Raw genomic sequence first — 55,494 nt, 5'->3', positions numbered from 1 at the left:
TCGGGGAGTACCTGGACGCGCCGATCGTGCAGGGCTCGACCACCAACAAGGAGCGGGAGCGGCTCTTCGACGCGTTCCGCTCCGGTGAGCTGCGGACCCTCGTCATTTCCAAGGTCGGCAACTTCTCCATCGACCTGCCGGAGGCGGCGGTGGCGATCCAGGTGTCGGGGACCTTCGGGTCGCGGCAGGAGGAGGCGCAGCGGCTGGGGCGGGTGCTTCGCCCGACGACCGACGGGCGGCAGGCGCACTTCTACACCGTCGTCTCGCGGGACACGATCGACACCGAGTACGCGGCGCACCGGCAGCGGTTTTTGGCGGAGCAGGGGTAGGCGTACACCATCGGACGCGGACGACGTGCTCGGACCGAAGCTGCCAAGCGTCGACTGACCCCTAGTCGATCGACTCCGCTTACGGGAGTGGCGGGATCCCCCGGTCACCCCGTCTGAGGCGGCCTATCCGACCACGTTTGCCGCCAGCACCTCCGGCCGGACGGGCCCCCGTCCGGGGGTAACTGGTCGGCATTGCCGGCCAGCGTCCGCGGGGGTCATTCCGTGCGGTCCAGTCCAAGGTGTCACGCCGACTATGGTCGTTGGTGTCGGTCGCGCATCACGCCATTCGTTGACTCTCCGCTGACCTGTGGGCTCACGAGAACCGGCAAAGCCACGTGTCGTCTAGCGGCGTGATGTCAAAAGGCTGTCCCGAACTTGATGCGTTCCATGAGGTCGATGACGTAGTGAACAAGTTCGTCGACGGCGTTGGTGTAGGCAAAGATCCCGGGATGTACGCCAAGCTGGGGATCGAAGCCGGCCGCGGCGATGACTATGGGGAGGTGGATGCCTCGGCGTTCGAGGGCCTCAATGAGAGTGATACCCGCAGTCTCTGCCGGCTGCTCTGTGTCGCGGCGCATGTCGCTGAGAACCAGGTCGTAGGACCTTGCCTGGAGGTTAGCCAGCGCCTCGGTTGTGGAGCGTGGTGTATCTACGATCATGCCAAGTTGCCGGAAGAGGCGGATCAGGGGCATGTTCCAACCCGGGTTGTCGTCCACCCAGAGGATGCGACCACCTTTTAGGATCTCGGCCGCGTGTTGCAGCCGGGAAACGGCGGCGCGTCGCTCGCTAGCGGAGGGTGGTGTGCCCACCTCCGACTTGGCCGCCGCCTCATCGAGCAACTGCTCGGCGAAGCCCAGCTCAAGCATTGGCGTCTTCACGCTGTTGAGGCGACCAAGCTGTGGGATGAGGGCGCTGCGCAGAGTGAAGTAAACCAACGCGGCGAAGGCAACCCAAAGCATCGCAGGGACGACTTTGATCACTTCCACGGTAACGGCCTGGGACACCGGTTCTCCGTCCGCCTCTGCAAGTAAACCGATCGAAGGGTACCGCTTGTTACCGGGGCGATGCTCGTCGCTGCTCGCGTTTCGGTTGCTGCCCGATACAGGTAGTGATCAACCACCAGCCATACCCGCCATTCCTCGCTCAGGTCGGAGAAGACGACGTGAACCACGTCGGCCGTGTCGTCTCCTGGCGGCATGCAGACGACGACAGCGACGCCTCCGACGGCATGACGATGGTGCCGGTGGTGGCATTCACTGAGGATGACGGATCCCCGTGGGGCGTGTTCGAACGACGGCGAGGGTCAGCTTGTACCTGGGGTGACACACGATTGGCTGTGGAGCGTGCAGCGAAGGATGACCTGGCGCGGAGGCGCCTCGCTTACAAGCTCTGTGCGTGGCGTCCGCAGTCGTCCGGCGGTGGCTGCACGCTCGGACCTTGACCGGCAGTCAGCCACACTTAAAGTTCAACGGGATGCGCCCCCTCCCAGAGCGCCGCCGCCTCCTGGACGAAGTGATCACACCAGGGGCCATCGTCAGCTCTAATCGTAAATTTCGGCTCTCCGGGAGCTTGGTACGTGTAGTACTCCCCGAACACCATGCTGTTAGGCGACCGTGTCTCCTCAGTTGAGTCAACCGCGATGAGGCCCAACGCAAGCGGATGCCGGGTCAGCCGGACTGCGATATCCCCGCCGGTCGTCTGCCGTAGCTCCCGCAGCAAGCCCAGCGCGTGCCGGACCCGCTCTCGCGTACTATCCGGCCATCGATGGGCGTAGTAACGCTCCGAAGCTACTGCGACTGCGGGCGACTCCGGATCAACTAGGAGGAAACGGATCACGCAACCGGCTCTGAGCCACCGCTCGAACCGTCCGTACTCACTGGTGAGCAGAGTGTTGCGGGTTACGCCGGTGATGAGCAGGTGATGTGCACGAGACATCACCTCTACCAGCTCTGGGCCGAACTCGTCCGCGAACGCTGGCCGAGCTGCCCGCCCCACGGCGCGCTCGACCGCGGGAGGCCAGGGTTGGCCGCCTTCCCACATCCTGTTGGCTTCGGCGACAAAGTGCTGAAACCAGGGTGCGTCAGTTGTGTCCAGCCGCAGGATCGGCGCGGCTTCTGCTGAGGGCCTGTACTCGTAGTGCTGCACGACAATCAAGCCGCGCTCGTATTCAACGTCCACTGCATTGACGCCGATGTTCGGTACAGCCGTGGTCACCCGCACCTCGAGCCTGCCGCCCGCCTCCTGCAGGCCGGCGAGTTCTTCGAGGGAAGCCCGGATACGACTTCGCAGACGTTCGATGCGAGCGAAGTCGGCCGTTGAACTGGCGGCCACGCGCACCGCGCTGTCATCGTCTGGGTCAACCATCAGTACCCGTACGTCTGCACCCGCAGCAAGGGAGTGGCGCAAGTAGGTGCGGCTCGTTTCGATGGTCCGGCCCAGCGACCTGCCGATGAGTAGCAATGACCTAGCCTCCTGGCGTCGCACCACCAGATCCTCTGGGAAATTGGATCGCAGCACCTCGGTACGCGTCATCCGTCGTGTCTCAGCGATCTCCGCAACCTGCCGCCTGGAACGGATCTGCGCCAGTGCAAGGAAGGTCAGCAGCCCGAGCGTCGCTGAGGACAGGGCAGATGCGTTCGCCATTCCGGCCGAGCCGAGCACGGTGAAGACGAGCGCACCAGCGGCCAAGACGTAGAGATCGAGGTCGCGATGGGACACCGCGCGTCGCACCACGTTCGCGAGAGTCCGGAGTGGACTGGCCATGGGGAGAGAGTACGTACTTTGAGCGCGGGCGGGATCGGCCGACGTGGTCCGCATGCTCTCGGTCGACCTACCTGCGACAGTCGACCGTTTGGCTAGGCGAAAGTCGTGGTCGGCCGTTGTGCTAGGGGATGTGCATCCGGGCGGGGGAAACCGGCGGCAGTCGGGCGGATTGTGGCCCGTCACCGCCGCCAGCCTCGCCCTGGTCGCGACACTCGTCCTGAACGATCGATTGCCGGCGAGACGGTTGCCGACGCCGGTAAGCAGGTCGCGAGCCTCGATCGGCCGATCGAGGGCTGTGACGGTGGCGTGGGTTGCTGATCTCCCTTGCCGTACGGCGAGCAAGTCGAGATGAAGCTTGACCCCCGCCGGGGGGATGCGGCCCTAAGCTGTCGGCCGGTGCCACCTGGTGGCGGCCTGCATCGACGAGCAAGTGTCGGGCGTCGTTCATTCACGTTCGTGGTCGACCCGCACCGACGCTCCCGCTGCCTTCTTGCTGCCTCGATGACGGTCAGCGTTGCTGTCGGCCGCGCCAAGCGAGCCGGTCCGATGCCACACTTCGTCGCTGGCTCGACTACCTGTCGTCGGATATGTGACAGAGAACGGCTTCTGGAGGCCGTAGCGTCCGCTCATAGTTGACCGCTGGGCGGCTAGGGCTGGAAGCTCGTCGAGGAACCCGCGGGCTCGGGGAGCCGGCCTGCCGGGCCCAAGCTTCACCGCCCAGATCCTGCCGATCCAACCCGTGCAATGTGCGGACGCAAGCTGGACCCTGTGGCTCCCAAATTCGCTGCCCGTCCGCGCTCAGTGCCTGCCTGCGGCAAGTGTGGGGCCTTGGTGGCTGTCGCTCGGAAACAGGTTGAGAAGGCCACGGGTGTTGCGGCGCGACGCAATAAGGTCGGCAGGGCGAAGTCCCGTAAGGAAGAACTCTCGCTCGAACAGCAGATTGCGCTGCAGCGGCGAGCCTCTCGTGCAGCTGGACGGGCAGATGAGGCCGACCGGCTCGACCGCCAACGTGGCCAGGAGCCCTCGATACGGACCGTTAGCGGCGGACTTCCTACGCTCGGCCGTCACCACCGCTGAGGCGCGCGGCGTCCGCTCCCCTACGCCGCGCGGGCTCTTGGCCGCGCGCGGCCCGACCGGCCGCCGGCCCAACCCTCACCGGCCAACGCCTCTGTCGTTCTGCGGCGGCCCTCCGGGCTCTCCGCTGTCCGCGCCAGCCGCCGGGCATCAGGCGTGACGGCCGCAGAGCGGCAGCGGTAGCGGCCGGCGCGCGCCCGGGCGGCGGCGCGTGCGGCCCGTCTCGGGCCGCCTTGAGACATGTACAGAAATTCTGAACCACGTCGCCGAGGCGCTTCGTCGTTAGGCAAATGACGGGCTGTTCAGCCCCGAACGGATTCAGCAACAAAGACGCCCCGACCCGGGCGGCCAACCAACACGCCCTGCTCCCGCAGGACCGCCACCGCCCGGTGGATCGTCGAAACCGACACGTCGTAGTGGTCGGACAGCTGTTGAGTGGACGGGATCTTCGACCCGGGCTGGAACTCGCCCACCTCGATCCGTCTCAGCAGATCGTTGATCAACTCGTTCATGGTCGGCGGAATCGGCACGTGGAGGCCCCTTGCAGTCGGTTGGCCCTCCCAGTATCGAGCAACAAGTGAAAGAGCGGCAATAACTGACGTAGGAGCAGTAGGCAGGAGCGTCAGCCAGATTCGACAGGTAAGAGAGCGTTGACAGAGGTGACAGGTATCGGTAGCGTCGCCCTCGGTGATGCGGTGCTGCTGCGGTCGGTTGGCGCCTCTCGTACCGGTCTCGCATCGCCGCCGAGACCCCACCCTCCGCGCTCCCCCGGCGCGGCCCTGCTGCCGTACTGCCGATCGAGGCTGCGGTCGCAGGGCGGGGCGGTCTCCGCCGACCGCAACCGGCGGAGGCCGCCCCCTCCACTTCGACGTGACCCGACGAAGGGCGGTCCCCCGTGCGCGACCTGATCCGTCGGCTGGTGAGCCGACGCGAGGAAAGACCACCGATGGCAGGAGACAACCAGAGACAACCCCTCCGGCCCTGGCAGATCCGCGAGCGCTGCTTCAACGTCCGCCGGCGTGGCCTCGACCCCGTCGAGATCCGCACCTTCCTCCACCGCGTCGCCGACGAACTCACCGTCGCGCAGACCGCCCTGGTCGCGGTGCAGGAGGAGAACGTACGGATCAAGAACGCGCTGCGCGCCTGGCAGAGCGCCCAGTCGGCGAACCACCGCTACCGATGACCGAGCGCTGGGTGATCCATCTGCCGGTCACCGCACCCGACCTGCTCCGGGCCCGAATCCTCGCCCGGACCGCCGCCCGGGTGCTGGCCCGGCTCAGCGCGCGGGTGGAGCCGGGCGGGGTGACCGTGTCGGCGGAGGACCAGCAGGGCGTACGACATTGGGTCTTCTGCGACCGGCCGCTACCCGGCGGCGCACGGTGCGCCCTGCCGGTCGACCACCTCGCGCCCTGCGCCCGGCGCGCGCGGCCGTGACGACAACGCTCAACGGGAGAAGCGGTCCACCAGCACTCTCAGCCGCCGGTCGTGGTCGGCGCGGCGGAGTCGACCGCTGCGCATCAGCATGATCAGCCCGTGCAGGCCGCTCCAGAACGTCTCGGTGAACGTCTCCAGGTCGTCGTCCCCGGCGACCGGGCGTACTGTCTCGGCCAGTTCGGCGAAGCCTCGGGCCAGGTCGGTCGGGACCTCCTGGGTGGCGAACGGCAGGTCCACGGCGAGGGTGAACATCGCGTCGTAGATGGCGGGACGCTGCTCGGCGAACGCGACGTATGCCGCCGCGACGTCGGCGACCGCCTGCCGGGGACTGGCGGCCGAGGCCCGAGCCGCGGCCAGGGCGTTGGCCAGTTCGGCGAAGCCCTCGACGGCGACCGCCGCCATGATGGCGTCCTTGCCCCTGAAGTGGCTGTAGAGGACGGGCTGGCTGTACTCGATCTCGGCGGCGAGCCGCCGGGTGGTCACCGCCTCCCAGCCTTCGGCTAGGGCTAGGTCGCGTGCCGCCGTGACGATGGCCCGTTCCCGTTCCGCCCGCTCACGCTCTCGGCGCCCCTGAGTCGACATGACAGCAATCCTAGCAGCGCTAGCGTTCCGTTCAATGCTCTGCTAGCGTCGCTCTTGCATCTAGCAGCGCTAGGAATTGGAGCGGACTCATGCTGGCACCCCTCGCCTACGGCCTCGCCGTCGTACTCAGCCTCTTCATCGCCTTCATCGGTGCGCGGTTCCTGCTGGTACCGCGGGCCGCCGCCGCCGGGTACGGCGTGCCGGCCCGGCCGGACGGCGATCCCGCCTACCTGACGATCAAGGGCCTCCGCGATCTCAGCTACGGCCTGCTCGGCCTCGCCCTCATCGCCTTCGCCAGCGCCGACGCGGTCGCATGGTTCATGCTGATCGTCGCGCTCGTCCCGCTGGGCGACACCCTCATCGTGCTGCGCAACGGCGGAACGAAGGCCGTAGCCTTCGGCATCCACTTCGCCACAGCAGTGGTAGTCCTCCTGAACGCCGCCCTGCTCTTCGCCCTGTAACGCCCCCACCCGCACGTGGTGCTCAAGAGGTTTGCGTCATCGACGGGCCGATCGGTGACACAAACCTCTTGATCACCACGGTCGGTGGTCAGGACGTGGGGGGTGGGCAGCGGTCGGGGAGTTCGACCACTCCTGGACGGTGGTCGAAGGTGTCCATCATGAACCACTCGTCCAGCTCCGGGTCGAAGAGATTCTGCAGGCCGAACTGCAACACCTGCCACCACCGGCTCGGGTCGTGCTGGTCGACGTAGATGTCGCCGAGCGCGATCGGGAACCGGAAGAACTCCCCCGGCACCGTGGACCCGCCGACGACACCCACCCGCCAGTGGTCGACGTGCCGGTCCTTCTGGCCCTGCAGGATCTCCGGGCCGACAAAACGCGACGTCTTCAACTTGTCGTTGAAGATCTGCCGGTTGAAGAACCCCGGGATCTTGCTGCACGCGCGCGGCGGGAACAGTGGGATGTTCGGCCACTTGTAGGTGAGCGTGTAGAGGGTGTTCTCGAAGATCAGGTTCGTGAACCAGATCGGGTACTCCGGGCCGCCGGCGATCATCTGGCTGTTGCCGTCGCGGCCCTGCCAGGTGAACGGGACGTCGATGCCGAGGTCCCGCACGATGTACCGGCCGGTGCCCTGAAAGTCTGCGGGAAGCAGCGGCGGGCGCGGCTCCCGCGGCACGGGGGCCACCTCGCCGTCCGCCCGGGCCGCGCGGGGCAGCGGCGCCGCCGCCGGACCGGGCGCGATCACCCCGAGCGCGAACAGCCCACCGGCCACGGCCGACACCACCATCCGATGTGTACGCCTCGAAGCCATCGACCCCTCCGCCGGGTGTAAGAGTGCCACCTGCCTTCGGCGCAGCGTATGAGCAGGCCAAGCGAGGCGAAGGCGGATCGCATTGACTCCCTCGGAAGGGTGAGACGCCTGAGCGACTCGGGTTTCTGGAAGTCGCGGTGTCCGAGGTGCGTTGATGCCCCGGTTTCACGGAGACCGAGTTGATCAAGCTGACCGCTAAGCTGCTGATCCGGCAACAGTGGCGATGCCAGGACGGGGGCGGCGATGAACGCCGAAGATCGCATCGAACGGGCCCGGAAACTCTACGAACAGGCCGTGTACAGCGGCGATGCCCACGTACTGGCCGACGCCGAACGGGACCTGGACGCGGTGGAGGCCGACACCGCGCTGGCCCGTGGGCGGATCCTGCACGCGCGGTTTCTCGACGAACGCGCCAAGAGCGGCACCTCACCCGTCGAGGACCCGGCTGAACTGCCGTTGTTTGAGCGTGCGGCCGAGCTGTACCAGGCGCTGGCCGACACACGCGGCCAGGCCGAGGCGCTGTTCTGGATCGGCTGCCTGCATCAGATCATCCGGCGCGACAACGAGACCGCGGTTCCGCACCTGGAAAGGTCCCGCGAGCTGGCGGCGCAGGTCGGCGACAGACGGACCCAGGCCGAGGCATTGCGACACCTGGGCATCGCGGCGCACATGACCGGTCGGCTGGATGAAGCGCGCGAGCGGCTGGAGGAGTCGTCACGGCTGCGCCGAGAGGTGGGAGCGCTATCGGGCGTGGCCGCCAACATGGTCGGGCTGGCCTACGTCGCCGCCGCCCAGGACCGCCACGCGGACGCACTCGCGACACTCGACGAGGCGAACGCCATCGCACGGGCGCACGGCGCCCACGCCATCGTGCGGCAGATCGAACAGGCAAGAACGCAGATCTAGGCAGTTCAGAGGATCCGAGTCACCTGTTCGGCGGCGACGACCGCATCCCGTCGCGCCGGGTCGAGGTTGGCGCTGATGACCACCGACGCGCCCGCCGACAGCGGCGCGAGCAGCCACTTCAGCGGCTGCTCGTGCTCGGCGGCGTCGACCAGCAGCCGATCGCCGGCGCGCAGGCCCAGCATCTCGGCGATGCCCTGGGCGAGCGCGCCCCACTGGCCGTAGGTCGTGCCGTCCGCGCTGGCCGGATCCGACGGATGGATGGCGGTGTGGTCGGGCGTGACGTCCGAGTGGCGAAGCACCTCGGCGGACCAATCCAACCAGCCCAGCGGCACGTCAGCCAGCCGGCCCGGCCCGGTGCCGACGAGGTAGCGGTGCGGGGCGTCCGGCACGTCCTCCAACCAGTCGTCCTGGCGTTGCGGGGTCACGAAGACCGCGTCGAACGGTCGCTCGCCGCCGGGCTCCAGCACCGGCAGGCCCGCCGTGGCGCGCGGTCGGAACGACACCGCCAGGCCGCAGGCCCAGGCGCCCAACAACACCGCGGCGGTACGCCAGTGCGGCGGCAGCAGCACCGCTACGCGGCTGCCGGGGCCGAGTCCACAGCCGTCCCGCAGCAGGCTCGCGCTGCGCGCGGACCAGGCGCCGACCTGCTGCGCGGTCAGGTCGACGCGCTCCCCGGTCGCCTCGTCGCGGTAGCTGAGCAGCGGAATCTCGGTGGCGGTGGAGGGGTCCGACAGGTCGGCCGTGGCGTGTGGCTGCATCTGCGCGCTCCCCGGGTGACGACGTCGCCACCACCCTACGCAACGACTTTGGTCGTACCCCTCGTCGGCCGATGGCCGTAGCGGCTGGCCGGGTGGCCCACGGACGCTACGGACGACCCCCGCAGCGCCACCGAGGAGTGCCCATGCCGACCGAGCCCGACCCCGCCGACCGTCCCCCGTTGCGCCGCCGGCTCGTGCCGGTGGTCGCGTTGCTACTGCTCGCGCCCTGGGCGGCCGAGTGCTCATGGGGTGGCTTCGCCCTCGACGGCTTCCTCCCGGTGGTGATCTTCCTGGCCCCGATGTACGGCGGGGCGGCGATCCTGATCCGGGAGACCGCCCGGCACCTCGGCGCGGGATGGCCGACCATCGTGCTGCTCGCCGCCGCCTTCGGTGTGCTCCAGGCCGGCCTGGTGGACCAGTCCCTGTTCAACCCCGGCTACCTCGATGACACCCAGTACGCCGACACCCGGGCCGCCGCCGAGGCGTCGCTGGTGCCGGGGCTCGGCTTCAGCCTCCGGCAGGCGTTCGACTACGTGGGCAACCACATCCTGCTGACCATCTGCGCGCCGATCGTGTTCGTCGAGTCGTTCCTCGGTGCGAAACGGCGGCTTCGGCCGTGGCTCGGACGACAGGGGTTGGCGGTGGTCGCGGTGCTCTACCTGCTCGGCAGCCTGCTGATCTTCACCACTCCCGAGGGCCGGAAGAACTTCCTGGCCAGCCCGCTGCAACTGGCCTTCGCCACCGCGGTGGTCCTCACCCTGATCGCGACGGCCCTGCTGCCCCGCTGGCGTCGCCCCCACCCGCGCCGCGTCCGCCGGGTGCCGCACCCGATCTGGGTGGGTCTGCTGGTCGTCCTCGCCCGCCTCTTCACCGACCCGACGCCCGGTTGGCCGGGGGTGGCCGTCGCGCTGGCGCTCGCCGCCACCGTCGGGGCCGTGCTCGCGTACCTGTCGGGGGGCGCTCGCTGGGGGCAGCGGCACGTGCTCGCCGCGGGCTCGGCGAGCGTGGTCAGCGCCGCCGCGTTCGCGTACCTGGTGCCGCCGTACTCCCCGGCGAGCCCGGCGGCGGCCCTGGCCGGCGACGTCGCGGTCACCGTCATCACCGTGGCCCTGGTCGTTGGCGCCTGGTGGCGTCTGCGCCGCGCTTCGCCCGCTGTCCACGTCGCCGCGAGCTGATGCTCCCTGGCGGTGCCGGTCAGGTGCCGGCGAGGTAGCGGGTCGGGCGCGGCCGTTTGCCAGTGCGGGGCGGCAGCACCGCCACGCGGCTGTCAGCAGCGGACGATGCTCAGGACCGGTCGCCGGCAGCAGGGCCGGCCTGGATGAGTCGATCCAGGACATCGCGAGCGGCTGCGAGCCGATCCATGGACGTCGTGATGCGGGTGCGCTCCACTGCCAGAGCGTCGAGGAGCTCCGGGCAGGTGGGGGCCAGCACGGTTACGTCGTCGGGGATGCAGGGAAGGATCTCGGCGATCGCCGCGGTGTTCAAGCCGGCGGACAGCAACAGTTGGATGTGCCGCACCGTGCCGACCGCCTGCGAGTCGTAGTGACGGTAGCCGCTGGCGAGACGGGCGGGACGCAACAGGCCCTGCTCCTCGTAGTAGCGCAGGGCACGTGGGGTGGTGCCCGCCTCCCGCGCCAGTTCGCTGATCCGCACACCGACAGCAGATCAGGGCTTGACCTTCACGTCAACGTGAAGGTTTAGCGTCGTCGCTGTGACTCACCGCAACCAGGACAATCAATCCGCCACCGTCGCCGTCCTGGGGCTCGGCCCGATGGGTCGGGCGCTGGCCGCCGCGTCGCTCGCCGCCGGCCACCCCACCGTGCTCTGGAACCGCTCACCCGGCAAGGCGACCGCGCTGGTGGCCCAAGGGGCGGTGCTCGCTCCGACGGTGGCCGATGCGGCACGCCGGGCATCGGTCGTCATCGCCTGCGTCATCAACTACCGGGCGGTCCGCGCCGTCATGTCGGGGCTCGAACGCCCGCCGAGAGGAACATTCGTCAACCTCAGCAGCGGGCACGCCGCCGAGGCACGGGACATGGCGGGCTGGGCAGCGCAGCGGGGCGTCAACTACCTCGACGGTGCCATCCTGACGCCCGCGCCGACCATCGGGACACCTGCCGCGACGATTCTCTACAGCGGTCCGCGGGCCCTCTTCGACGACAGCCTTCCCTGGCTGGAGAGCTTCGGTGGCGCCAGCGCCTACCTCGGCGCGGATGCCGGCACGGCAGCAGCGTACGAGATGGCGTTGCTCGACCTGTTCACCATGTCCGTCGGCGGACTCGCGCACGCCTTCGCCCTGGCCATCACCGAGGGCATTGCCCCGACCGCGTTCGCTCGCTTCGCCAGAGGAATCGGTGGCCTGTTGCCCGACATGGCCGACCGATTCGCCGATCACATCACGTCCGGAACCTTCGCCGCCGACATATCCACCATCGCGTCGGCGGGCTCCGCGGTCGCCCACGTCCGCGATGCCGCGGCCGCGCGTGGTGTCGACCCCGCGCCGCTAGAGGCTGTGCAATCGATCATCGACCGGGCCATTGCGGCGGGCCACGGAGGCGACAGCTACGCCAGGCTGGTCCAGTCGCTCGTACCAGCCGATCCGGCGCAGGCGGCACGATGATCACGATCGACGATGGCCGGGTGCCGCGACCTGGCGATTACACTCGCCCCACACCACTTTGGAGGGGGCGGCGCAGTGGGTGAACTGCTGTCGGCGGTGGTTCAGATCGTCAACTCGTACGTCAGCAGACTGCTGGATCGGCGGACGGTTTCCCAGGATGCGAAGGTCGGCGCCCACCTGCTGGACGTGGTCCTCACGTTGCAGGAGTTGTGCCTCAACGGCGACCGCCTCCTGAGCCTGGCCGACGCCCTGATCTCCGACGCCGACCCCCGGGCGGACGACCAGGCGGAGTTCGCCGCGCTGCTGCACCGGCAGTCAGTGCTGATCAACCAGCTCCGGCGCGGCATCGACGACTCCCGCGCGCTGCTCGCCACCGTCGACGTGGACTTCGCGTTCGCGATGGCGCCCTTCCTCGATGGCAAGTCGGGGCTGCTGACCCGCTGGCAGCAACAGGCAGCCCTCAGCCGGTACTCCACCACGACGCTGTTCTTCCTGCCCGCAGAGGCGGTCACCCGGGTGGTGGCCGCCAGTCCGGCGGCCTCGACCACCACGGCGCTCGACCGGAACCGGACGGACTTCGTGCTGGTGATGGCCGACGAGGTACGCAGCGCTCGCCGGCGGGAGGTGGCGGACATCCGAGCCGTCGCGGACGACGAGCGCGCGACGCTGCTGCGGGACGTGGGCCGGGCCCGTGCCGACCTGGCCACCGCCCGGGCGCTGTGCGCGCGGCTGCTCGCGGCTACCCAGGAGGCCATCGGTCCAGCGGCCACCGCCCGGATACGACGGACGCTGACGCCCCGACAGCAGCACCGCTGAGCGGAATCAGTCGCCCGGATCCCGGTCCCAGTCGAAGCCGGCGCGGGCGAACGCGACGCTGCCGTCCCCGGTGGCGTACACCTTGATCGCCTTCAGGCCCAGCGACCGGGTGAGCCTTTCCAGGTTGGACATGATGCGCTGGAAGAGCCCGGTGTCGGTGGCCTCCTCGGTGATGCGGATCTCGTCCAGCATCGCCAACCGCCGGGGGAAGGAGAGCCGCAGTTCGAGCAGGACCCGCAGAACGTCGGACGGCGCGATGCGCAGCGAGACCGCGGCACCGCCGTCGGCGTAGAGCGAGACCTCGACACGCGCCTCGGGCAGCTCCGCCGTCAACACCTCGTAGAACTGCCGCGGCGTGAGCTTCATCCACTGCCGCCAGGCGGCGAGCGCGGTCTCGTCCGCCCGGCCGACCGTCAGCGCCGGTTCCGCCGCCCGCAGGTCGGCCACGGTCAACGCCTCGATCTCGACCGGTCGCTCCCCGGCTCGGACCTCCTCATAAGGCGTCAACGGCACTCCCGCCTCGACCAGGAGCCGGTCGAAGTCCGGGTCGGGCCAGTACGGGGCCGGCGCGAACTCGCCGACGCGGCACCACAGTTCGTGCCACAGCCGTACCGCGCCAAGCGGTCGAAGGCCGAGCCGCATGGCTGCGACGAGGACGCACCGGTGCAGGTGCAGCGTTGCGGCGAGCGCCGCCAGGTTCGCCCCCGGCTCGTCGCAGGCCCGCAGGGCGCCGACGGAGTTCCGGTCCAGTTCGGTGTACGCCACCAGTTCCGGCAGGTCCGTCAGACGCACCGGGATCGGGGAGTCGAGCAGGAAGTCGAGGTCGGCCGGCTCCCAGGCGACGTCGTCGTTCAGCAGGATCGTCCGCAGATCCCGGCCGTGCTGGCGGACCACCACCTGGAGGATCGGCTCACCATCCGGCAGCGTCCGGTGGTTGAGCCACACCACCGCCTCGGGGTAGAGCCGCAGGCTCACGTCGATCGCCGGCACGGTGACGAGCAGGGCGGAGCCGTCGTGCTCAACCCGCAGCGCGCGGAGCTCACTCAGCGCGCCGACGAGTTCACTTATCTGCATCGACGAACTCTAGCGACGAAACGCCGTCGCGGCGTCCGGTGGCGGCTCGGCGGGCCCGCCATCTCGATGTGCTGTTGAGCGGTATACCTCAGAGGTATGAATATGACTCTGGGGTATACCGCTCACTGGCGCATCCGCCCCGACGAAGGTGACCGACCGTCACCGTCGACCCCCGACTGCGCCCACAGCACCAGCCAGGGTCAGCCCTTGACCGGCAGTTCCGGGCCGCCGTCGAGCAGTGCGGCCAGCAGGTCGCCGTACTCCTCGACCCGCTCCAGGACCTCGGCGGCGGTGAACTGGCGGACGGCGGGTCTCCGGCCGCGCGCGCCGGCCTCGACCTCGTCCCAGGTCAACGGCGTCGAGGCCGAGGGGGTCCGCTGGGCGCGCAGCGAGTACGGCGCCACTGTGGTCTTCGCCGCGTTGTTCTGACTCCAGTCGATGAAGACCTTGCCGGGGCGCAGGTTCTTCGCCATCTTCGACACGATCAGCTTGGGGTGCGCCTTCTCCAGCTCCTGCGCGATCCGGCGCGCGTAGGCGGAGACGTCGTCGGCGGACTGGGTGCCGGCGATCGGGCAGCAGAGCTGCATGCCCTTCTTGCCGGACGTCTTCGGGTACGAGTCGATGCCGTCGTCGGCGAGCCGGTCGCGCATCAGCACCGCCACCGGGCAGCACTCGGCGAGCCCGGCCGGCGGCCCCGGGTCCAGGTCGACGACCATCATGTCCGGGTCCTGGCCCACCTTCCACTGCGGTGTGTGCAGCTCCAACGCGGCGAGGTTGGCCAGCCAGACCAGGGTGGGCAGGTCGTCGGCGACCACGTAGTCGATGGTCTCCCGACCCTTCGTCGACCCGGGCGCGGGCAGCGTCTCCACCCGTACCCAGTCCGGGGTCGCGGCCGGCTTGTTCTTCTCGAAGAAGGACTTGTCGTCCACCCCGTTGGGAAAGCGGATCCGGGTCACCGGCCGGTCACACAGGTGCGGCAGCAGCACCGGGGAGATCCGGGTGTAGTAGTCGATCACCTCGCCCTTGGTGAAGCCGACCGCCGGATAGAGGACCTTGTCCAGGTTGGACAGCTCCAGCGGGCGACCCTCGACGTTCACCCGCACCTTCTCAGCCGGCATCGTCGACCTCCTCCGGCGGCTTGTCCGGGCGCAACCGCAGCACCCGGGGGAAGCGCAGCCGGCCGTCCGGGGTGCGTTGGCCGTACTTCACCTCCACCACCACCCGGGGTTCTACCCAGATGGCGCCCCGGGCATCCTCGCGCGGCACTCCCGGCGCGAACGGTGACACGCCGGAGCGCAGCGGCTCCAGCTCGGCGAGGAGCTGCCGTTCGATGGCCGCCCCGATCCCGCCACCCACCCGACCTCGGTAGATCAACCGGCCGTCCGGGCCGGGCACCCCGACCAGCAGCCCGCCGATGCGGCGCGCACCCGGCCGCCAGCCGCCCACGACGAAGTCCCCGGTCACCTCCAGCTTGACCTTCACCCAGTCCGGGGAGCGCACCCCGGGCCGGTAGACGGCGCCGACCCGTTTGGCCATCACGCCCTCCAGGCCGTGCTCCCCGGCCGCCTCGTAGGTCGCCGGGCCGTCGGCGAACACCGGCGGCACCGCCCACCGGGCGCCGCCGAGCGCGAGCGCGTCCAGGGCCTCCCGCCGGCGCTCGTACGGCCAGCCGGTCAGGTCGTCACCGTTGCGGCGCAACAGGTCGAAAATCATGTACGTGACCGGCATGACCGCCGCCAGCCGGGCCGCCTTGTTGCGATCCCGCACGTGCATCCGCTCGGCCAGCGCCGTGAACGAGGGCTGCCCGCCCTGGCCCAGCAGCACCACCTCGCCGTCGAGCAGCACGTCGTCGACCTGCTCGCAAAGGGTGGCCAGCTCGGGGTACGCGGCGGTGATCTCCACGCCGGAGCGGGCGTACAGGTGCTGGACGCCGCCGGAGATGTCGGCGAGCGCGCGGACCCCGTCCCACTTGAACTCGTACGCCCAGCCGTCACCCGCCGGGAGCGGCCCGGTCATCGCGAGCATCGGCTTGAGCGGCGCGCCGGGCACGACCCGACTGTAGTAGCAGGCCGAACACCTCGCGTGGAGTTCCAACGGATGCGAGCATGGTCGATACCGGGGAAGGGAGCGCAGGATGCGTGCCATCTGGAAGGGAGCCGTGTCGTTCGGGCTCGTCTCGATCGGGGTGAAGCTCTACTCGGCGACCGAGGAGAAGGACATCCGGTTCCACCAGGTGCACCGCGAGGACGGCGGCCGGATCCGCTACAAGCGCACCTGCTCGGTCTGCGGCGAGGAGGTCACCTACGACGACATCGCCAAGGGCTACGACATCGGCGGCGGCGAGATGGTGATCCTCACCGACGAGGACTTCGCCGACCTGCCGCTGACCAGCTCGCGGGCGATCGACGTGCTGGAGTTCGTGCCCGCCGAGCAGGTCGACCCGATCCTCTACAACAAGGCGTACTTCCTGGAGCCGGAGGGCACGGCGACCAAGCCGTACGTGCTGCTGCGCGACGCCCTGATCGACTCGGAGCGGGTGGCCATCGTCAAGGTGGCGCTGCGCCAACGTGAACAGCTCGCCACGCTGCGGGTCCGCGAGGGCGTGCTGCTGCTCAACACGATGCTCTGGCCGGACGAGATCCGTACGCCGGACTTCGGTTTCCTCGACGAGGACCTGAAGGTACGCCCACCGGAGCTGGCCATGGCCAGCTCGCTGATCGACTCGATGACCGGCGAGTTCGAGCCGGACGTCTTCACCGACGACTACCGGGCCGCGTTGCAGGAGGTCATCGACGCCAAGGTGGAGGGTCGGGAGGTCGTCCAGCCGGAGGAGGTCGAGGAGGCCCCGGCCGCGGCGGTGGACCTGATGGCCGCGCTGAAGGCATCGGTGGACCGGGCCCGGGCGGCACGCGGCGAACAGCCCGCCCGCGGTGGCGGCGGCGAGCCGACGCCCATCTCGTCGGCCCGCTCGGCCCAGAAGGCGGCCGAGAAGAAGGCCGCCAAGGCGCCCGCGAAGAAGACCACGGCGAAGAAGACGGCGGACAAGAAGACCGCCGCGAAGAAGGCCGAGCCAGCGAAGAAGACGGCCGCGAAGAAGGCCGAGCCGGCAAAGAAGACGGCCGCGCGCAAGACCGCACCCCGCAAGAGCGCCTGACCGTACGGCGGCGACGAAGGGTGTCCGCCGGACCGGGTACGCTCCGCCGGCCGTTGGCCACCGGAGGAGCCCCGTATGCCGTACACCCCTGACCTGGACCGGTTGTTGACGCCGGGTGCCCGCTTCACCGACGAGTACGGCGCGTACCTGATCGAGGCCCATCCCGTGGATGACGTCGTGCTGCCCACCGGCCGGGTGGTCGGGTGCGACCCGCTGGTCTGCCCGGAAGCCGAGCCGTACACGGTGACTGTCGCGCCGGGGCGGTATCCCGCCCGCGCCTGGGTGGCCGTGGTGCTCCGGGAGGGCGCCGAGGTGGACCGGCGGGTGGCCGCGCTGCAACTGGTGGTCTCCGACGAGCCGGCGATTCGCTGGGAGCCGGCCGTCGCGGGCGACCAGGACGTCGCCGCGCTCGGCCCGGACGACTACTTCGGGTACGGGGTGGACGCGGGCGCCGGCACGCTCGCCGACCCGACGGCGCTCGCCGTCCTCGACGGCTGGGACCACGACCAGGTGGAGGAGGTGTTCATCCCCGAGGAGCTGCCCGTCTCGCCGGTCCGGGGTCTGATCACCGCAGTCCTCGACGAGGCCACCGGCGCCAATGTCGTCACCGTGGCCACGGGTTGGGGGGACGGCTGCTACGGCACCTGGATCGGGCGCGCGGCCGACGGGTCCGTGACGTCGTTCGTGACCGACTTCATGGTGATCCCGAAATAACGTCCCGCGAGGGCGTCGCTGGGCGATCCGAGGCATCCGGGGCGGGCACGGCGGGCCGCCGGGCGGGTACCGTGTGCGTCGGCTTTCCCCCCGGCACCGCGTGCCGGCCACACCTTCGCAGCAGGGAGTCGACGACGTGAGCGAGCGCACGCAGGAGAACCGGTCGGAGGGCCAGAGCCCGGCGACGAAGGCGGGTCGGCGGCTGGCCGCCCAGCTGGCGGCGCAGAAGGCCGCCGAGGCGAAGCGCCGCCGCCAGGCGTGGGCGGGTGGCCTCGCCGGCGTCGCCGTGATGGCGCTGCTGATCGGCGGTTTCGTGTGGATCGACCGGAACCGGAGCGACGACAAGCCCGCCAACCAGGCAGGCGCGACCCCGTCCGCCTCCGCCCCGGCCGCGGACGCCCCCACCGCGCCCCCGGCTCCGCAGCTGCCCGCGGGCGCCGACCCGGCGCTGGGCACCAAGCCGACGGTGGCGGCGGGCAAGGGTGAGCTGAAGAAGCTCACCGTCACCCCGGTGATCAAGGGCACCGGCCCGGCGGTGAAGAAGGGCCAGACCATCACCACCAACTACGTGGGCGTCTTCTTCAAGGACGGCAAGGAGTTCGACTCGTCCTGGAACGCCGGCCAGCCGGCCAGCTTCCCCATCGGCGTGGGTCAGGTCATCCCCGGCTGGGACCAGGGTCTGGTGGGCGTGACCGTGGGCAGCCGGGTGCAGCTCGACATCCCGGGCGAGCTGGCGTACGGCAACGACGAGGCCAACGCCAACGGGCGTCCGACCGGTCCGCTGCGCTTCGTGGTGGACGTGCTCGCCGCCCAGTGACCCGTCCGGATCGCCCCGGTTGTCGCCGCGGCGCGATGGACTTGTTCACATGGGGCTTCCTGCCCGTCACCCTCCGGCAGTAGGTTCGGCGTCACCCCGGGCGGCCCGCCGTCCGGGGTGACCATGCGGACCCGGGACGCGGAGGTGCACGTGACGGCGCTGGACGAGCCCGGGCGGACCGCCCGGCTGATGTGGACGCACTTCGAGCCGGTGCACGCGGTCACCTACTTCCACCCTCGGGCCCGGGCCGCGCACGAGGCGGTCGGGCTGCGCGGCTACTGGCGGGGTTACTTCGCCTGCCGGACCGCGCCGCTGGGCGCCGCCGAGGCCGCCCCGGTCATCGCCGCGTTCTTCAACTTCGCACCACCCATGGTGAGCCGGGCCCTGCCGGCGGTCTGGCGGCTGGCCACCCCGCAGGAGGCCCTGCGCGCCCGGCTGACCGGCGCCGTGCAGGCCCTCGCGGAGCTGACCTACGAGCTGCCCGAGGCGCACCTGGCCGAGGCCGCCGACCTGCTGGAGCGGGCCGCCTCGGCGGCGCAGACCGCCGGTCGGGTGCTCGGCGCGGCCAACGCGGCGCTGCCGATCGGGGAATATCCCCTCGCCCGCCTCTGGCAGGCCGCCACCACGCTGCGGGAGCTGCGGGGCGACGGGCACAACGCCGCCCTGGTGGCCGCCGGCCTGGACCCGGTGGAGACGCTGGCGTGGCGGGTCGCGGTGGACATGTCAGCGGAGAACCTGCTCGGCCGGGGCTGGTCCGAGGAGCAGTGGCGGGCCGCCCGCGAACGGTTGGCCCAGCGCGGCTGGCTGACCGGGGACGGCACGGCCACCGACGTCGGTCACGCCGGGTTCCAGGCGATCGAGGACGCCACCGACCGCGCCGCCGCACATCCGTGGCGGGCTCTCGGCCCGGACGACACCGACCGGCTGCGTGAGCTGCTGGAGCCGATGGCCCGGTCGTGTCACACGGTGATCCCGCCGAACAGCCCGATCGGCCTACCCGCGCTGCCCGGCTGACCGGCGGTCCGCCTCTCGGGCAGGATGGGCCCGTGGTGGATGCGGTGGTTTTCGACCTGGACGGCGTGATCGTGGATTCCGAACCGGTCTGGGAGGAGGTCCGGCGGGCGTACGTGGCGGCACACGGTGGGTCCTGGCAGCCGGACACCCAGCGCCGGCTGATGGGCATGAGCACCGGTGAGTGGGCCCGCTACCTCAGCGGTGAGCTGGGCGTGCGCCGCAGCGCCGAGCAGGTCGCCGACGAGGTGGTGCGGGAGATGGCCCGGCGCTACACCGAGCACGTACCGCTGATCGACAGTGCCGACGAGGTCGTACGCCGGCTGGCCGCGCGGTGGCCGCTGGGGTTGGCCAGCTCGTCGCCGACCCGGCTGATCGCGGCGGCGCTGGACGCCACCGGCCTGACCGGCGCGTTCGGCGCGACCCTCTCCACCGAGGAGACCGAGCGGGGCAAGCCGGCGCCGGACGTGTACCTGACCGTCGCGCGGCGCCTCGGCGTCGACCCGACCCGTTGCGCGGCCGTGGAGGACTCGTCCAACGGCGTGCGGTCGGCCGCGGCGGCGGGGATGAAGGTGGTCGCGGTGCCCCACGGGTCGTACCCCCTCGACCCGGACGCCGCCGGGCTCGCGGTCGTGACGTTGGGGTCGATCGGTGAGTTGACGCCGGAGCTGGTGGAGGGGCTGGGTTGACGCGGGCCGAGCGGGGTAGGAGTCACGAATGAAAGCCATCGTGTACGAGCGCACCGGCGACCCTTCCGTGCTGGAGCTGGTCGACCGGCCGGTGCCGGAGCCGGGGGCCGGCGAGGTGCTGGTCCGGCTGGCGGTGTCCGGGGTGAACCCGACGGACTGGAAGTCGCGGCGTGCCTTCCCGCCGGACGGGTGGCAGATCCCCGGGCAGGACGGCGCGGGCGTGGTGGAGGCGGTCGGCGAGGGGGTCGACCGTGAGCTGATCGGCGAGCGGGTCTGGATCTGGGAGGCGGCCTGGCAGCGGCCGTGGGGCACCGCCGCGGAGTACACGCTGGTGCCGGTGCGGCAGGCGGTTCCCCTGGGCGACGCCTCGTTCGAGTTGGGAGCCTGCCTGGGCATCCCGTTCCTCACCGCGCACCGCTGTCTGACGGCCGGCGAGTTCATGCCCGACGCGCTGCGCGCCGGTGCGCTGGCCGATCACACCGTGCTGGTGCAGGGCGGGGCGGGCGCGGTCGGCAACGCGGCGATCCAGCTCGCCCGCTGGGCCGACGCGACGGTGATCGCCACGGTGAGCAGCGCGGAGAAGGCACAGCTCGCGGCGGCGGCCGGCGCCTCCTATGTGATCAACTATCGGGAGCAGGACGTGGTCGAGGAGGTCCGCAGGATCACCCCCGACGGGGTGCACACGATCGTGGAGGTCTCCCCCGGCCGGAACGCCGCGGTCGACGCCCAGGTGCTGCGGCACGGCGGCGCGGTCTGCATGTACGCCGACGACGGCGGGGGCGAGGTGACCATCCCGATCCGGCCGATGATGGCGCCGAACGCCCGCTGGCAGTTCGTGCTGGTCTACACGGAGCCGAAGGCGGCCAAGGCGCAGGGTGTGATCGACGTGGCGGCGGCGGCCAGCCAGGGCGGCCTCCGGGTCGGCGCGGACGCCGGTCTGCCGCTGCACCACTATCCGCTTGCCGACACGGCGGCCGCGCACCAGGCGGTCGAGGACTCGGCGGTGGGCAAGGTGCTGATCACCACCAGTGACGCCTGAACGGGTCGCTGGACACCCGATTTCCCCGTCATCAGGACAGACGCGAACAAGTTTCGCAACAATGACGGTGCGGGATCACCCCGTGTGGAGCGGGCGGCCCCGGCGCGGTGCGAACGCCGGGGCCGCCCCTGGGGAGGAATGTCAGGAGTACTCCTCTGCCCAACAGGCGACAGTGCCCGGTAAAACGTTACGGTGCTGTCAGCTCCCGGACAGTCAGCTCACCGTCGGCGTACCGCGAACGGACGACCTTCTTGTCGAACTTGCCGACGCTGGTCTTCGGCACCGTGTCGATGAACGCCCACCGCTCGGGCAACTGCCACCGGGCGACCGAGCCGGCCAGGAAGTCCCGCAACTCCTCGGCGGTCACCGACGCACCCTCGCGGACCACCACGGTCGCCAGGGGCCGCTCGTCCCACCGCTCGTCCGGCACGCCCACCACGCACGCCTCCAGCACGGCCGGGTGCGCCATCAGCGCGTTCTCCAGCTCCACCGACGAGATCCACTCGCCGCCGGACTTGATCACGTCCTTCGCCCGGTCGGTCAGCGTGATGTACCCGTCCGAGGAGAGCATGCCCACGTCGCCGGTACGCAGCCAGCCGTCGCGGAACTTCTCCTCATCCGGGGCGTCGTCACCGACGTACCGCGCGGTCACCCACGGCCCGCGGACCTCCAACTCGCCCACGGCCGTGCCGTCGGCGGGCAGCGGCTCGCCCAGCGGCCCGACGATGCGCGCCTGCACCCCGGCCGGCACGCGACCCTGCGTGTAGCGGTAGCGCCAGGCCTGCTCGCCGGTCGCCCCCGCCGGCGGGCGGGAGACCGACCCCAGCGGCGACATCTCGGTCATCCCCCAGGCGTGGATGACGTCGATCCCGTGCCGCTCGTCAAACGCGTGCATCAACGCCGGCGGGCAGGCCGAGCCACCGACGATCACCTCGGTGAGCGAGGACGTGTCCACCTCGTGGCTGTCCAGGTAGGCCAGCAGGTCGGTCCAGATGGTCGGCACCGCGCCGGCCAGGGTGGGCCGCTCGGCGGCGATCATCTCGGCGATCGGCGCGGCCTGGAGAAACCGGTCCGGCATGATCAACGACGCGCCGGAGAGGAACGCCGCGTAGGGCAGGCCCCAGGACATGGCGTGGAACATCGGCACGATGGCCAGTTCCCGGTCGGTCGGCCCGAGACCGAAGCCCTCCGGCATGCAGACCTGCAACGAGTGCAGGTAGATGGACCGGTGCGAGTAGGCCACGCCCTTCGGGTTGCCGGTGGTGCCCGAGGTGTAGCAGAGCGCGGCGGCGTCGCGCTCGTCGACCTCGGGCCAGTCGTACACCTCGGGCCGATCGGCCAGCAGCGCGTCCCAGTGGTGCACGGTGATCCGGTCTCCGGCGGCCGCCACCAGCGGGGCCGGGTCGCCACCGCCGACCACCACCACGTGCCGCACCGTGTTCAGCTCGCCGATCACCCTGGCCAGCAGCGGAATGAGCGTGCTGTCGACCAGCACCACCCGGTCCTGCGCGTGGTTGGCGATGTAGGTGAGCTGGTCGGGAAAGAGCCGGAGGTTGAGGGTGTGCAGCACCGCGCCCATGCTCGGCACCGCGAAGTAGGCCACCAGGTGCTCGTTGTTGTTCCACATGAAGGTGGCGACCCGCTCGTCGCCGGTGACGCCGCACTCGTCGCGCAGCGCGTGGGCCAACCGGGCGGCGGTGCGGCCCACCTCGGCGTACGTCATCCGGCGGGGTTCGGCGCCCGTCCAGGTGACCACCTCGGCCGTGCCGTGCACCCCTGCGCCGTGGTCGAGGATCCGGGAGACCTGCAGGGGGGCGTCCATCATCGTGCTACGCATGGGTAACAAGCTAGTGTCGGCGGTCACACGTTGGGAACCCCCGTAAATTGTCGCAGGTGAGCATCTCCTGGGCCGACTCATACGTAGGGCAGTTGCGCGCGCTCGCCGGCGACCGGACGCTGATGTTCGTCGGCGCCCGTGCCGTGGTCAGCGACAACGCGGGGCGCATCCTGCTCATCCGACGCTCGGACAACGGTCAGTGGGCCATGCCCGCCGGGGCGATGGAGCTGGGCGAGTCGATCGCCGACTGCGCGGTCCGCGAGGTCCGCGAGGAGACCGGACTGCGGGCGCTGCGGGTCTGCGCGTTCGCCCTCTACACCGGCCCGGACCGGACCAGCACCAACATGTACGGGCACACGTACCAGGTCTTCACCACTGCCTTCAAGGTCGAGGAGTGGGACGGGCAGCTGACCCGGGTCACCGACGAGACCACCGACGCCGGCTTCTTCCCCCGCGACAGGTTCCCCACACCGCTCTCCGGATCGGTGTTGGAAACCCTGGCCGACCTGGACGTCTTCGAGCAGACCAACCGGCTGATCCTCAAGTAGGGCGGTGCTGTGCGCTCGTGCAGCTCCTTGACGGCACGGTGGGCCGTCGCTTCGGTGATGTTCCAGAAATAGCTCTCTGTTCTGGCTGGAGTCGGAGCGCGACGGGGCACCGCTCATTCGGGAGTGTGCCCGTCGTCGCGGAGCCGTCCCGGCGATCGGCCGAGGACGGTCAGATCATCGTCTGGGACTTGGCCTCCATGTCGGCGGCCGCCTCGTCCTTGGATTCGCGGGTCAGCGGCTTGCCGCCCGGCGCCGGAGCCTCACCGCCGAGCGGGTCGGCCCCGCCCTTGGCGCCCTGCGGACCGGCACCCCGCAGCTCGTTGTTCGGCAGCGCCAGGGTGACCAGCACCGCCACGATGGCGACGAGCCCGGTGGTCAGGAAGACCAGGTGCAGCGACTCCACGAACGACGCCTGGATGGCGGCCCGGACGGCGCCGGGCAGGGCCATGATGGTCGCCGGGTCGTTGATCGAGATGTTCGTGCCGCCACTCGCCGCGACCGCGGCCCGCTGCTCCGGTGGAAGCTGGGCGATCGCACCGGGCAACCGGTCGGCGAGCTGCGAGTTGAGCCGCGACGAGAGCACCGTGCCGAGGATCGCCACCCCGAACGAACCACCCAGCGACCGGAAGAACGTCGCCGACGAGGTACCGGCGCCCAGGTCGCGGACGGAGACCGCGTTCTGCACCGCAAGGACGAGCGACTGCATGCACAGACCGAGGCCGACGCCGATCACCACCATGAAGCCGAACGCCACCCAGAGCGACGTACCCACCTGCAACCGGGTGAACAGCAGCATGCCGACCAGCAGGGTGACCGCCCCGGCCACCGGGAACCACTTGTACCGGCCGATCCGGCTCATCGCCCGGCCGGTGAGGATCGAGGTCACGATGATGCCGGCCATCATCGGCAGCATCAGCAGACCGCTGCGGGTCGGCGAGGCGCCCTTGACGATCTGGAGGTACAGCGGAATGAAGATGATCGACCCGAACATCACCAGACCGAGCACGAAGCCGGCGGAGTTGGCCAGCGCGAACGTGGCGCTGCGGAACAGCCGCAGCGGCAGGATCGGCTCGGCGACCCGCGCCTCCTGGAGCACGAAGAGCACGGCCAGCACCGCACCGGCGACGAAGAGGCCGATGATCAGCCCGGAACCCCACGGGTACTCGTTTCCGCCCCAGCTCAGCGCGAGCAGGAGGCAGCTCACCGCGGCCACCAGCAGGCCGGCGCCGAGCCAGTCGATCGCGTGGTCCCGGCGCTCGAAGGGGATCAGCCGCATCACGTGGTAGCAGACCACGATGGCCAGGATCGCCAGCGGCACGTTGATGTAGAAGATCCACCGCCAGTCGGTCTCGGCAAAGTACCCACCGACCAGCGGGCCGGCCACCGACGCGATGCCGAACACCGCCCCGAACAGACCCTGGTAGCGGCCTCTCTCCCGAGGTGAGACCACGTCCGAGATGATCGTGAACGCCAGCGTCAGCAGACCACCGGCACCGAGCCCCTGGAGGCCCCGCGTGACGATCAGCTGGGTCATGTTCTGCGACAAGCCGGCCAGCAGCGACCCGAGCAGGAACGTGCCGATCGAGAAGAGGAAGACCGGGCGACGCCCGTACAGGTCGGCCATCTTGCCGTACAGCGGGGTCGACGCGGTCGAGGCGAGCAGGTACGCCGTGACCACCCACGAGTAGTGGTTGATTCCACCCAGCTCACCGACGATGGTCGGCAGGGCCGTGCCGACGATGGTCTGGTCGAGGGCGGCCAGCAGCATGCCCGTCATCAGGCCCAGCATCAGCAGCCGGATCTGCTGGCGATTCAGTACCGGCGCGGCAGAGGCTTCGGTGGTCATCAAGCCCTCTTTCCCGACCACCGGAGAACATGCCCCACACCCCAAAAAACCCCGACCCCTCCCAGGGTTGATCAAGAGGTTCGCGTCACGACACGCCGGGTGGGATGACGCAAACCTCTTGATCAACGCGGCCGGGCTGGGCCGGGGCGGGGCGGGCCCGGTCGGGTTAGGGGGTTGCGAAGGTTTGGGTGATCTTTGCGCAGAAGGCGGGAAGGTCGTCGGGGTTGCGGCTGCTCGTCAGGTTGCCGTCCGTCACGCACTCCTCGTCCACCCAGGTGGCGCCGGCGTTGGTCAGATCCGTGCGCAGGCTGGGCCAGGAGGTGATCCGCCGGCCACGGACCACGTCCGCCTCGATCAGCGTCCACGGGCCGTGACAGATCACCCCGACCGGCTTGCCGGCGTCGAAGAACACCTTCACGAACCGCACCGCGTCCGGGTCGGACCGCAGGAAGTCCGGGTTCGCCACCCCGCCCGGCAGCACCAGCGCGTCGTACCCGGCGGCGTCCGCCTTGTCCACGGTGACGTCCACGTCGTACGTCTTGGACTGGTCCAGGTGGTTGAAGGACTGGATGGAACCGGCCTTGAGCGAGACCAGCTCGGCAGTCGCGCCGGCGTTCTCGACCGCCTCGCGCGGCTGGACGTACTCGACCTCCTCGACGCCGTCGGCGGCCAGGAACGCGATCCTCTTGCCCTGCAGTGTCGCTGCCATCTCGGTACATCTCCTCTCCGGGGTACCGCAATTCCCTTCCCGGCCTCCAACGCCCGAAACACCCCACGTCGGTACGACGGGCACCCCGTCGACGAGGGTGGGACGAAAGGACGCGGACCCGCGGCGCAGCCGGTCCCGGCGGGGGGTTTGTCCGGAGGGCCGCTGGGGACCCGGGGAGGCATGGCAGGAGCAGCAGCGGAACAGCGCCGGCTCGCCACCGTCGTGGAGAGCTGGCTCGGGCGCCCGGTCCTGATCGTCGGCGACGCCATGCTGGACGAGTGGCGGTTCGCCGACTCCGACCGGCTCTGCCGGGAGGCGCCCGCCCCGGTCCTCACCCTGCGCCGACGGATCTCCGCCGCCGGTGGGGCCGCGAACACCGCGGTCAACGTCGCCACCCTCGGCGGTCGGGCCGTGCTGGTGGCGCCGGTCGGCGCCGACGTCGCCGGCGACGAACTGCACGACTGTCTGGACCGGGCCGGCGTCTGGGACCGTACGGTCAACCAGCCCGGTCGGCCCACCCCCGTGAAGCGGCGGATGCTCGCCGGCAACCAGATCCTGCTCCGCGAGGACTCCGGCGACGCGGACGACGCTCTCGACCCGGACGGGGTGGACCGGCTGCTCACGGCGCTGGACTGCGCCACCGAGGAGCTGCGCGCCGCTGCCGGCGGAGAGGCGCCGACCCTGGTGGTCTGCGACTACGGTCTGGGTGCGCTGTCCGCGCCGGTCCGCGCGTGGCTGGTCGAACAGCGCGAGCGGTACGCCACGGTCGCGCTGGACGCCCACGACCTCGCCGACTGGCGAGGGCTCGCGCCGACGGTGGTCACCCCCAGCTTCGCCGAGGCGACCCGGCTGCTGGCCCGTGCCGGTGGCCCGAACCGTTCGACCGCCGGCACCGACCTGCACCTGGAACACCCTGACAACGATCCGGCCGACGGGCCGTCCGAGCTGAGCGTCGGCGCCGCTCCGGGCGAGGCCCGCGCGGACGACCGGCCCGGCCCGGTCGGCGAGCCCACCCCGAGCGAGGGTCGGGTGGCCCTCACCGGCGACGGCCTCAGCGTCACCGGCACCGGCGTCACAGTGAACACCGAGGCCGGAGCGGGCGTCGACCGGGCCGTACTGGCCGAGTCGCGCCTCGCCGAGCTGCGCGCGCACACCGGCGCGGACGTGGTCGCGGTGACCCTGGACACCGACGGCGCGGTGGTCGGCGGCGCGGACGGGGAACGGCGGCGCAGCCACAGCACCCCGGTCCCCGCGAGCCACGCGGTGGGCGCGGGAGACGCGTACCTGGCGGCGATGACGCTGGCCCTGGCCGCCGACGCGCCGCTGCCCACCGCCGCGCAACTCGCCCAGCTCGCGGCCACCATCACCGTGTCCGACACCGGCACCTGTGTGTGCCTGCGCAACGACCTGCTGGCCGCCCTCGACATGCCACCGGAGACCGTCGGGCACCCGGCGGTGGTCGGCACCGACGAACTGGACGCGATCGTCGCCGAGCATCGCGAGGCGGGCCGGTCCGTGGTGTTCACCAACGGCTGCTTCGACGTGCTGCACCCCGGGCACGTGCGCTACCTGGAACAGGCCCGTGCCCTGGGCGACCTGCTCATCGTGGCGGTCAACTCGGACGGCAGCGTACGCCGGCTCAAGGGGCCGGACCGACCGGTCAACCCGGTCGAGGACCGAGGCGCCCTGCTGGCCGCGCTGTCCTGCGTGGACCACGTGGTGGTGTTCGAGGAGGACTCGCCCGCCGCGCTGATCGAGGCGGTCCGGCCCGACGTGTACGTCAAGGGCGGCGACTATCCGCCGGAGCTGGTGCCGGAGGCGCCGCTGGTACGCCGACTCGGCGGTCAGGTGCGCACGCTGGGGTACGTGCCGGACCGGTCCACCTCGGCGATCATCGACCGGATCCGGTCACACAGCCATGACCCGTCGTCGCACGCCACCGACCCGTCGCTGAGCCCCCGCACCCAGGCGTCGTGAACCGGCCCCTCGCCCTCGGCACCCCGGCGGAGTTCCGTGCCGACCGGCTGGTCGACGTGTTGGTCCCGACCCGTAACCGGCCCGCCGAACTGGCCGTCACCCTGGCCGGGCTCGCCGCCCAGGGCGGGGTTCCCGGCTTCGGCGTGGTGGTCAGCGACCAGTCCGACGGCGATCCGGCGTACGCCCACCCCGCCGCGGCCACCATGGTCCGGGCGCTACGCCACGCGGGCCACCCGGTGCTGTTGACCCGCCGGCTGCCGCGCCGCGGGCTGGCCGAGCACCGTGCCTATCTGCTCGCCGCGTCCTCCGCCCGGTACGTGCTCAACCTCGACGACGACGTCTGGCTGGAGCCCGGGGCGCTGCACCGGCTGGTCACCGCGATCGAGGAGCTGGACTGCGGGTTCGTCGGCAACGGCGTGCACGGCCTGTCGTACACCGAGGACGTACGACCGGACACACACCGGCACTACGAGGAGTGGGCCGGCCGGCCCGTCCCGGAGCGGATCCGGCCGGGCACCGCCGAGTGGGACCGGGCCCGCATCCACTCGGCGGCCAACCTGCTGCACGTCACCGCCGAGCTGGCGCTGCCGCCGGGCGCGTGGCGGGCGTACAAGGTGTCCTGGATCGGCGGATGCGTGCTCTACGACCGGGCCAAGCTCGTCGACTCCGGGGGCTTCGACTTCTGGCGGCGGGTGCACGAGAGACACCAGGGCGAGGACGTGGCCGCCCAGCTCGCGGTGCTGGCCCGCCACGGCGGGGCGGGCATCCTGCCCAGCGGCGCCTACCACCTGGAGACCCCCACCACGGTCACCGAACGGGACGTGGAGGCGTGGGAGGTTGTCCTCGCCGACGAGGACACCCCACAGCCGGCCTGAGCGCCGCCTACGGGCTGAGCAGTTCGCGGGCCGATTCCAGCACCTCGGCCACCGGCACGTCGATGACGAACGAGTCGCGGTGCGGGCACTCGCCGTCGCCCGGCCGGTGCGGGTAGATGCCCGGCGTGCAGTCCACGCCGCAGACCGGGCAGTGCACCATCCAGGAGCTGATCGGCCGGTGCCGGCCGCGCAACGGCGTCGCCGTGTTGATCAGGTTGCCGACCCAGAAGATGCCCACCGTCGACGTGCCAACCGCCGCGGCCAGGTGCAGCGGGCCGGTGTCGTTGGAGACGACCAGCGCGCAACTGGCGTAGCAGCCGGCCAGCCCGCCGAGACTGAGCGTGCCCACCTGCGGCCGGACCGGCACCCCCGCCGCCGCGGCCACCTGGTCCACCACCTCCCGCTCGGAGGGCGTACCGGTCACCAGCACCTCGTACCCGTCGCCGTGCAGCGCACGGGCCACCTCGGCGAACCGCTCGGCCGGCCAGCGGCGCCGGGTGTCGGAAGCGCCCGGATGCAGCGCCACCCGAAGGCGGGCCGGTGGACCGAGCACCTGCTCGGCCTCGGCCCGGTCCGCGTCGGTGACCGCGAGCGTCGGCACGATGGTGGTCGCCGGAGCGCCCACCAGGGCCACCGCCTCCAGATAGCGGATCACCTCGTGCTGGTAGTACACGTAGCGGACCCACCGGTCCAGCGGCGGCGCGTCCTCGGCGCGCAACCCGACCGTCACCCGGGCACCGAGGCGGCTGATCAACGGGTTGGAGTTCGCGCCACCGCCGTGGGCCTGCACCGCCAGGTCGAAACCCTCGCCGCTGGCCGCCGCCACGAAGTCGTCGATCGTGGACGCCGGCTCACCGGCCTCCGGCTCCCGAATGCCGGGGCCCGGCGGCACCACCAGCACCCGGTCCACCGGGCCGGGCCGGTCGCGCCAGAGCTTCGCGTGCCACGGCGCCCCGAGCAGCACGATCTCCGCCGAGGGGTACGCGGCGCGCAACGCGTCCAACGCCGGCAGAACGAAGATGAAGTCGCCGAGGGCGTTGGCGCGCAGCACCGCGATCCGGCGCACGTCTTCGACTCGCCCCGCCGTCGGGCCGAGCAGGGACGGGGTGACCACGTGGCGCGCTACTCCCGGTCGATCTCGCCGACGCTGTCCGGGTGGTGCAGCTCCCGGTCCGCGGCGGGATCGGCCGCTATCGGCGTACCACCGGAGAGGCCGCCCGAGCGCGGCCCGGCGCGGCCGACGGTGATGGTGCGCGCCGTGGGTCGCGCCGCCCGGGGCAGCCGGACGCGCAGCAGCCCGTGGTCCATCACCGCGTCGATGCCCTCCGGGTCGACCCGGGACGGCAGGTCGATGCGGTACTCGAAACCGCGCGTCTCGAAGCCCCCGGGAATGCCCTGATCGGCGTTGACCTCCGCCTCGGAGCGGGCCCGCACGCACAGCTCGCGGTCGTCCAGCTCGACGGCCACCTCCTCGGGCGCGACGCCCGGCAGCCGGACGACGACCTGCCAGCCGTCCGCGGTCTCGGTCAGCTCGACGTCGGACGACCCGGCCCGGCCGCCGACCAGCCGGCTCAGCTCGGCGCGCAGCGACTGCAACTCGCCCATCGGGTCCCAGCCCTGTTGCCGGCCGCGCCACCCCCGGCCGAAACCGCCGGTCTGCTGCTGCTCGCTCATCGCACGTCTCCGATCCGCCGGGTGGCCGTGGTGGGCCGCAGTGAGCTGGGCGCATCCAGACCGGCGTCGCGGTCGACGCCCACACCGAGCCGGTCGACCAGTTCGCCACCGAGCCAGGCGCTGATGCCGAGGATCGCCACCGCGACGACCTCGATGGCGATCAGCGCGCCACCGGCGGCCCGCGAGTCGGCGTTGAGCCGGACCACCCACACGGCGGCGAAGAGCAGGATCACCGCGACGTTGGCGCCCGCGTGCAGCAGACCCACCCGCTTCGCGCGGGTGCCGGTCGGGATCGCCAGCAGGTCGAACGAGCCGGCCGCCGCGGCGAGCAGGCCGCCGATCAGGCCGACGGTGATGTTCCAGTACGCGACCTCGCCGAGGAAGTCCGGCCCGCCGACCGTGTCGATGATGTCGAAGAGCACCGCGGTGACCAACAGCGCGACCGGGAACATGACAAGCATCGGATGGACTGGATGACCCAGCACCTTGAGTCGGCTCTCCATCTCCCGGCCTCCACTGGTCGGCTTTCCTGCGGACGGTATGAGCGGCGGGCGTGTCGGGTGAGGCCCTACCCCGGGCGACCGGGGGCAAACCTCGCGCTGGCCACGCGGGCCTAGGCTGGCGACGGTGGCGCCGCCACCCGGGTCAACGGCTGGGGGAGGATCGCGTGACGGTGGAGATCACTTCGCACGAGGAACTACGCGAGCTGCTCGGCACACCGGGCGTACGCGCCGCCAACAAGGACCGCGCCCGCCTGCACGAGCGCGACCGGCAGTGGCTCGCCGCCGCCCCGTTCTGCCTGATGGCGACGGCCGGCGCGGACGGCAGCTGCGACGTCTCGCCCAAGGGCGACCCGGCCGGGTTCACGCTGGTGCTGGACGACACGACCATCGCACTGCCGGAGCGGCCGGGCAACAAGCGGGCCGACGGCTACCGCAACATCCTGGACAACCCGCACGTCGGGCTGCTCTTCCTGATCCCGGGTCGCACCGACACGCTGCGCATCAACGGGCGGGCCCGCCTGGTACGCGACGCGCCCTGGTTCGACGACATGGTCGTCAAGGGGCACCGGCCGGTGCTCGCCGTGGTGGTGGAGATCGAGCAGATCTTCTACCACTGCGCGAAGGCGTTCCTGCGGTCCGCGCTGTGGCAGCCGGAGACCTGGCAGCCCGACGCGCTGCCGACCCGCGCACGCCTGATCAAGGAGGTCGAGGGGCCCTCCGAGAGCCTGGAGGACCTGGAGAGGCACTACGGCCCGGAGTACGCCACGAAGATCTACGTCTGACGCAGGCCGGTCAGCTCGACCAGCCGGACGGATTGCCGAACGACTCGCGGGAGATGCCGGAGCCGGTCTCCGGCCACGAACCGAACCGGTCGCGGTCACCTCGTGGATGTCCTCCCGGGTCGCGCTCGACGAGGGCTCGCCGCAGCGCCAGAGCCTCCGCGCCGGTCACCCCGGGGTGACCGACACCATCCACAGGTGACCGTCCGGGTCGGCGAAGACGCCCGCGTACCCCCAGGGTCGCGTGGTCGGCTCGGCGACCACCTCGCCGCCCGCGGCGCCCGCCCGCTCGACGATCGCGCCCGCGTCGGCCTCGGTGGCGGCGCCCAGGGCGAGCAGGCACTCGCTCTGCCCCCTCGGGGCGACCTCGCGCGGGCCGATCACCCACCCGAAGCCGCCGGTCGGGACGAGCATCAGGCGCAGCCCGTCGTTGACCACGAACTGCAACGGCTCCGGGATTCCGTCGTCGGCCAGCTCGCCCACCGCTTCGAGGCCGAGACCGTCGCGGTAGAAGTGGTACGAGGTCGTGCGGTCGGCGATGGGCAGACTGATGGTCAGGGGCGCAAATGTCATGGGCTGACGCTCCGGGATCTCTGAGGTATGGCCACCATAGAACGCGGCTGCGACAGTCACCATCAGCGCGCGGTCGCGGCGTGCCGACCCGGCACCCGCGAGATCACGTCCCCCGATCGAATTAGCGGCCGTGGATAGAATCGAGCCGTGGCTCGGGAATTCGACACGCAGCTCATCGAGTCGGTCGCGGTTCGTCGCGCCCGCATGCGTGAGCTGCTGCTGTGGGGCAGGCAGCGCCGGGTCCGCGCCACGGGTGACGGGTTCCGGTGGTTGCGTACCGGTCTCGTGCTGGCGGCGGTGGCCTGCGCCGTGTGTGTCGGCTGGTCCTTCCTTCAGAACGTCGTCGCCGAGCAGCAGAGGGCACGCAACCCGGCACCGATCCAACCCACGGGTCCGCGATGACCCAACCGCGGACCCTCGCCTCCGCCGGTCACCTCAGTCGGGTGACCCTGGCCGGGCCACACCGACGCATCGACCTCGTGCTGCCCGCCGACGAGCCGCTCGGCCTGCTGCTGCCCGAGGTCGTCGCGCTGGTGGGCCACCCGCCGACTGACGATTCGCGGGGCTACCAGATCAGCACCCTCGACGGCACGGTGCTCGACCCGGCCGGCAGCCTTCGGCAGGCCGCCGTGCCCGACGGCGCGCTGTTGCGGGTCGACCCGATCTCCGAGGCACCGCCGGCGGCGATCGTCCACGATGTCTCCGACGAGGTCGGCGACGACCTCGTCCGGCGGCGCGGTCGGTGGGGTGACGTCCCCCGTACGTGGACCGCCACCACCGCCTGCCTGGTGGCCGCCGGGGTGGCGGCACTGCTCGCCGGCCCGCACCTCGGGCCTGCCGCGGTCAGCGTCGTCGGCGGCGCGGTCGCCCTCGCCGGCCTCCTCGTCGGGATGGCGGGCAGACGCAGGATCGGGGTGGCGGTGCTCTTGAGCGGCGCCGCGATGGTGATGACCGCCGTGCCCGGCTGGACGGACACCCGCACCCCCCGGTGGGCACTGTGGACCGTGGTGATCGGCTGCACCGTCCTCGCGGTGGGTGCCGTAACGGGTAACGGGCGCGCTGGCGTACTCGGTGGCGGCACGATGCTGGCCCTGGTCGCGGGCTGGAGCGTGCCGCTGCTGCTCGGCATGCCCGCCGAGCGGGTCGCGGCGGTGCTGGCGATCGCGTCGGTGGGCGTGCTGGGGCTGCTGCCGCGGATCGCGATGATCACATCGGGCCTCACCCGTCTCGACGACCGCCGCAGCAACGACGAGCCGGTGAGCCGGGTATCGGTACAGGCCGCAGTGGACTCCGCGCATCGCGGGCTGGCCGTCGCGGCGATCGCGGCGGCGACCTCGGCGACGCTCGCCGGGCTCATCCTCGCGTCGACGCCGGGCCCGTGGCGACTGGTGCTGGCAGCCCTGGTGGCCGGCGCCCTGCTGCTGCGGATGCGCGCCTTTCCACTGGCGGCCGAGGTGGTGACGCTGGTGGCCGGCGCGCTGACCATCGCGGGCGGCCTGCTGTTGTGCTGGGTACGGGAGCGGCCCGGCACCTGGTGGGGCACGGCGGTGGCGGCACTCGGCGTCTGCGCGGTGGCCCTGGCGGTCCTGGCGTACCGGCCGCCGCCGCACGTCCTGGCGCGAGGCCGGCAGGTCGCCGATCGCGTCGAGGCCCTGACGGTGATGGCGCTGGTGCCCGTCGCCGTCGGGGTGTTCGGGCTCTACTCGCGACTTCTCGACACCTTCTGACTGAGGCGGTGGCATGAGCGCTCCACCGGTGCCGCGCACCGCGCCGCCGGCCGACCCGCCGGCGTCGGAGCCGGACGACCTGTCGATCGCGCGCAGGCCCCCCTCCGGCGACTCCGCGCTACGGCGTACGTGGCGCAGCGCCAGCCGGATGTTCGCCAGCGGCCGGCAGACCCGGGAACTCGCCGACCTCGCCGCCGAGGTGCAGGCACCCGTGCACACCGGCCGGCGGATCGCGGTGGCCTCCGTGCAGGGTGGCGCGGGGAAGTCCACGCTTGCCGCGCTGCTGGCGTCGGTGTTCGCCGCGCGTCGCGCCGATCCGGTGCTCGCCGCCGACGCGGACCCGTACGAGGGCTCGCTGACCTGGCGGCTCGGCGCCCCGAGCGACCCGTCACTGCAACGGCTGGCACCCGGACTGCTCGCGGGCCGGGGCGGCGACCTGCGCGACCTCGAACCACTCCTCCCACGCACCGGGACAGGTCTCTGGGTACTGCCGAGCGGCACCACCAACCCGAACCTGTGCACCGCTGTCACGCGCGCACTGTCGCGTCTCTTCGCCGTCACCGTCACCGACTGCCCACCCGGCCTGGAGGCCCGTACCCCGGCGGGGGTGATGGCCGACGCGCACGCGGTGGTGCTCGTCGCGGCGGCGACACCCGACGGGGTTCGGAGCACCTACCAGACGCTGCGCCGGATCGTCGACGACGGCTACGGGTCATGGCTGGAGCGCGTGATCGTCGTGTTGAGCGCGAGCAACCCGCACGGCCGCGCGACGCTGATCCACGGCGCCGCCCGTGAGCTGATCGAGCAGACCGGCGTACCGGTGGTGGTGCTGCCCTACGACCGTCACCTCGCCGCCGGTGCGCTCATCACCCCGTCGCGGGTCGGCGAGGCGACGCTCGTGGAGGCGACCCGCGCCGCCGCGCTGGCGCTGAGTCGCGCTCGGCGGATGTGACCGGAGGCCCCCCGCATGTCGACGCGCATGGTGCACCGCCCCGCCCGGATGGCCCGCCCGATGGCCGCAATGGATCCACTCGTGCTGGACCCGCCACCGCAACTGCCCGACGGCAAGTCCGCGATGGGGCTCCAGGCGTTGCTGCCCATGGCCGGCGCCGGGGTGGCGATGAGCATGATGATGTTCCTGCGCGGCTCCGGCTTCGCGGCTCTGGGCGCCGTGGTCATGGTGGCGGCGCTGGGCGCCGCCGGGGCGATGTACCTCACCCAGCTGGGCAAGGCCGGCCGGCAGCGCCGGGCACAGCGCGAGCGCTACCAGGACTACCTGGAGGAACTGCGCGACCAGTTGCGCGAGTCCGAGCAGCGTCTGCGGGAGGAGGCGAACCTCCTCGACCCGCCGGTGAATCGGCTGCTCGACGTGATCCGCAGCCCGGCCCGACTGTGGGAACGCCGACGCGCCGACATCGACTTTCTGCACGTACGGCTGGGCACGGGTTCGCTGCCCGTCCGCACGATCGAGCTACGCGAGCAGAGCACGCCCACCAATCCGCTCGATCCGTTCATGCGTCACGAGGCGCGCTCACTGATCCGCCGATTCGCGCTGGTACCCGGGCTGCCGCTGCGGGCGAACCTGGACTGCGCCGGGGATGTCAGCGTGATAACACCGAACTACGCGGACGCCGTCGCCCTCGCCCGGGCGATCCTCGTGCAGGTCGCCACGTTCCACGCCCCCGACGACGTGACGCTCGCGATCATCACCACCCCCGAGCGCGCCCGGACCTGGCGTTGGGCACGGTGGCTGCCACATCTGCTCGACCGGACCTCGATCGGCCCGTCCGGCCCGACCCCGCTGCTGGTCACCACCGTACAGACGCTCGTCGAACTGCTCAGCGAGGATCTGGAGGAGCGGACCACCAGCGCGCTCAAGTCGTTCCGGCACGGTGTCGGGCGTACGGAGGCGAAGGCCCGGCCACGGCTGCTGGTCATCGACGACGCACACGGTGAGCTCGCCCGCGTGCTGGCCAGCCCCGACCAGACGGTCGGTCTGGCCAGCCTCGGCGTCACCGTGGTGCACCTGCTCGCCGACCGGCTGCACGAACCCGGCGACGTCTCCCGCCGGATCACCGTCGACGGCGACTCGGTCACCCTGGAGGATCTGACCGCGTCCCCGCCGGTGACCGTACGCGGCACCCTCGACGAGACCAGCTCGAACCAGGCGACATTCTCAACCCAGTACCGGTAGACGAAGTGCTCGAAACCCGGTGCCGTCCACTGGACGTCCGCCAAGAAACTCGCCGGGTCCATCTTCAGCGGTTCGTCACCGTCCGCGGGTTCGTAGCTCGAAGCGCTACACACCACAGGACTGGAGCCGTCGGAGCCCAGGTACAGATACCAGTAGCCGCAACCCTGCTGATCGTTCATGAACCGCATCATGAATGCGTGGTCCTCGATGGGGCTGGCCACCAACCGGGGCGAGATCTCCCACTCGCAGGCCAAGCACGACGGCACGGAGCTCTGCAGGCGGCTGCTCGCCATGAACACCACGAACGCTGCCGGCAGAGCAAGGCCGTGCCGTGCGAGACGTCGGTTGAACGCGTCAAGACCATCCACGCGTACGGGGTTTGGTGCCATGTAGTACGACCCCGTTCCCGCCGCTTTCGGAGTCAGCCAGTCGAACGTCCCGGTGAACAGCCGCTCGGGCAGCGGCGGTAGCTTGCCGTACGTCACGTCGTCGTAGACCTCACCAAGCCCGTACGGCCCCGGCGCTGTCGCTTCCCATGCGCGCGAGAAACTCACCCCTCACCTCCATCGCGCTCGCGACGTCGTGACTCAGTTGGCGAGTGTGCCAGCAGCGGCGGGCCAGAGGGGCGGAGCCCCGAATACCGAGCCGCCGGACGGAATCGAACCGTCCACCTACGCTTACCGAACATCACGTTCCGAAGCTTGTCATCGATTGCCGAAATCCATCGTTGACCTGCACAGACGCCATCAACAACTGGTCCACGTTGGTCACTCACAGTGGACCTTTAGCAGGGGTTTTCGGGGGGTAAGCGGGGGCACCGTTGGCCATTGCCCGTTGACTTGATCAGACGACCCGTGCTCCGATGTAACTAGTTACATCGATGGGGAGGCACGAGCATGGGCATGGTCGGGCAAGTGGTGGTCATCGGTGCCGGTGTGTACGGCGCGGCGGTGACCGCAGCGCTGACGCGGCGCGGCGCCCGCGTCACCGTCGTGGACGCTGGCGCACCGGGCGGCGGCACCTCCGGCGCGACGTTCTCGTGGACCAACTCCTGCGGCAAACAGCCCCGCTCGTACCACGACCTCAGCGTCGCGGCCATGCACGCGCACCGGGAACTGGCGGCCGGGGTGCCGGGCAGCGACTGGTACCACGAGGACGGCAACCTGGAATGGGCCGCCGACGCCGATGGGTACGGGCGACTACACGCGAAGGTCGCCGGGCTCCTCGAATACGGGTACGAGGCGCGTTGGCTCAGCCGGGCGGAGGCGGTACGCCTCGAACGGGACATCGCCGCCGCCGAACTGCCGGCGGACGGGATCGCGTTCTTCCCGCGCGAGGGCTGGATCGAGCCGAGGCGCCTGATCGGCCACCTGCTGTCGTACGCGGTGTCCCAGGGCGCCGAGCTGGTACGCGACGACGCCCTCACCGGCCTGGAGGTGGGCGGGGGCAGCGTGCGTACCGCCCGACTCGCCTCCGGTCGGCAGTTCCGGACGGACGCCGTGGTGAACTGCGCCGGGCCGTGGGCGGCCCGGGTCGCCGCGCTGGCCGGGCTGGACCTGCCGATGCGCAACACGCGCGGCGTGCTCGTGCACACCTCACCGGTCGCCGTCGCGGTGTCCCGGGTCGTCCACGCTCCGCACGTCCACCTGCGCCCGGACGGCGGCGGACGGCTGCTGTTGCACAGCCACGGGATCGACGGCGCGGCGTACGTCGCCGACACCGGGGAGATCGACGTCGAGCGGTCGGCGATCGATCGGGTGCTCGACGCGGGCCGCAGGCTCTATCCGGGGATCGCCGCCGCGACTGTGGAGAACGTCCGGGTGGGTGAACGGCCTATTCCCGGCGACGGTCTGCCGGTGCTGGGTCGCGTAGCGGAGCTGCCCAACTTCCACTTCGCCGTCTCGCACAGCGGCGTGACGCTGAGCGTGCACGCCGCTGGCCTGGTCGCGGCCGGGGTTCTCGGCGAGGACCGGAGCGAGGAACTGGCCGCCTTCCGGTTCGAGCGTTTCGCACCGACGAGCCGGTGACCGGACAGGGGGAGGACAGTGGCCACGACAGTCCTGCGTGACGGTGTCTTGGTGGACGGCCGGGGTACGGAGCCGCAGCCCGGGCTCGACGTCGTGATCGAGGGAGACACGGTCCACGAGATCGTGCCGTCGCGGCCAATCGAGGCGTACGGGACGGTGGACGAGATCGTCGACGTTTCCGGGATGCTGGTGATCCCGGGGCTGATCAACAACCATACCCACGGCACCGCGTACGGGCCGCTGTTCGCCAGCGGCCACGAGGCCCTGCCACACCCGCAGGTACTGGCCAACCTCGACCGGCACCTACGGGAGGGGACGACCACCGTGCTCTGCGCGGACGGCTTCGTCACCGCCGAGGCGCTCGCCGCCACCGACGCGGCGCACCCGGTCAACGTGAAGCTCGCCTCGTGCAACGTCCCGTCCTGCCTGGCCGCGGCGACCATCGCCGACGGCGGTGGCCTCACTGGAGCGCACCGCGCCTTCACCGCACGGCACGCGCTGGACGCCGGTGCCGTCGCGCTCGGCGAGATCGGCGCGGGACACACCCTCGGCGGGGGTGGGGCGAGTTACCTGTACATCCCGGCCGAGGTGCAGAGACGTACCGGCGTACGGATCACCCCTCGGGCGGCGGACAACCTGAAGATCGCGGTGCTGGGGCGGCACATCTCGACGTCGGCGTTCGACCGGGACGCGGTCGAGGAGGCGTTGGCGGGTGCGGGGCTGACTGGCAGGCTGTCGGTCGAGGAGGTCCGCGAGATCGTCTCCGGGATCGTGCTGCCAGCCTTCGACATCGCCCTGCACGGGCTGGCCGAGGCGGCCGAGCAGGCACGCAGGGCAGGGGTACCGGTGGTGGTGCACAACGCGGCGGCGTCGATGACCCAGGTCGCCGCGATCGCGACAACCGACGTGCGGCTGATCGCGGCACACTCCAACCATTCGAGCTTCGACCTGCGCGAGGCCGTCGAGCACGCCGAGCGGCTGAAGGAGGCGGGCGCCGTCGTGGACGTCTCCACCCTGGACACGTTCGGGGCCCGGCGACTCACGACCGGGCCGGAGCTGCTCTACGCGATGTTCTCGGCGGGGCTCGTCGACACGATCTCGACCGACTACGCGGGCGGCCACCACGACCCGATCCTGCTGGCGATCGACCGGGCCACGAAGGCGGGTGTGGTGCGTCTCCCGGCGGCGGTCGCGATGGCGAGCGCCAACGTCGCCGACGCCATCCCCGGGTTGGCACCCCGCCGGGGCCGGGTCGTACCCGGTGCGATAGCCGACCTGGTGGTGACGGACCCGGAGCGGCTCGACCGGGTGGCGACCGTCATGATCGGGGGCAGGATCGTCGTCCGGGACGGGAGAACAGGGGGACCACGGTGAGACGGGCCACCATCGGCGACGTCGCCGCGCAGGCCGGTGTGTCGACGGCCACCGTCTCCCGGGTCGTCAACGGTGGCGCCGTCGCCGAGCCGACAGCCACCAGGGTGTGGGCGGCGATCGCCCGTCTCGGGTACAGCCCGAACGCGCTCACCAGGGGCGTCTTCGCCGGACGCGCCAACACGATCGGGGTGGTCATCCGTGACCTGCGCAGCCCCTTCTACCTCGACCTGATCCGTGGCATCGACGAGGTGGCCGACGCCCAGGGCAGCCTCGTTCTGTTCGCGAACACGTTCCGCCAGGTGCACCGCGAGCTCGCCCACGTGCACACGATGGACGAGCAGCGGGTACGCGGGCTGATCGTGACGACCGGCGAGAGCGCCGACGGTCGTACCCGCCGGATGGCCGACACCGGCGTGCCGGTCGTGGTCGTCGCGCGTACCGTCCCGGACCCGCCGGCCGGCATGCACTCGGTCAGCCTGGACAACGTCGAGGCCGGTCGGCTGATGGGCGTACACCTGGCCGGGTGCGGGCGCTCCTCCGTCGGTGTCGTCACCTCCGGTAACCGGCCCTCGCAGGTCGAACGCACGGCGGGGCTGCGGCTGGCGCTCGCCGAGGCCGACCTGTCCCTGCCCGACGAGGCGGTCGTCGTCGCGGATTCCGAGGAGGAGGTGGGCGATGCCGTCGGCGCACTCCTCGCGCGTGCCCGTACCCGGGACGAGCCGCTGGACGCCGTCGTCTGCACCACCGGCCGCCTGACCGTCGCGGTGCACTCCGCGCTGACCGCCCACGGGCTCACCGTTCCGGACGACATCGCGTTCCTGACGATGGACGAGTTCCCCTGGTCCGCCGCGCTCGGGATCACCGTGGTCGCCCAGCCGTCGCACGAGATGGGACGGCGGGCGGCCGAGCTCGTCGTCGAGCGGCCGGCCGAGTCGGTGCAGGTCGTCTTCGAACCGACGCTCGTCGCCCGCCACTCGTGCGGCGAGGGGCACCGTTGATCACACACGTCTCTCGCGGAGGTCGACAGTGGCACGACAACGGGTCGGGCAGCAGCGTCCGGGGCAGGCGGTCGCGGCGCGGGATGCGGACTATCTGCGGACCGGCACGTCCGTCGGCGGTGTGGTGGACCTTGTAAAACGGCGAAGCCCAGGCCAATGGCCTGGGCTTCGGTACCGAGCCGCCTGACGGAATCGAACCGTCGACCTACGCATTACGAGTGCGTCGCTCTAGCCGACTGAGCTAAGGCGGCAACGATCAGCAAGTGTACGGCACCCCCCGGCCCCGGACCGAACGGGATACCCCCGCGCCTCCGTCAACACCAACCGGACAACCATTGCCATCTGGCTAATTACCGGACAGCGCCTCGCCGGGACCGGTACTACGCTGCGGCGGGTGAGTGACGAACGCGACGATCACCAGACCCCGGCGGGCGAGCAACCCGACGGGGAGCGGGCCCCTCGCCGGCCGCGCTCCACCGATCCACTGGAGTTGGGTTTCACCCCCCGCAAGCCGGTGCCATGGCTGGCCCCGTTCCTGTTGATCAGCACCGGTATCCGCACGCTGCTGGCGATCCTCTTCGGCGCCTACCTGGACAAGCGCGAGTTGCAGAACGCCTTCGGCGACGGCATCTTCCGCCAGGCGGGGCCGGACGGCGGGCTGTGGCTCGACTACGTGGCCGACCTCGGTGACGGCTTCCACGCCACCTACTCCGTCGCGTACCTGCTGGCGCAGCCGGAGCTGACCGTGGACGGGCACCGGCTGCCCCGTGCGCAGACCCTGGTGATGGGCGGGGACCAGGTGTACCCGTCGGCGGCCTACGCGGAGTACGAGAACCGGTGCAAGGGGCCGTACCAGGCCGCGCTGCCGGCGACCCCGCCCGAGGGTCCCACGCTGTTCGCGGTGCCGGGCAACCACGACTGGTACGACGGCCTGACCGCCTTCCTGCGGCTGTTCGTTCGCTCCCGGGACCGCAACTTCGCCGGCTGGCGCACCGGGCAGTCGCGGTCGTACTTCGCCGTGGAGTTGCCGGCCGGCTGGTGGCTGCTGGGCGTCGACGACCAGTCCGGCTCATACCTGGACGACCCACAGTTGGCCTACTTCGACGAGGTGGCCCGGCGACTCACCCCGGAGTCGAAGGTGATCATCGCGGCGCCGTCGCCGACCTGGGTCAAGGCCGCCGACGACCCCATGGCGTACGACTCGATCGACTACTTCGTCCGGACCATCATCGACCCGACCGGGGCGCAGGTGCGGCTGCTGCTCTCCGGCGACCTGCACCACTACGCCCGCTACGCCGGCCCGGACCGGCAGTTGATCACCTGTGGCGGCGGCGGTGCGTACCTGTACCCGACGCACAAGCTGCCGGAGCGCATCGAGGTGCCGCCCCGGGACACGCTGGCTCGGCGGGCCAGCCGCACACAGCCGTACGACCTGGTGGCCCGCTATCCGGACGCGGCCCGCTCCCGGCGCTACGGCTGGGGCATCTTCGCCCGACTGCCGTTCCGCAACCCCGGCTTCGCCACGCTGCTCGGCACCCTGCACACCCTGCTGATGCTGGCCATGGCGGGCGCGACGGCGAACTGGGCCGACAGCACCAACCAGCGACTGTTCAGCGTCCCGCTGGTGCTGATGGTGCTCGTGACGGTGGTGGCGGCGGTCCTGTTCGCCAAGCCGCCCAGTGCCAGCGGCAAGCGGCATGTCCGGCACTGGATTCTCGGCGTCAGCCACGGCGTGGCCCAGGTGGCGTTGGCCGCGGGCGGCACCTGGGTCTGGTTGGCGCTGCCGTTCTACGACTGGCCGTGGCCGCTGCCTGCGGTCGCCGCGGCGGTGCTGTACGGCCCGGTCATCGGCCTGGTGGCCAGTCAGCTGGTGGCGGCGTACCTGCTGGTCGCCGGTGCGTTCGGGGTGAACGTCAACGAGCTGTTCGCCGGGCAGGGTATCGAGGACTCCAAGTCGTTCCTGCGGTTGCGCATCGACCCGGACGGCACGCTGACCGTCTATCCGATCGGAATCGACCGGGTCTCCCGCGACTGGCAGGTCAACCCCGACGACTCCCCCTCCGCAAGCTGGCTGACCCCGAAAACTCCGCTAACTCCCCACCTGACCGAACCCCCCATGGTCCTGCACTGACCCTGACCGCACCCACCAGGTGATCAAGAGGTTCGCGTCATTCGGGGCCCGAATTTTGACGCAAACCTCTTGATCAACAGGGTTAGCCGGGGGGGCCAGGGGGTGTAGTCCGGTTCCCCTGGGGTGGAGGAGGTCCTGCTCTACGGAGTGGGGCCTTCTTCGTATGACCGGCGCGATCCGCAGACGTCAGACAGCGAGCACCGCTTGGTCTCGCCGCTGGAGAGCTGGCGAACAGTCACCGTCTCGCTCGGGACGTGCCGCGAGACGACCCTGGCCTCGCCTTCCGGGGTGGTAACCCGCTGGCCGCTCGTCGGGTATGTGCCGCTTCTGTCATACAGCGGGTGCTCGTACTTCAGGCAGCACATCAACCGGCCACACGCCCCCGAGATGCGCAGCGGGTTCAGCGGCAGATCCTGGTCCTTGGCCATCCGGATGGTCACCGGCTCGAAGTCGGTGAGGAACGTCGCACAGCACAGGTCCCGACCACACGAGCCGATGCCGCCCTGGACGCGGGCCGAATCCCGTGCCGAGAGCTGCCGCAACTCGACCCGGCAGTGCAGGGTGGCGCCCAGGTCGCGGACCAGGGAACGGAAGTCCACCCGGTGCGGGGCGGTGAAGTAGACGGTGCTGCGCTCGCCGCCGCCGTCACCCGAGCCGAGCACGTGGTCGACGGCCACCACCTTCATCGGGAGGCCGTGCGCACGGATCAGCCGCTTCGCCGCCACCTTCGCCTCGGCCTTACGACGGCGCAGCGCCTCGTCCCGGAGCAGGTCGTCGTCGCCGGCCAGCCCGACCAGCCGGGGGAAGCCGTCGGTCTCCTCGGTCACCCACTGGGCGGCCCAGACGCACTCGGCCACCTCGGGCCCGTCGTCGGTCGGCACCAGCACCCGGTCGCCCACCTGCGGGCGCAACTCGCCCGGGTCGAGGTAGTAGAGGCGCCCGTACCGGTTGAAGCTGACCGCGCAGAGCATGCCCATCCCCCCACCTTACGACGCATCACCGCAAAGGGCGCACCGGCCAATCCCTCCATCGCATCCATGACCGTCGACTCGACCTATTGCCGGGCCACCCGTCGTGCCGTTGACCCTCGCCCGGACGGTTGATTCCGGCCGCGGGTGGGGGACAAACGTCTCCGGGCGGCGTTGAGTGGAGGCAGACCTGCGGGGGGTGCAGGGGGAAGACCACGGCGTCGCCGTGGGCGCCGACTCTGCTCGGGCGCCCGCGAGCGACGCCGTGGCCTGTCGGGGGACGCGGCGATCGGCTACCAGCCGACCCGGGTGGGCTGGTCGTAGCGGGGACGGGCGTCCATCGACGACCGCCAGGTGGACTCGGCCAGGCTCGGCGCCCATTGGCGCAGCAGTGTCTCGGCGCCGTCGTACGCGACGCACAGCACCGCCAGCACCCGCGCGGCGATCTCGGCCGCGTCGGCGACACCCGGCCCGACCGGCGTCAGGCGGGCCGGCGGGCCGGTGGCGGTGGCGGCGACCACGGCCACCGCCTCGGCCGAGCGCAGCACGTCGGCCATCGTTCGGGCCAGGGCGAGGCGGCTGCCCTCCACCCAGTCGGCGAGGGCGTCCGCGTACCCGGCGGTGGATTCCAGTCGCCCGACGAGGCTCTCCGGGCCCTCGTCGAGATGGCGCAGCAGCGCGGCGCGCTCCTGCCCGTACGCCGAGGCGGCCGGACCGGACCAGAGCACCGGGTCGGTGAGCGCCGCGCCGACGTCGTCGTACCCCCGGACCAGCCGGCGCACCGCGTGCCCGGCGCTGGCCAGCGGCGCCGGGTGCAGGTCGAGGAAGCCCCGGACGGCGTCACCCGGCAGCACCTGCATCCGGCGCAGCAGAGGCCAGACCCGGTGGCCCTCGGGAACGCCGGCCGCGAGCAACGCGTCCACCCGGTGGAGCAGGTCGAGGCCGGGTTCGGCGAGCCGGTCCAGTGGGTCCATCACGGCTCCCCGATGATCCGGCGGCGGGCGGCGCGGTCGACCTCGGCGTACCGGTCGGCGGCCTCGCGGACCGCCGAGGCAGCGGCTGCGAGCCGAGCGGCGGCGGCCCGTGCCTCGCGGGCCCGGTCGTCGGTGGCGGCGGTCCACTGTCGGTGCAGCGCGCGACCGATCTCGCCGGGGCGGCCCGGGGCGTCCGTGCCGAACGCGGCCTGGGCCGGGTCGCTGGCGGTGACCGTGTGGGACAGGGTGGTCAGCGTGGCGCTCGCCTCGTCGAGCCGGGCGGAGAGCGCGCGCAGGGTGTCCATGTCAGGCCCCCGCGAGCGGTCGGTAGGCGGCGAACGTCTCGTTGTGCAGCTTCTCCCGGGCCCACTCGGCGGCGTCGGCGGCCGCGGTGACGGCGGCCTGCACCGAGCCCGCCACGTCTCGTGGGCTGCGGGTGTGCAGCGGCCCGAGGAACCGGACGTCGGTGATCCGCCCACCGGCGGTGACCACCACCTCGACCAACCCGTCCGGCGACCGGACGGTGACCTCGACGGTCGACACGGCCTGGTCGAACTCGGCCTGCAGCGATTCGATGCGGCGGTAGCGCCGCACCGCCTCCTCGATCCAGGCCTCGTCGATCTCCCCCCGCGGCATCGGCGACTCCTCCCGGATGGCCCCTCACTGAGCGTGCCGTCACCGTCACCACGGCACACCGGACCGTACCGCACAGCAATCGCGCGTGTCGATGGCTGTGGACAACCGGCTGGAGCTGCGGGTCAGCCCTTCCAGAGGGCGAGCATCATCGCCTCGACCGCGATCCGTGGCTTGACGTTCGCCTCGATCGCCGCCCGGCAGGCGAGGACGGCCTCCAGCCGGCGCAGCGACCCCTCGGCGTCCCACTTCTGAGCCCCCGCGCCGGCCAGCGCGGCGGTGTCGGTGTGCACGGGATCGACCGGGGCCCGCAGCGCCATGGTGAGCGCGTCCCGGTAGAAGCCGGCCAGGTCGACGAGCGCGCGGTCCAGCGCGTCCCGCTGGGCCCGGGTGGCCCGCGACTTCTGCCGCTTCTCCAACTCCTTGAGCTGCCCGGCGGCGCCGCGCATCGCGCCGGCCGCGCCCCGGCCGGTGCCGCCCGCGCCGAGCGCGGTCTCCAGCGCGGCCCGTTCGGTCGCGTCCGCCTCGGACACCGACGCCTCAGCCTCCGCCTCGGCCGCCTCGATCAGCGCGGACGCCGCGTCGAACGCCGCGCCGACGCCGGTCAGCCGGCGCGGCACGGCGAGGACCGCCTCACGCCGCTTGCGGGCCTCCGGATCGCGGGCCAGCCGGCGAGCCCGACCCACGTGCCCCTGCGCGGCCGCCGCCGCCCACTGCGCCACGTCGGGCGCGATGCCGTCCCGACGGACCAGCACCTCGGCCACCGCCGCGGCCGGCGGCTGCCGCAGGGGTACGACACGACAGCGCGACCGGATGGTCACCGAGATGTCGTCCGGGTGGGTGGACGGGGCGCAGAGCAGGAAGACCGTACGCGGTGGCGGCTCCTCGATGGCCTTGAGCAGCGCGTTGCCGGCCGCCTCGGTGAGCCGGTCGGCATCCTCGATGACCACCACCTGCCAGCGCCCGCCGGACGGGGTGCTTGCCGCGCGCAGCACCAGCGCGCGCATCTCGCCGACGCCGATCGAGAGCCCCTCCGGCACCACCATCCGGACGTCGGCGTTGGTGCCGCCCATCGTGGTGTGGCAGCCGGGGCACTCGCCGCAGCCGGTGCCGTACGTGCACTGGAGGGCGGCGGCGAAGGCCCGGGCGGCGACCGAGCGACCGGAACCGGGCGGCCCGGTGAAGATCCAGGCGTGCGTCATCCCGGTGGACGGGTCCAGCGCGCCGGGCTCGGTGCCACCGGTCTCGGGAGCGGCCTCGCTGGCCGGGCCGGCGGCGATCAGCGCGGGCGTCCGGTCGGCCGCGCCAGCGCGCAGCACGGCCGCCGCCGCGCCGGCGGCCCGGCGCAGTTCGGCGACCGCCTCGTCCTGGCCGACCAGATCGGCGAAGACGTCCGGCATCAGGTCTTGTGCTCCATCGTCACCAGCTCCGCGTCGGATAACTCCGGCTGCACCGAGGTGTCCGGGCCCTGCGCGGGGCGGGGGTGCACGATGCCGCCCGGCTTGCCCAGCATCTCCTGTACGCGCCGGACCACCAGCTGAGTGATCTCGTCGACCGGCCGGGACGCGTCGAGCACCAGGTAGCGCTTCGGGTCGGCGGCGGCGAGGTCCAGGAACGCGTAGCGGACGCGCTCGTGGAAGGCGATCGACTCCGCCTCGAGCCGGTCGGCGCCCGCGTTGCGCGAGGCCACCCGGGACAGGCCGGTCCGCGGCTCGACGTCGAGCAGCACCACCAGGTCCGGCTTGAGCCCACCGGTGGCCCAGGAGGAGAGCCAGGAGACCTCGTCGACCGGCAGCGTCCGCCCGGCGCCCTGGTACGCGAGCGACGAGTCGACGTACCGGTCGCTGATCACCACACCGCCACGGACCAGCGCGGGCCGAACGACGGCGGCCACGTGGTGCGCCCGGTCGGCGGCGTAGAGCAGCGCCTCGGCGCGCGGGGAGGGCGCCTCGTCGCCGGAGGTGTCCAGCACCAGCGACCGGATCCGCTGGCCGACGGCCGTGGCCCCCGGTTCGCGGGTGACCAGGACGTCGTGCCCCTGGCCGCGCAGCCGCTCGGCGAGCGCGGTGAGCTGGGTGGACTTGCCGGCGCCCTCGCCGCCCTCGAACACCACGAAGAGCCCGGCGGAGACGAACGGCTCGGAGGGCATCAGCGGGCGACCACGGATCGAGCCCCACAGGTCGGCGAGGACGGGGACGCCCTTCTTGTCGTCCATCTGGCCGAAGGCGCTGATCCCGGCGAAGATGCCGGCGGCACCGGCGGCGAGCAGCAGCAGGCGGGTGGAGGAGACGGAGATGCCGAGGTCGGCGATTGTCAGTTTGCGGGAGCCGCCGACGCCGACCAACACGCTGCTCAGCCCGATGGCCAGGATCAGCACCAGCCGGGTGCCGATCTGCACGACCGCGAAGACCCGGCCGCGCACCTCGTCGGCCACCTCGCCGCCCAGCAGCGTGGTGCCGGCCAGGAAGGCCATCCCGGCGCCGGCGCCGACCAGGACCGCTCCGACGATCGCCATGGACAGGTGGATGGCGAAGGCGAGGGTCATCACGGCGGCGCTGGCCAGCACGATGCTCATACCGAACCACCGACGCCGGGACATGTCCTTCACGATCATCGGGCCGAGCCCGATGCCGAGGGCCAGACCGACGAAGATGGCGCCGAAGAGCAGCGAGAACGCGGCGTCGCCAGCGCCCAGCGAGCTGGCGAAGAACTTGGCCGTGCCGACCACGATGCCGCCACCGGCGAACGCCCCGAAGATGCCCAGCACCAGACCACGCACGAGCGGGGTCTGGCCGATGTACTTCCAGCCCTCGGAGAACTGCCGGAACATGCTCTGCTCGGAACGCCCGGCCTCACCGCGTTGTGCCTCGCTGATCTCCTTGATCCCGAAGGCCACCACCAGTGCGGTGGCGAGCCGGGTGAAGGAGTTGAACCAGAGCGCGAGCTGGGCCGGTTCCGCCCAGGAGGGCAGGTCGCCGCCGACGGCACCACGGACGCCGCGGTCGAGCACGGCCAGGCCGACGGCGGCGGCGACCGGGGTGAGGCCGTACGTGGTGATCAGGGTGAGCTGGTTGGCCGCCTCCAGCCGGGCCCGCGGGATGAGGTTGGGGACCGCGGCCTCCTTGGCCGGGATCCAGAGCAGGGTGATCGACTCGATCAGGAAGGTGGCGATCAGCGCCCAGCCGACCACCAGGCCGCCCGGGGCGCCGCTGAGGGCGTAGAGCGGAATGGACGCGAAGAGGACGAAGCGCAGCAGGTCGCAGATGACCATCGTCCAGCGCCTGTCGAACCGGTCGGCGAAGACGCCGGCCACCGGGCCGAGCACCAGCGCGGGCAGCAGCCGGATCGCGGTCACACCGCCGAACGCGGCGCCCTGGGCGGTGCTGCCCTGCACCTGGGAGGCGGCGAAGAGAGCGGTGGCCAGCAGACCGAGCCAGTCGCCGAAGGAGGCCGCGCCGAGCACGATCCAGAGCCGCCGGAACGGCCTGATCCGCAGAACCGAGCGGATCGCGGCGTAGCCGGACGGATCGACCTGACCGGAGCTGGACTGGTTGGCGGCGTTGCCCGACTGGTCACCCGCGCGCGACACGCCGGGCGACTCGCCGCTGTTCTGGCTTTCGATGGCCGTACCTCCACGTGCCGGCCCATCGCTGGGCACCCCCGGTGGAACACTCTAGACCCGGTGGGGGCCGCCCCACCGGCGACATTCTCCTGCTCGCTGAGCCTAGGCCGCCGGGGGCGCCGGCCGCAGCCCGGGACGTACGCGAGGGTATTTCGCATTCACCGTCGGACAGTTAGCGTGCACACGTGGCCATCGAAAGCGACAAACTGCGCGACCGCCTGGACCGGGCGACCGCCCATCTCGACCCCCCGTACGCCGTGGTGGATCTCACCGCCTTCGACGCCAACTCGGCGGCCCTGGCCGACCGCGCCGCCGGCAAGCCGCTCCGGCTGGCCAGCAAGTCGGTGCGCAGCCGGGAGCTGATCGGCCGGGCGCTCGCCCGCCCCGGCTGGCAGGGCGTGATGGCGTTCACCCTGCCCGAGGCGATCTGGCTGGTCCGCGCCGGCATGAGCGACGACGTGCTGGTCGCGTACCCGAGCGCCGACCGGGCGGCCCTCGCCGAGCTGGCCGCCGACCCGACGCTCGCCGCCGCGATCACGCTGATGATCGACGGCACCGGGCAACTGGACTTCATCGACACCGTCCGAGCCCCGGGGCAGCGCGCCGAGCTGCGCCTCTGCCTGGACCTGGACGCCTCCTGGCGACCACTGCGCGGGGTGCACGTCGGCGTCCGCCGCTCACCGGTGCACAGCGCCCGGGCGGCCGGCGCGCTCGCCGCCACCGTCGCCGGCCGCGCCGGCTTCCGGCTGGTCGGGCTCATGTCGTACGAGGCGCAGATCGCCGGCCTGGGCGACGCGCCGCCGGGGCGGACGCTGCTGGCCGGCGCGATCCGGCTGGCCCAGCGCGGGTCGTACCGCGAGTTGCTGGCCCGCCGGGGTGCGGCGGTGGCGGCGGTACGCGAGCACGCCGACCTGGAGTTCGTCAACGGCGGCGGCACCGGCAGCGTGGCCGCGACCAGCGCCGATCCCGCGGTCACCGAGGTCACCGCGGGATCGGGCCTGTACGGGCCGACGCTGTTCGACGCGTACCGCGCGTGGCGGCCCACCCCGGCGGCGTTCTTCGCCTGCGCGGTGGTCCGCCGGCCGACGCCGGAGCTGGCGACGGTGCTCGGCGGCGGCTGGATCGCCTCCGGCCAGGCCGCCGACAGCCGGCTGCCCCGGCCGTGGCTGCCGGCCGGCCTGAAGCTCGTCGCCACGGAGGGAGCCGGCGAGGTGCAGACCCCGCTCTCCGGCGCGGCGGCGGCCACCCTGCGGGTCGGCGACCGGGTGTGGTTCCGGCACGCCAAGGCCGGTGAGCTGTGCGAACGGGTCAACGAGCTGCACCTGGTCGAGGGGGACGCGATCGTGGCGACCGTGCCCACCTACCGGGGCGAGGGCCACGCGTTCCTCTGACGGGCCGCCCCGCGCGCCGACTCAGGCGTGCTGGACGGCCTCGGTCTGCTGCTCGTCGGCGGGGTGGCCACTGTCGCGCCCGTCGACCTGGCGATGCAGGTACTCCCGGATCAGCGCCTTCGCCTCGAGCAGCACCCGCTCGTCGCCGTCGGACTTCCGCCGGAACGCGAGCTTGATCAGCGCGTCGGCGGCCTCCACCGCGATCTCCAGGACGAAGCGCAGCTTCGGCACGTCGGTGAGCCCGAAGCGCTCGGTGAGCACCCGCGCCAACTGGTCGGCGATCACGCCGTTGTTGTCCCGCTGCTCATCGAGCAGGTGCAGGTCGACCACGTCGCCGAAGTGCAGAGTACGAAAGCCCGGGACGGTGCGGTGCATCGTGATGTACTCGTCGATGCCCGCGTCGACGCCGTCCCACCAGTGGGTCATCTCGTCGGAGGCGAAGCGCTCGTCGAGCCGCTGCAGGTAGGACTCCATCGTGCGCAGGGTCAACGCCTGCACGATCGCCCGCTTGTCCGGGAAGAACTGATAGACCGACCCGATCGCCACTTCGGCCCGCTCGGCGAGCAGGGTCGTGGTCAGACCCTCGTACCCCACCTCGTCGACGAGTTCGGCGCAGGCATCCAACATGCGCTGTACCCGCGCGACACTTCGACCCTGCACCGGTACGCGGCGCAGCGGCCCGGTCGTGGCGGCTGGTGTGGACACTCGGCGCCACCCCCCTTCGACGGATGAACATATCTCCACGTCACGAGTCCGTGACTACCGGTACAACGAGCGGATCGCAATTGCGGTATTTACCAGGTACAACGTTCCTGATATGAAGTCAGTTCATATTCATGAATGAGGAGCGCGCATGGTCGACACGGCACCGCTCACCGCCCCCTGGTCCAACTGGGCCGGCAACCAGCGCGGCTCAGCCACCGCCATCCTCCGCCCCGGCTCGGTGGCCGACGTCACCGAGGCCGTCCGTGCCGCCGCCGCCGAGGGCCGCCGGATCCGGGTGACCGGCAGTGGCCACTCCTTCACCGCCATCGCGCTCGCCGACGACCGGCGGATGGAACTGTCCGAGTTGGACACCACCGTCAGCGTCGACGTCGCGAACCGGCTCGTCACCGTACCGGCCGGAATGACCCTGCACACGCTCAACAGCCTGCTCGCCCGGCACGGCCTCGCCCTGCCCAACCTCGGTGACATCGACGCGCAGACCGTCGCCGGCGCGATCTCCACGGGCACCCACGGCACCGGCGCCAGCTACGGCTGCCTGTCCACCTTCGTCGATGCGATCACTCTGGTCACCGGCAGCGGAGAGGTGCTGCGCTGCTCCGCCGACGAGCACCCGGACGTCTTCGCCGCCGCCCGGGTGTCGCTCGGCGCGCTCGGGGTGCTGGTCGAGGTGACGCTGCGCTGCGTCGACGCCTTCGTCCTGCACGCCCACGAACGGCCCGCCGCGCTGGCCGATGTGCTCGCCGACCTGCCCACTCTGATCGGCGGCCACGACCACGTCGAGTTCTACTGGTTCCCCTACACGTCCCGGGTCCAGGTCAAGACCAACGACCGGGTACCCGCCAACGACCGGCCGCTGTCCCGCTGGCGCGGCTGGTTGGACGACGACTTCCTGTCCAACACGGTCTTCGCCGGCGCCTGCCGGATCGGCCGAGCCGTGCCGGCGCTGGCACCCGGCATCAGCGCCGTCTCGGCCCGCGCACTCACCGAACGGCAGTACACCGGGCGCTCCGACCGGGTGTTCTGCACCCCACGCCGGGTCCGCTTCGTGGAGATGGAGTACGGCCTGCCCCGCGAGGCGCTACCCGAGGCGCTCGCCGCGCTCCAGCGGATCGTCGACGGGCTGCCGTTCAAGGTGCTCTTCCCGGTCGAGGTGCGGTTCACCGCCGCCGACGACATCTGGCTGTCGCACGGCTACGGTCGGGACTCCGCGTACATCGCTGTGCACCAGTACGTCGGCACGCCGTACGAGCCGTACTTCCGGGCCTTCGAGGAGGTGGCCGCCGGGCTGGGTGGCCGCCCGCACTGGGGCAAGCTGCACTACCGGGACGCCGCCAGCCTGGCCCCCGCCTACCCGAGGTTCGGCGACTTCCTGGCCGTACGCGACCGCCTGGACCCCGACCACCGGTTCGCCAACGCCCACCTCGACCGCGTCCTCGGCGGCGGCGCTCAGCCGCCCGACGCCTCCACCTGGTCCGCGCCGGCACCGAGAGCCCGGACGTAGCCGAGCACCCGCTGGTACGCCGCCCGGTAGTCGCCCCGCAGACCTGGCGGAGTACCCGGGTCGGCAAGCGCTGCGGTCAGGTCGACCAGCCGGAGGGCCGGCGCCAGGTCGGTCCAGGTTGGCAGTGCCTCCATCCGGGTCACCGTCCAGCGCCCCGGGGCGGTCTCGGTGAAGGTCGCCCGGGCCATCACACCCTCGCGGTTGTCGTCGATCGGCTCCTCGTGCCGGGCCAGTTCGTTGCCCATGCCGAAGACCACCCACTTGTCGCCGAAGCGCTGGAACGGCTGCACCGCGTGGGCGTGATGGCCCAGGATGAGGTCCACGTCGGGCGAGGAGATCAACTGCTGGGCCCAGGCCCGCTGGTCGGCGTCCGGCAGGTGCTGGTACTCCGTACCCCAGTGCAGGCTGAGCACGACGATGTCGGCGCCGGCGGCGCGCGCCTTGTGGGCGGCGGCGCGGATCTCGGGCGGATCGATCAGGTTGGCCAGCCACGGCTTGCCCGGGGGGCGGCTCAGCCCGTTGAAGTTCAGGCTGTACGCCAGGTGGGCGACGCGGACGTCGCCGACCTGGTAGATCCGGGGCCGGGCCGCTTCGGCGGCGCTGCGGGCGCTGCCGGTGTGCCCCAGCCCGGCGGCGTCGAGTGCGCGGATTGTCCGGGCCACCCCGTCGGCGCCCTGGTCGAGGGTGTGGTTGGAGGCGGTCGAGCAGCCGTCGAATCCGGTGGCGCGCAGCCCGTCGAGCACCTGCGGGGGCGCGTTGAACGACGGATAGCCGGCGAACGGGCCGGCGGGATCGGCCAGTGGCGTCTCGAGGTGGCACAGCGCCAGGTCGGCGCCGCGGACCGCCGGGGCGACCCCGGCGAACATCGGGGCGAAATCCATGCCGCCGGCACGGGCACCGTCCCGGCGCGCCTGGTCGGTCACCGCTGGATGGATCAGAACGTCACCCGCGGCGACGAGTCGTACGGTCCGCCGGTTGGCGGGATCCCGGGTCGGCCCGGTGGACGACCCGGGGGCGACGGTCTGCGGGGGAGCGTGCGACGCGGTGGCGCCGGCCGGCGAGGGGCTGTCCGCGTCCATCGTCCGGACGCCGACCGCGACCACGGCGAGCAGCAGCGCGCCCGCCGCAGCGCCGACGAGCACGCGGCGGCGCGAAACAGGGGCTGCGAACATCCCCTCACGTTAGGCAGTCCACACCAGAGCCCAGCCACCGAATTGGACATTTAACCCATTAGGGGCGGCGTGCTGGCTGTCACTCCTCGGCAGGACTGGCGGTGGCCTTCTTCGGGGCCGCCTTCTTCGGGGCCGCTTTCTTCGCCGGAGCCTTCTTCGCCGTCGCCTTGGCGGTCGTTGTCTTCTTCGCGGCGGTGGACTTGCTGGCGGCCGCCGTCTTCTTGGTCGCCGTGGCCTTCTTCGCCGGAGCCTTCTTGCGCGGCGCCGGGCCCTTGGCCCGCTTCTCGGCGAGCATCTCGGAGGCTTCCTCCAGGGTCAGCGCCTCCGGAGTCTGTCCGCGCCGCAGCGACGCGTTGAACTCCCCGTCGGTCACGTACGGGCCGAACCGGCCGTCCTTGATCACCAGCGGCTTCTCGGTCGCCGGGTCGACGCCCATCTCCCGCAGTGGCGGCGCGGCAGCCCGCCGGCCCCGGGTCTTCGGGGCGGCCAGCAGGGCCAACGCCTCGTCCAGGCCGACCGTGAACATCTGCTCTTCGGACTCCAGCGAGCGGAACTCCTCGCCGCGCTTCACGTACGGGCCGTAGCGACCGTTGTTGGCGAACACCTCGACGCCGTCGGGCGCGACGCCCACCAGCCGGGGCAGGCTGAGCAGCCGCAGCGCCTCCTCCAGGGAGAGCGAGTCGGGTGTCTGCGAGCGCAGCAGCGACGACTTCCGCTCGCCGCTGGACACGTACGGGCCGAAGCGGCCGGACTTCAGCACGATCGGCTCGCCGGTGGCGGGGTCGTCGCCGAGCTTGCGCTCGCCGCTGCCGCCGAGGAACAGCTCGTGCACCTTCTCCGGGGTCAGCTCGTCCGGGGCGAGGCCCTCGGGGATCGGCGCCCGGTCACCCTGGGGGCCGCTCTCCTCGCCCTCACCCGTGGCGGCCGGCGCCGGCTGCTCACCGCCGGGCAGCTCCCGCTGGAGGTACGGCCCGTACCGGCCGACCCGGACGACGATTTCGCGGCCGTCGGAGTCGGTGAAGAGCGGGATGGAGTTGACGCTGCGCGCATCGATCTCGCTGAGGTTCTCGGTGACCAGCTTCTTCAACCCGCCGGAGCGGGCGATGTCCTGGTCGCCGGCGCCGTTGGAGCTGCCGAAGTAGAACGCGGTGAGGAAGTCGACCGCGGCGTGGTCACCGCCGGCGATCTCGTCCAGCTCGTTCTCCATGGTGGCGGTGAAGTCGTAGTCGATGAGGCGGGGATAGTGCCGTTCCATCAGCCCGATCACCGCGAAGGCCAGGAACGTGGGGATCATCGCCTGGCCGCGCTTGGTGACGTACCCCCGGTCCTGGATCGTCTGCATGATCGACGCGTAGGTGGACGGGCGGCCGATGCCCAGCTCTTCCAGGGCCTTGACCAGCGACGCCTCGGTGTAGCGCGACGGCGGCTGGGTGTGGTGACCCTGCGCCGCCAGCTCGTCGGCGGTCAGCGGCTGGTCCTTGACCAGGGTGGGCAGCCGGCGCTCGGCGTCCTCGGCCTCGGCGTTCTCGTCGTCGCTGGACTCGACGTACGCGCGCAGGAAGCCCGGGTCGGTGATGGTCTTGCCGGTCGCGCCGAAGTCGGCCTCCTCCTGGGAGGTGGAGACCGCGCGGATGCGCACCGACACGCTGGAACCGACGGCGTCGGTCATCTGCGAGGCGATCG

The 55,494-nt window shown here is 71.5% G+C and carries 52 protein-coding genes, 1 tRNA gene and 3 pseudogenes (2 of these 56 running past the window's edge); 28 read left to right on the top strand and 28 right to left on the bottom strand.

Annotated features, from left to right (window positions below):
* A pseudogene (locus tag ABZU53_RS11595) lies at positions 1–329 on the top strand (helicase-related protein); its annotated part reaches 130 nt to the left of the window's first position; the annotation flags it as partial.
* A 356-nt stretch (positions 330–685) separates the two neighbouring features.
* On the opposite strand, the gene ABZU53_RS11590 reads toward ABZU53_RS11595, so the two are convergent.
* The 3 genes from ABZU53_RS11590 to ABZU53_RS11580 all read right to left on the bottom strand — a co-directional run bounded on the left by ABZU53_RS11590 (position 686) and on the right by ABZU53_RS11580 (position 4,696).
* The gene (locus ABZU53_RS11590) at positions 686–1,333 is read right to left on the bottom strand and encodes a response regulator (protein ID WP_355065515.1); all 648 of its coding nucleotides are present in this window, start codon (positions 1,331–1,333) and stop codon (positions 686–688) included.
* 454 nt (positions 1,334–1,787) lie between these two features.
* Complete coding sequence (locus ABZU53_RS11585) at positions 1,788–3,092, bottom strand: hypothetical protein (RefSeq protein ID WP_355065513.1); 1,305 nt, start codon at positions 3,090–3,092, stop codon at positions 1,788–1,790.
* A 1,376-nt stretch (positions 3,093–4,468) separates the two neighbouring features.
* A complete protein-coding gene (locus tag ABZU53_RS11580) occupies positions 4,469–4,696 on the bottom strand; it encodes a winged helix-turn-helix domain-containing protein (protein WP_355065512.1) in 228 nt (75 codons plus the stop codon).
* Positions 4,697–5,136: 440 nt separating this feature from the next.
* Between ABZU53_RS11580 and ABZU53_RS11575 the strand changes: the two are divergent.
* Together ABZU53_RS11575 and ABZU53_RS11570 are read left to right on the top strand one after the other, a co-directional pair.
* Positions 5,137–5,349, top strand: a pseudogene (locus ABZU53_RS11575) (DivIVA domain-containing protein); the annotation flags it as partial.
* On the top strand, positions 5,346–5,600 hold the full coding sequence (locus tag ABZU53_RS11570) for a hypothetical protein (RefSeq protein WP_355065510.1): 255 nt from the start codon (positions 5,346–5,348) through the stop codon (positions 5,598–5,600). The pseudogene ABZU53_RS11575 and the gene ABZU53_RS11570, both read left to right, overlap by 4 nt.
* Positions 5,601–5,609: 9 nt before the next feature.
* Here the strand turns inward: ABZU53_RS11570 and ABZU53_RS11565 are convergent, their stop codons facing one another.
* A complete protein-coding gene (locus ABZU53_RS11565; RefSeq protein ID WP_355065508.1) occupies positions 5,610–6,182 on the bottom strand; it encodes a TetR/AcrR family transcriptional regulator in 573 nt (190 codons plus the stop codon).
* A gap of 89 nt (positions 6,183–6,271) precedes the next feature.
* Here ABZU53_RS11565 and ABZU53_RS11560 point away from each other — a divergent pair, with 89 nt between their 5' ends.
* Positions 6,272–6,643 carry a DUF4267 domain-containing protein gene (locus ABZU53_RS11560; protein WP_355065507.1) on the top strand — a complete coding sequence of 124 codons (372 nt, stop codon included), beginning with the start codon at positions 6,272–6,274 and terminating at the stop codon, positions 6,641–6,643.
* An 88-nt stretch (positions 6,644–6,731) separates the two neighbouring features.
* Here ABZU53_RS11560 and ABZU53_RS11555 read toward each other — a convergent pair whose 3' ends face one another.
* Entirely contained in the window at positions 6,732–7,454 is a 723-nt protein-coding gene (locus tag ABZU53_RS11555; protein WP_355065505.1) for a hypothetical protein, read from the bottom strand.
* 243 nt (positions 7,455–7,697) lie between these two features.
* On the opposite strand from ABZU53_RS11555, the gene ABZU53_RS11550 reads away from it, so the two are divergent.
* Entirely contained in the window at positions 7,698–8,360 is a 663-nt protein-coding gene (locus ABZU53_RS11550; protein WP_355065503.1) for a tetratricopeptide repeat protein, read from the top strand.
* Between the two features lie 5 nt (positions 8,361–8,365).
* Here ABZU53_RS11550 and ABZU53_RS11545 read toward each other — a convergent pair whose 3' ends face one another.
* The gene (locus ABZU53_RS11545) at positions 8,366–9,118 is read right to left on the bottom strand and encodes a TIGR03089 family protein (protein ID WP_355065501.1); all 753 of its coding nucleotides are present in this window, start codon (positions 9,116–9,118) and stop codon (positions 8,366–8,368) included.
* Positions 9,119–9,261: 143 nt separating this feature from the next.
* Between ABZU53_RS11545 and ABZU53_RS11540 the strand changes: the two genes are divergently transcribed.
* Entirely contained in the window at positions 9,262–10,293 is a 1,032-nt protein-coding gene (locus tag ABZU53_RS11540; protein WP_355065499.1) for a hypothetical protein, read from the top strand.
* A 109-nt stretch (positions 10,294–10,402) separates the two neighbouring features.
* Here the strand turns inward: ABZU53_RS11540 and ABZU53_RS11535 are convergent, their stop codons facing one another.
* Positions 10,403–10,771: a MerR family transcriptional regulator gene (locus tag ABZU53_RS11535; protein WP_355065497.1), complete on the bottom strand. Its 369-nt coding sequence runs from the start codon at positions 10,769–10,771 to the stop codon at positions 10,403–10,405.
* Between the two features lie 58 nt (positions 10,772–10,829).
* On the opposite strand from ABZU53_RS11535, the gene ABZU53_RS11530 reads away from it, so the two are divergent.
* Together ABZU53_RS11530 and ABZU53_RS11525 are read left to right on the top strand one after the other, a co-directional pair.
* On the top strand, positions 10,830–11,738 hold the full coding sequence (locus tag ABZU53_RS11530) for an NAD(P)-binding domain-containing protein (protein ID WP_355065496.1): 909 nt from the start codon (positions 10,830–10,832) through the stop codon (positions 11,736–11,738).
* A gap of 75 nt (positions 11,739–11,813) precedes the next feature.
* Positions 11,814–12,554, top strand: coding sequence for a hypothetical protein (locus ABZU53_RS11525; RefSeq protein ID WP_355065494.1), 741 nt, complete (start codon positions 11,814–11,816; stop codon positions 12,552–12,554).
* 6 nt (positions 12,555–12,560) lie between these two features.
* Here the strand turns inward: ABZU53_RS11525 and ABZU53_RS11520 are convergent, their stop codons facing one another.
* The 3 genes from ABZU53_RS11520 to ligD (ABZU53_RS11510) form a co-directional block, all read right to left on the bottom strand.
* Entirely contained in the window at positions 12,561–13,628 is a 1,068-nt protein-coding gene (locus ABZU53_RS11520; RefSeq protein ID WP_355065493.1) for a hypothetical protein, read from the bottom strand.
* Between the two features lie 200 nt (positions 13,629–13,828).
* A complete protein-coding gene (gene ligD, locus ABZU53_RS11515; protein WP_355065491.1) occupies positions 13,829–14,746 on the bottom strand; it encodes a non-homologous end-joining DNA ligase in 918 nt (305 codons plus the stop codon).
* Positions 14,736–15,677 carry a non-homologous end-joining DNA ligase gene (ligD, locus tag ABZU53_RS11510; protein WP_355065489.1) on the bottom strand — a complete coding sequence of 314 codons (942 nt, stop codon included), beginning with the start codon at positions 15,675–15,677 and terminating at the stop codon, positions 14,736–14,738. The genes ligD (ABZU53_RS11515) and ligD (ABZU53_RS11510) overlap by 11 nt, the downstream gene beginning before the upstream one ends.
* A gap of 85 nt (positions 15,678–15,762) precedes the next feature.
* On the opposite strand from ligD (ABZU53_RS11510), the gene ABZU53_RS11505 reads away from it, so the two are divergent.
* From ABZU53_RS11505 to ABZU53_RS11480, 6 genes are all read left to right on the top strand, one after another.
* Positions 15,763–16,782 carry a Ku protein gene (locus ABZU53_RS11505; protein WP_355065487.1) on the top strand — a complete coding sequence of 340 codons (1,020 nt, stop codon included), beginning with the start codon at positions 15,763–15,765 and terminating at the stop codon, positions 16,780–16,782.
* Positions 16,783–16,857: 75 nt separating this feature from the next.
* The gene (locus ABZU53_RS11500) at positions 16,858–17,496 is read left to right on the top strand and encodes a DUF4241 domain-containing protein (RefSeq protein ID WP_355065485.1); all 639 of its coding nucleotides are present in this window, start codon (positions 16,858–16,860) and stop codon (positions 17,494–17,496) included.
* Positions 17,497–17,596: 100 nt separating this feature from the next.
* A complete protein-coding gene (locus ABZU53_RS11495) occupies positions 17,597–18,313 on the top strand; it encodes an FKBP-type peptidyl-prolyl cis-trans isomerase (RefSeq protein WP_354854735.1) in 717 nt (238 codons plus the stop codon).
* A 189-nt stretch (positions 18,314–18,502) separates the two neighbouring features.
* Positions 18,503–19,327 carry a hypothetical protein gene (locus ABZU53_RS11490; RefSeq protein WP_355065563.1) on the top strand — a complete coding sequence of 275 codons (825 nt, stop codon included), beginning with the start codon at positions 18,503–18,505 and terminating at the stop codon, positions 19,325–19,327.
* A 32-nt stretch (positions 19,328–19,359) separates the two neighbouring features.
* A complete protein-coding gene (locus ABZU53_RS11485; protein WP_354854733.1) occupies positions 19,360–20,013 on the top strand; it encodes an HAD family phosphatase in 654 nt (217 codons plus the stop codon).
* A gap of 28 nt (positions 20,014–20,041) precedes the next feature.
* Positions 20,042–21,052, top strand: a complete 1,011-nt coding sequence (locus tag ABZU53_RS11480; RefSeq protein WP_355065483.1) for an NADPH:quinone reductase — start codon at positions 20,042–20,044, stop codon at positions 21,050–21,052.
* Positions 21,053–21,239: 187 nt separating this feature from the next.
* Here the strand turns inward: ABZU53_RS11480 and ABZU53_RS11475 are convergent, their stop codons facing one another.
* Complete coding sequence (locus tag ABZU53_RS11475; RefSeq protein ID WP_355065481.1) at positions 21,240–22,889, bottom strand: fatty acid--CoA ligase; 1,650 nt, start codon at positions 22,887–22,889, stop codon at positions 21,240–21,242.
* 56 nt (positions 22,890–22,945) lie between these two features.
* On the opposite strand from ABZU53_RS11475, the gene ABZU53_RS11470 reads away from it, so the two are divergent.
* Positions 22,946–23,437 carry an NUDIX domain-containing protein gene (locus tag ABZU53_RS11470; protein WP_354854727.1) on the top strand — a complete coding sequence of 164 codons (492 nt, stop codon included), beginning with the start codon at positions 22,946–22,948 and terminating at the stop codon, positions 23,435–23,437.
* A 169-nt stretch (positions 23,438–23,606) separates the two neighbouring features.
* Here ABZU53_RS11470 and ABZU53_RS11465 read toward each other — a convergent pair whose 3' ends face one another.
* Together ABZU53_RS11465 and ABZU53_RS11460 are read right to left on the bottom strand one after the other, a co-directional pair.
* Positions 23,607–25,283 carry an MDR family MFS transporter gene (locus ABZU53_RS11465; protein WP_354854725.1) on the bottom strand — a complete coding sequence of 559 codons (1,677 nt, stop codon included), beginning with the start codon at positions 25,281–25,283 and terminating at the stop codon, positions 23,607–23,609.
* A gap of 166 nt (positions 25,284–25,449) precedes the next feature.
* Positions 25,450–25,992: a type 1 glutamine amidotransferase domain-containing protein gene (locus ABZU53_RS11460; RefSeq protein WP_355065479.1), complete on the bottom strand. Its 543-nt coding sequence runs from the start codon at positions 25,990–25,992 to the stop codon at positions 25,450–25,452.
* Between the two features lie 180 nt (positions 25,993–26,172).
* Here ABZU53_RS11460 and rfaE2 point away from each other — a divergent pair, with 180 nt between their 5' ends.
* Positions 26,173–27,969 (top strand): D-glycero-beta-D-manno-heptose 1-phosphate adenylyltransferase, encoded by a 1,797-nt coding sequence (rfaE2, locus tag ABZU53_RS11455; RefSeq protein WP_355065477.1) that lies wholly within the window; start codon positions 26,173–26,175, stop codon positions 27,967–27,969.
* On the top strand, positions 27,966–28,844 hold the full coding sequence (locus ABZU53_RS11450) for a glycosyltransferase family A protein (RefSeq protein WP_355065475.1): 879 nt from the start codon (positions 27,966–27,968) through the stop codon (positions 28,842–28,844). Before rfaE2 ends, ABZU53_RS11450 begins: the two co-directional genes overlap by 4 nt.
* A 7-nt stretch (positions 28,845–28,851) precedes the next feature.
* On the opposite strand, the gene ABZU53_RS11445 is transcribed toward ABZU53_RS11450, so the two are convergent.
* The 3 genes from ABZU53_RS11445 to ABZU53_RS11435 are packed head-to-tail and all read right to left on the bottom strand — an operon-like array spanning position 28,852 to position 31,021.
* Positions 28,852–29,958: a glycosyltransferase family 9 protein gene (locus tag ABZU53_RS11445; protein WP_355065473.1), complete on the bottom strand. Its 1,107-nt coding sequence runs from the start codon at positions 29,956–29,958 to the stop codon at positions 28,852–28,854.
* A gap of 8 nt (positions 29,959–29,966) precedes the next feature.
* Positions 29,967–30,518: an Hsp20/alpha crystallin family protein gene (locus ABZU53_RS11440; RefSeq protein ID WP_354854716.1), complete on the bottom strand. Its 552-nt coding sequence runs from the start codon at positions 30,516–30,518 to the stop codon at positions 29,967–29,969.
* Entirely contained in the window at positions 30,515–31,021 is a 507-nt protein-coding gene (locus ABZU53_RS11435) for a DUF2231 domain-containing protein (protein ID WP_354854714.1), read from the bottom strand. Before ABZU53_RS11435 ends, ABZU53_RS11440 begins: the two co-directional genes overlap by 4 nt.
* Before the next feature lie 164 nt (positions 31,022–31,185).
* On the opposite strand from ABZU53_RS11435, the gene ABZU53_RS11430 reads away from it, so the two are divergent.
* Positions 31,186–31,803: a pyridoxamine 5'-phosphate oxidase family protein gene (locus tag ABZU53_RS11430; protein WP_355065472.1), complete on the top strand. Its 618-nt coding sequence runs from the start codon at positions 31,186–31,188 to the stop codon at positions 31,801–31,803.
* A gap of 10 nt (positions 31,804–31,813) precedes the next feature.
* Here the strand turns inward: ABZU53_RS11430 and ABZU53_RS11425 are convergent, their stop codons facing one another.
* Positions 31,814–31,972 (bottom strand): hypothetical protein, encoded by a 159-nt coding sequence (locus ABZU53_RS11425; RefSeq protein ID WP_354854710.1) that lies wholly within the window; start codon positions 31,970–31,972, stop codon positions 31,814–31,816.
* Entirely contained in the window at positions 31,969–32,373 is a 405-nt protein-coding gene (locus ABZU53_RS11420) for a VOC family protein (RefSeq protein ID WP_354854708.1), read from the bottom strand. Before ABZU53_RS11420 ends, ABZU53_RS11425 begins: the two co-directional genes overlap by 4 nt.
* Before the next feature lie 147 nt (positions 32,374–32,520).
* Between ABZU53_RS11420 and ABZU53_RS11415 the strand changes: the two genes are divergently transcribed.
* The 7 genes from ABZU53_RS11415 to ABZU53_RS11385 all read left to right on the top strand — a co-directional run bounded on the left by ABZU53_RS11415 (position 32,521) and on the right by ABZU53_RS11385 (position 40,693).
* Complete coding sequence (locus ABZU53_RS11415; RefSeq protein ID WP_354854706.1) at positions 32,521–32,775, top strand: hypothetical protein; 255 nt, start codon at positions 32,521–32,523, stop codon at positions 32,773–32,775.
* Complete coding sequence (gene eccD, locus ABZU53_RS11410) at positions 32,772–34,100, top strand: type VII secretion integral membrane protein EccD (RefSeq protein WP_355065470.1); 1,329 nt, start codon at positions 32,772–32,774, stop codon at positions 34,098–34,100. Before ABZU53_RS11415 ends, eccD begins: the two co-directional genes overlap by 4 nt.
* Before the next feature lie 13 nt (positions 34,101–34,113).
* The gene (locus ABZU53_RS11405; RefSeq protein ID WP_355065468.1) at positions 34,114–35,052 is read left to right on the top strand and encodes a hypothetical protein; all 939 of its coding nucleotides are present in this window, start codon (positions 34,114–34,116) and stop codon (positions 35,050–35,052) included.
* Between the two features lie 15 nt (positions 35,053–35,067).
* Positions 35,068–36,294: a hypothetical protein gene (locus ABZU53_RS11400; protein WP_355065466.1), complete on the top strand. Its 1,227-nt coding sequence runs from the start codon at positions 35,068–35,070 to the stop codon at positions 36,292–36,294.
* Between the two features lie 902 nt (positions 36,295–37,196).
* Positions 37,197–38,321, top strand: coding sequence for an FAD-dependent oxidoreductase (locus ABZU53_RS11395; RefSeq protein ID WP_354854697.1), 1,125 nt, complete (start codon positions 37,197–37,199; stop codon positions 38,319–38,321).
* A gap of 18 nt (positions 38,322–38,339) precedes the next feature.
* On the top strand, positions 38,340–39,695 hold the full coding sequence (locus ABZU53_RS11390; protein ID WP_355065464.1) for an amidohydrolase family protein: 1,356 nt from the start codon (positions 38,340–38,342) through the stop codon (positions 39,693–39,695).
* Positions 39,692–40,693: a LacI family DNA-binding transcriptional regulator gene (locus tag ABZU53_RS11385; protein WP_354854693.1), complete on the top strand. Its 1,002-nt coding sequence runs from the start codon at positions 39,692–39,694 to the stop codon at positions 40,691–40,693. Before ABZU53_RS11390 ends, ABZU53_RS11385 begins: the two co-directional genes overlap by 4 nt.
* Before the next feature lie 177 nt (positions 40,694–40,870).
* On the opposite strand, the gene ABZU53_RS11380 is transcribed toward ABZU53_RS11385, so the two are convergent.
* A tRNA-Thr gene (locus ABZU53_RS11380) sits at positions 40,871–40,944 on the bottom strand.
* 143 nt (positions 40,945–41,087) lie between these two features.
* On the opposite strand from ABZU53_RS11380, the gene ABZU53_RS11375 reads away from it, so the two are divergent.
* Positions 41,088–42,824, top strand: a complete 1,737-nt coding sequence (locus tag ABZU53_RS11375; RefSeq protein ID WP_355065462.1) for a metallophosphoesterase — start codon at positions 41,088–41,090, stop codon at positions 42,822–42,824.
* Positions 42,825–42,964: 140 nt separating this feature from the next.
* On the opposite strand, the gene ricT is transcribed toward ABZU53_RS11375, so the two are convergent.
* The 6 genes from ricT to tmk all read right to left on the bottom strand — a co-directional run bounded on the left by ricT (position 42,965) and on the right by tmk (position 48,889).
* Entirely contained in the window at positions 42,965–43,801 is an 837-nt protein-coding gene (ricT, locus tag ABZU53_RS11370) for a regulatory iron-sulfur-containing complex subunit RicT (protein WP_354854689.1), read from the bottom strand.
* A 284-nt stretch (positions 43,802–44,085) separates the two neighbouring features.
* Complete coding sequence (locus ABZU53_RS11365) at positions 44,086–44,766, bottom strand: hypothetical protein (RefSeq protein WP_355065461.1); 681 nt, start codon at positions 44,764–44,766, stop codon at positions 44,086–44,088.
* Positions 44,766–45,071: a hypothetical protein gene (locus ABZU53_RS11360; protein ID WP_354854687.1), complete on the bottom strand. Its 306-nt coding sequence runs from the start codon at positions 45,069–45,071 to the stop codon at positions 44,766–44,768. Before ABZU53_RS11360 ends, ABZU53_RS11365 begins: the two co-directional genes overlap by 1 nt.
* 1 nt (position 45,072) lies before the next feature.
* Complete coding sequence (locus ABZU53_RS11355; protein ID WP_007454690.1) at positions 45,073–45,402, bottom strand: YbaB/EbfC family nucleoid-associated protein; 330 nt, start codon at positions 45,400–45,402, stop codon at positions 45,073–45,075.
* A 122-nt stretch (positions 45,403–45,524) separates the two neighbouring features.
* Complete coding sequence (locus tag ABZU53_RS11350; protein ID WP_355065459.1) at positions 45,525–46,799, bottom strand: DNA polymerase III subunit delta'; 1,275 nt, start codon at positions 46,797–46,799, stop codon at positions 45,525–45,527.
* Entirely contained in the window at positions 46,799–48,889 is a 2,091-nt protein-coding gene (gene tmk, locus ABZU53_RS11345; RefSeq protein WP_354860636.1) for a dTMP kinase, read from the bottom strand. The genes ABZU53_RS11350 and tmk overlap by 1 nt, the downstream gene beginning before the upstream one ends.
* A gap of 317 nt (positions 48,890–49,206) precedes the next feature.
* Between tmk and ABZU53_RS11340 the strand changes: the two genes are divergently transcribed.
* Positions 49,207–50,412 carry an amino acid deaminase/aldolase gene (locus tag ABZU53_RS11340; RefSeq protein WP_354860615.1) on the top strand — a complete coding sequence of 402 codons (1,206 nt, stop codon included), beginning with the start codon at positions 49,207–49,209 and terminating at the stop codon, positions 50,410–50,412.
* Positions 50,413–50,433: 21 nt separating this feature from the next.
* On the opposite strand, the gene ABZU53_RS11335 is transcribed toward ABZU53_RS11340, so the two are convergent.
* The gene (locus ABZU53_RS11335; protein ID WP_354860638.1) at positions 50,434–51,039 is read right to left on the bottom strand and encodes a TetR family transcriptional regulator; all 606 of its coding nucleotides are present in this window, start codon (positions 51,037–51,039) and stop codon (positions 50,434–50,436) included.
* Between the two features lie 226 nt (positions 51,040–51,265).
* On the opposite strand from ABZU53_RS11335, the pseudogene ABZU53_RS11330 reads away from it, so the two are divergent.
* Positions 51,266–52,576: pseudogene (locus ABZU53_RS11330) on the top strand (D-arabinono-1,4-lactone oxidase); the annotation flags it as partial.
* Positions 52,577–52,584: 8 nt separating this feature from the next.
* Here the strand turns inward: ABZU53_RS11330 and ABZU53_RS11325 are convergent.
* A complete protein-coding gene (locus tag ABZU53_RS11325; protein WP_355065457.1) occupies positions 52,585–53,811 on the bottom strand; it encodes a CapA family protein in 1,227 nt (408 codons plus the stop codon).
* 79 nt (positions 53,812–53,890) lie between these two features.
* Positions 53,891–55,494: the 3' portion of a type I DNA topoisomerase gene (topA, locus tag ABZU53_RS11320; RefSeq protein ID WP_355065455.1), read on the bottom strand. It continues 1,237 nt past the right edge of the window; 1,604 of the gene's 2,841 nt are visible here — the last part of the coding sequence; its start codon lies beyond the right edge, outside the window — the gene reads right to left on this strand; its stop codon occupies positions 53,891–53,893.

The sequence above is a fragment of the Micromonospora sp. NPDC005194 genome, assembly GCF_040608335.1.
GTDB lineage: Bacteria > Actinomycetota > Actinomycetes > Mycobacteriales > Micromonosporaceae > Micromonospora.
Note: the sequence above shows the minus strand (reverse complement) of the source record. Positions and strands in the feature narration are given on the sequence as shown.

Excerpts from the sequence above, each read along its gene's own strand:
- ABZU53_RS11325 (WP_355065457.1), bottom strand. The coding sequence starts at position 53,811 with ATGTTCGCAGCCCCTGTTTCGCGCCGCCGCGTGCTCGTCGGCGCTGCG.
- ABZU53_RS11355 (WP_007454690.1), bottom strand. The coding sequence starts at position 45,402 with ATGCCGCGGGGGGAGATCGACGAGGCCTGGATCGAGGAGGCGGTGCGG.
- rfaE2 (WP_355065477.1), top strand. The coding sequence starts at position 26,173 with ATGGCAGGAGCAGCAGCGGAACAGCGCCGGCTCGCCACCGTCGTGGAG.
- ABZU53_RS11440 (WP_354854716.1), bottom strand. The coding sequence starts at position 30,518 with ATGAGCGAGCAGCAGCAGACCGGCGGTTTCGGCCGGGGGTGGCGCGGC.
- ABZU53_RS11480 (WP_355065483.1), top strand. The coding sequence starts at position 20,042 with ATGAAAGCCATCGTGTACGAGCGCACCGGCGACCCTTCCGTGCTGGAG.
- ABZU53_RS11570 (WP_355065510.1), top strand. The coding sequence starts at position 5,346 with ATGACCGAGCGCTGGGTGATCCATCTGCCGGTCACCGCACCCGACCTG.
- ABZU53_RS11335 (WP_354860638.1), bottom strand. The coding sequence starts at position 51,039 with ATGTTGGATGCCTGCGCCGAACTCGTCGACGAGGTGGGGTACGAGGGT.
- ABZU53_RS11350 (WP_355065459.1), bottom strand. The coding sequence starts at position 46,799 with ATGCCGGACGTCTTCGCCGATCTGGTCGGCCAGGACGAGGCGGTCGCC.
- ABZU53_RS11360 (WP_354854687.1), bottom strand. The coding sequence starts at position 45,071 with ATGGACACCCTGCGCGCGCTCTCCGCCCGGCTCGACGAGGCGAGCGCC.
- ABZU53_RS11405 (WP_355065468.1), top strand. The coding sequence starts at position 34,114 with ATGAGCGCTCCACCGGTGCCGCGCACCGCGCCGCCGGCCGACCCGCCG.
- ABZU53_RS11400 (WP_355065466.1), top strand. The coding sequence starts at position 35,068 with ATGTCGACGCGCATGGTGCACCGCCCCGCCCGGATGGCCCGCCCGATG.
- ABZU53_RS11560 (WP_355065507.1), top strand. The coding sequence starts at position 6,272 with ATGCTGGCACCCCTCGCCTACGGCCTCGCCGTCGTACTCAGCCTCTTC.
- ABZU53_RS11395 (WP_354854697.1), top strand. The coding sequence starts at position 37,197 with ATGGTCGGGCAAGTGGTGGTCATCGGTGCCGGTGTGTACGGCGCGGCG.
- ABZU53_RS11540 (WP_355065499.1), top strand. The coding sequence starts at position 9,262 with ATGCCGACCGAGCCCGACCCCGCCGACCGTCCCCCGTTGCGCCGCCGG.
- ABZU53_RS11420 (WP_354854708.1), bottom strand. The coding sequence starts at position 32,373 with ATGACATTTGCGCCCCTGACCATCAGTCTGCCCATCGCCGACCGCACG.
- ABZU53_RS11555 (WP_355065505.1), bottom strand. The coding sequence starts at position 7,454 with ATGGCTTCGAGGCGTACACATCGGATGGTGGTGTCGGCCGTGGCCGGT.
- ABZU53_RS11365 (WP_355065461.1), bottom strand. The coding sequence starts at position 44,766 with ATGGACCCACTGGACCGGCTCGCCGAACCCGGCCTCGACCTGCTCCAC.
- ABZU53_RS11460 (WP_355065479.1), bottom strand. The coding sequence starts at position 25,992 with ATGGCAGCGACACTGCAGGGCAAGAGGATCGCGTTCCTGGCCGCCGAC.
- ABZU53_RS11465 (WP_354854725.1), bottom strand. The coding sequence starts at position 25,283 with ATGACCACCGAAGCCTCTGCCGCGCCGGTACTGAATCGCCAGCAGATC.
- ABZU53_RS11435 (WP_354854714.1), bottom strand. The coding sequence starts at position 31,021 with ATGGAGAGCCGACTCAAGGTGCTGGGTCATCCAGTCCATCCGATGCTT.
- ABZU53_RS11545 (WP_355065501.1), bottom strand. The coding sequence starts at position 9,118 with ATGCAGCCACACGCCACGGCCGACCTGTCGGACCCCTCCACCGCCACC.
- eccD (WP_355065470.1), top strand. The coding sequence starts at position 32,772 with ATGACCCAACCGCGGACCCTCGCCTCCGCCGGTCACCTCAGTCGGGTG.
- ABZU53_RS11505 (WP_355065487.1), top strand. The coding sequence starts at position 15,763 with ATGCGTGCCATCTGGAAGGGAGCCGTGTCGTTCGGGCTCGTCTCGATC.
- ABZU53_RS11490 (WP_355065563.1), top strand. The coding sequence starts at position 18,503 with ATGTGGACGCACTTCGAGCCGGTGCACGCGGTCACCTACTTCCACCCT.
- ABZU53_RS11475 (WP_355065481.1), bottom strand. The coding sequence starts at position 22,889 with ATGCGTAGCACGATGATGGACGCCCCCCTGCAGGTCTCCCGGATCCTC.
- ABZU53_RS11565 (WP_355065508.1), bottom strand. The coding sequence starts at position 6,182 with ATGTCGACTCAGGGGCGCCGAGAGCGTGAGCGGGCGGAACGGGAACGG.
- ABZU53_RS11500 (WP_355065485.1), top strand. The coding sequence starts at position 16,858 with ATGCCGTACACCCCTGACCTGGACCGGTTGTTGACGCCGGGTGCCCGC.
- ABZU53_RS11520 (WP_355065493.1), bottom strand. The coding sequence starts at position 13,628 with ATGCAGATAAGTGAACTCGTCGGCGCGCTGAGTGAGCTCCGCGCGCTG.
- ABZU53_RS11585 (WP_355065513.1), bottom strand. The coding sequence starts at position 3,092 with ATGGCCAGTCCACTCCGGACTCTCGCGAACGTGGTGCGACGCGCGGTG.
- ricT (WP_354854689.1), bottom strand. The coding sequence starts at position 43,801 with ATGGGCATGCTCTGCGCGGTCAGCTTCAACCGGTACGGGCGCCTCTAC.
- ABZU53_RS11550 (WP_355065503.1), top strand. The coding sequence starts at position 7,698 with ATGAACGCCGAAGATCGCATCGAACGGGCCCGGAAACTCTACGAACAG.
- ligD (WP_355065491.1), bottom strand. The coding sequence starts at position 14,746 with ATGCCGGCTGAGAAGGTGCGGGTGAACGTCGAGGGTCGCCCGCTGGAG.